Annotated in this window: 56 protein-coding genes, 3 tRNA genes and 1 pseudogene (1 of these 60 cut by a window edge); 27 read left to right on the top strand and 33 right to left on the bottom strand. The window is 69.5% G+C overall.

What is annotated here, in order from left to right:
• Window positions 1-448 precede the first annotated feature (448 nt).
• The 9 genes and pseudogenes from ASG52_RS18215 to ASG52_RS28445 all read right to left on the bottom strand — a co-directional run.
• Entirely contained in the window at window positions 449-724 is a 276-nt protein-coding gene (locus ASG52_RS18215; protein ID WP_082552630.1) for a helix-turn-helix domain-containing protein, read from the bottom strand.
• A gap of 942 nt (window positions 725-1,666) precedes the next feature.
• Window positions 1,667-2,422 carry a hypothetical protein gene (locus ASG52_RS18210; RefSeq protein WP_056246378.1) on the bottom strand — a complete coding sequence of 252 codons (756 nt, stop codon included), beginning with the start codon at window positions 2,420-2,422 and terminating at the stop codon, window positions 1,667-1,669.
• A gap of 11 nt (window positions 2,423-2,433) precedes the next feature.
• Window positions 2,434-2,910 carry a terminase large subunit domain-containing protein gene (locus tag ASG52_RS18205; RefSeq protein WP_056246375.1) on the bottom strand — a complete coding sequence of 159 codons (477 nt, stop codon included), beginning with the start codon at window positions 2,908-2,910 and terminating at the stop codon, window positions 2,434-2,436.
• A gap of 21 nt (window positions 2,911-2,931) precedes the next feature.
• A complete protein-coding gene (locus tag ASG52_RS27955; RefSeq protein ID WP_056246372.1) occupies window positions 2,932-4,638 on the bottom strand; it encodes a hypothetical protein in 1,707 nt (568 codons plus the stop codon).
• A gap of 101 nt (window positions 4,639-4,739) precedes the next feature.
• On the bottom strand, window positions 4,740-5,129 hold the full coding sequence (locus ASG52_RS18195) for a hypothetical protein (RefSeq protein WP_056246369.1): 390 nt from the start codon (window positions 5,127-5,129) through the stop codon (window positions 4,740-4,742).
• A 181-nt stretch (window positions 5,130-5,310) separates the two neighbouring features.
• Window positions 5,311-5,508, bottom strand: a complete 198-nt coding sequence (locus ASG52_RS18190) for a hypothetical protein (RefSeq protein WP_056246365.1) — start codon at window positions 5,506-5,508, stop codon at window positions 5,311-5,313.
• 65 nt (window positions 5,509-5,573) lie between these two features.
• Window positions 5,574-5,795 carry a hypothetical protein gene (locus tag ASG52_RS18185; protein WP_056246608.1) on the bottom strand — a complete coding sequence of 74 codons (222 nt, stop codon included), beginning with the start codon at window positions 5,793-5,795 and terminating at the stop codon, window positions 5,574-5,576.
• A 143-nt stretch (window positions 5,796-5,938) separates the two neighbouring features.
• Entirely contained in the window at window positions 5,939-6,337 is a 399-nt protein-coding gene (gene cyoD, locus ASG52_RS18180; RefSeq protein ID WP_286159096.1) for a cytochrome o ubiquinol oxidase subunit IV, read from the bottom strand.
• Window positions 6,334-6,567: pseudogene (locus ASG52_RS28445) on the bottom strand (cytochrome c oxidase subunit 3); the annotation flags it as partial. The pseudogene ASG52_RS28445 and the gene cyoD, both read right to left, overlap by 4 nt.
• A 99-nt stretch (window positions 6,568-6,666) precedes the next feature.
• Between ASG52_RS28445 and ASG52_RS27700 the strand changes: the two are divergent.
• From ASG52_RS27700 to selB, 7 genes are all read left to right on the top strand, one after another.
• Window positions 6,667-6,846 carry a lysophospholipid acyltransferase family protein gene (locus tag ASG52_RS27700; protein WP_162250010.1) on the top strand — a complete coding sequence of 60 codons (180 nt, stop codon included), beginning with the start codon at window positions 6,667-6,669 and terminating at the stop codon, window positions 6,844-6,846.
• Window positions 6,847-6,885: 39 nt separating this feature from the next.
• Entirely contained in the window at window positions 6,886-7,224 is a 339-nt protein-coding gene (locus ASG52_RS18170) for a hypothetical protein (protein WP_056246363.1), read from the top strand.
• A 123-nt stretch (window positions 7,225-7,347) separates the two neighbouring features.
• Entirely contained in the window at window positions 7,348-10,434 is a 3,087-nt protein-coding gene (gene fdnG / locus ASG52_RS18160) for a formate dehydrogenase-N subunit alpha (protein WP_082552629.1), read from the top strand.
• A gap of 14 nt (window positions 10,435-10,448) precedes the next feature.
• Entirely contained in the window at window positions 10,449-11,384 is a 936-nt protein-coding gene (gene fdxH, locus ASG52_RS18155) for a formate dehydrogenase subunit beta (RefSeq protein WP_056246356.1), read from the top strand.
• Between the two features lie 68 nt (window positions 11,385-11,452).
• The gene (locus tag ASG52_RS18150) at window positions 11,453-12,178 is read left to right on the top strand and encodes a formate dehydrogenase subunit gamma (RefSeq protein WP_082552628.1); all 726 of its coding nucleotides are present in this window, start codon (window positions 11,453-11,455) and stop codon (window positions 12,176-12,178) included.
• A gap of 15 nt (window positions 12,179-12,193) precedes the next feature.
• Window positions 12,194-13,162 (top strand): formate dehydrogenase accessory protein FdhE, encoded by a 969-nt coding sequence (fdhE, locus tag ASG52_RS18145; RefSeq protein ID WP_056246353.1) that lies wholly within the window; start codon window positions 12,194-12,196, stop codon window positions 13,160-13,162.
• A gap of 7 nt (window positions 13,163-13,169) precedes the next feature.
• Window positions 13,170-15,077, top strand: coding sequence for a selenocysteine-specific translation elongation factor (gene selB / locus ASG52_RS18140; protein WP_056246350.1), 1,908 nt, complete (start codon window positions 13,170-13,172; stop codon window positions 15,075-15,077).
• Between the two features lie 23 nt (window positions 15,078-15,100).
• Here selB and ASG52_RS18135 read toward each other — a convergent pair whose 3' ends face one another.
• The 3 genes from ASG52_RS18135 to selD form a co-directional block, all read right to left on the bottom strand.
• Window positions 15,101-15,430 (bottom strand): hypothetical protein, encoded by a 330-nt coding sequence (locus ASG52_RS18135; RefSeq protein WP_056246348.1) that lies wholly within the window; start codon window positions 15,428-15,430, stop codon window positions 15,101-15,103.
• A 72-nt stretch (window positions 15,431-15,502) separates the two neighbouring features.
• A complete protein-coding gene (locus tag ASG52_RS18130) occupies window positions 15,503-15,715 on the bottom strand; it encodes a TOBE domain-containing protein (RefSeq protein ID WP_056246344.1) in 213 nt (70 codons plus the stop codon).
• Between the two features lie 27 nt (window positions 15,716-15,742).
• Complete coding sequence (selD, locus tag ASG52_RS18125; protein ID WP_056246342.1) at window positions 15,743-16,789, bottom strand: selenide, water dikinase SelD; 1,047 nt, start codon at window positions 16,787-16,789, stop codon at window positions 15,743-15,745.
• 170 nt (window positions 16,790-16,959) lie between these two features.
• Between selD and ASG52_RS18120 the strand changes: the two genes are divergently transcribed.
• The 9 genes from ASG52_RS18120 (at window position 16,960) to ASG52_RS18080 (ending at window position 27,834) form a co-directional block, all read left to right on the top strand.
• Entirely contained in the window at window positions 16,960-17,841 is an 882-nt protein-coding gene (locus ASG52_RS18120) for a putative selenate ABC transporter substrate-binding protein (RefSeq protein WP_056246340.1), read from the top strand.
• 7 nt (window positions 17,842-17,848) lie between these two features.
• A complete protein-coding gene (locus ASG52_RS18115; protein ID WP_056246338.1) occupies window positions 17,849-18,517 on the top strand; it encodes an ATP-binding cassette domain-containing protein in 669 nt (222 codons plus the stop codon).
• Complete coding sequence (locus tag ASG52_RS18110) at window positions 18,514-20,052, top strand: PhnE/PtxC family ABC transporter permease (RefSeq protein WP_286159095.1); 1,539 nt, start codon at window positions 18,514-18,516, stop codon at window positions 20,050-20,052. Before ASG52_RS18115 ends, ASG52_RS18110 begins: the two co-directional genes overlap by 4 nt.
• An 8-nt stretch (window positions 20,053-20,060) precedes the next feature.
• Window positions 20,061-21,470, top strand: coding sequence for an L-seryl-tRNA(Sec) selenium transferase (selA, locus tag ASG52_RS18105; protein WP_286159094.1), 1,410 nt, complete (start codon window positions 20,061-20,063; stop codon window positions 21,468-21,470).
• 59 nt (window positions 21,471-21,529) lie between these two features.
• A tRNA-Sec gene (locus ASG52_RS18100) sits at window positions 21,530-21,622 on the top strand.
• 706 nt (window positions 21,623-22,328) lie between these two features.
• A complete protein-coding gene (locus tag ASG52_RS18095; protein ID WP_056246332.1) occupies window positions 22,329-23,156 on the top strand; it encodes a hypothetical protein in 828 nt (275 codons plus the stop codon).
• A 172-nt stretch (window positions 23,157-23,328) separates the two neighbouring features.
• Window positions 23,329-24,642, top strand: a complete 1,314-nt coding sequence (locus ASG52_RS18090; RefSeq protein WP_056246329.1) for a replication-associated recombination protein A — start codon at window positions 23,329-23,331, stop codon at window positions 24,640-24,642.
• 146 nt (window positions 24,643-24,788) lie between these two features.
• On the top strand, window positions 24,789-26,420 hold the full coding sequence (locus ASG52_RS18085) for an ABC1 kinase family protein (protein ID WP_056246326.1): 1,632 nt from the start codon (window positions 24,789-24,791) through the stop codon (window positions 26,418-26,420).
• A gap of 286 nt (window positions 26,421-26,706) precedes the next feature.
• The gene (locus ASG52_RS18080) at window positions 26,707-27,834 is read left to right on the top strand and encodes a sensor histidine kinase (RefSeq protein WP_056246322.1); all 1,128 of its coding nucleotides are present in this window, start codon (window positions 26,707-26,709) and stop codon (window positions 27,832-27,834) included.
• A 39-nt stretch (window positions 27,835-27,873) separates the two neighbouring features.
• Here ASG52_RS18080 and ASG52_RS18075 read toward each other — a convergent pair whose 3' ends face one another.
• Window positions 27,874-28,053: a hypothetical protein gene (locus tag ASG52_RS18075; RefSeq protein WP_056246319.1), complete on the bottom strand. Its 180-nt coding sequence runs from the start codon at window positions 28,051-28,053 to the stop codon at window positions 27,874-27,876.
• A 361-nt stretch (window positions 28,054-28,414) separates the two neighbouring features.
• Between ASG52_RS18075 and ASG52_RS18070 the strand changes: the two genes are divergently transcribed.
• Complete coding sequence (locus ASG52_RS18070; RefSeq protein WP_056246317.1) at window positions 28,415-29,911, top strand: carboxypeptidase M32; 1,497 nt, start codon at window positions 28,415-28,417, stop codon at window positions 29,909-29,911.
• 61 nt (window positions 29,912-29,972) lie between these two features.
• Here ASG52_RS18070 and ASG52_RS18065 read toward each other — a convergent pair whose 3' ends face one another.
• The gene (locus ASG52_RS18065) at window positions 29,973-32,054 is read right to left on the bottom strand and encodes an ethylmalonyl-CoA mutase (protein ID WP_056246314.1); all 2,082 of its coding nucleotides are present in this window, start codon (window positions 32,052-32,054) and stop codon (window positions 29,973-29,975) included.
• A 198-nt stretch (window positions 32,055-32,252) separates the two neighbouring features.
• The gene (locus tag ASG52_RS18060) at window positions 32,253-32,657 is read right to left on the bottom strand and encodes a hypothetical protein (protein ID WP_056246311.1); all 405 of its coding nucleotides are present in this window, start codon (window positions 32,655-32,657) and stop codon (window positions 32,253-32,255) included.
• 454 nt (window positions 32,658-33,111) lie between these two features.
• Here ASG52_RS18060 and ccrA point away from each other — a divergent pair, with 454 nt between their 5' ends.
• From ccrA to ASG52_RS18045, 3 genes are all read left to right on the top strand, one after another.
• Entirely contained in the window at window positions 33,112-34,410 is a 1,299-nt protein-coding gene (gene ccrA, locus ASG52_RS18055; protein WP_056246309.1) for a crotonyl-CoA carboxylase/reductase, read from the top strand.
• Between the two features lie 99 nt (window positions 34,411-34,509).
• A complete protein-coding gene (locus tag ASG52_RS18050; protein WP_056246306.1) occupies window positions 34,510-34,716 on the top strand; it encodes a hypothetical protein in 207 nt (68 codons plus the stop codon).
• Window positions 34,717-35,099: 383 nt separating this feature from the next.
• Window positions 35,100-35,336 (top strand): alkylphosphonate utilization protein, encoded by a 237-nt coding sequence (locus tag ASG52_RS18045; protein WP_502691087.1) that lies wholly within the window; start codon window positions 35,100-35,102, stop codon window positions 35,334-35,336.
• Between the two features lie 12 nt (window positions 35,337-35,348).
• On the opposite strand, the gene ASG52_RS27950 is transcribed toward ASG52_RS18045, so the two are convergent.
• Window positions 35,349-35,525, bottom strand: coding sequence for a hypothetical protein (locus ASG52_RS27950; RefSeq protein ID WP_200945632.1), 177 nt, complete (start codon window positions 35,523-35,525; stop codon window positions 35,349-35,351).
• A gap of 180 nt (window positions 35,526-35,705) precedes the next feature.
• On the opposite strand from ASG52_RS27950, the gene leuD reads away from it, so the two are divergent.
• The gene (leuD, locus tag ASG52_RS18040; RefSeq protein ID WP_056246300.1) at window positions 35,706-36,308 is read left to right on the top strand and encodes a 3-isopropylmalate dehydratase small subunit; all 603 of its coding nucleotides are present in this window, start codon (window positions 35,706-35,708) and stop codon (window positions 36,306-36,308) included.
• A gap of 212 nt (window positions 36,309-36,520) precedes the next feature.
• Here leuD and ASG52_RS18035 read toward each other — a convergent pair whose 3' ends face one another.
• The 9 genes from ASG52_RS18035 to ASG52_RS17995 all read right to left on the bottom strand — a co-directional run bounded on the left by ASG52_RS18035 (window position 36,521) and on the right by ASG52_RS17995 (window position 40,504).
• Window positions 36,521-36,832 (bottom strand): hypothetical protein, encoded by a 312-nt coding sequence (locus tag ASG52_RS18035; protein WP_056246297.1) that lies wholly within the window; start codon window positions 36,830-36,832, stop codon window positions 36,521-36,523.
• Between the two features lie 87 nt (window positions 36,833-36,919).
• The gene (locus ASG52_RS18030) at window positions 36,920-37,393 is read right to left on the bottom strand and encodes a VOC family protein (protein ID WP_056246292.1); all 474 of its coding nucleotides are present in this window, start codon (window positions 37,391-37,393) and stop codon (window positions 36,920-36,922) included.
• 68 nt (window positions 37,394-37,461) lie between these two features.
• On the bottom strand, window positions 37,462-37,761 hold the full coding sequence (locus ASG52_RS18025) for a hypothetical protein (RefSeq protein ID WP_056246289.1): 300 nt from the start codon (window positions 37,759-37,761) through the stop codon (window positions 37,462-37,464).
• A 69-nt stretch (window positions 37,762-37,830) separates the two neighbouring features.
• Window positions 37,831-38,157, bottom strand: a complete 327-nt coding sequence (locus tag ASG52_RS18020) for a RebB family R body protein (RefSeq protein WP_056246286.1) — start codon at window positions 38,155-38,157, stop codon at window positions 37,831-37,833.
• A gap of 142 nt (window positions 38,158-38,299) precedes the next feature.
• Window positions 38,300-38,782: a hypothetical protein gene (locus ASG52_RS18015; RefSeq protein WP_056246283.1), complete on the bottom strand. Its 483-nt coding sequence runs from the start codon at window positions 38,780-38,782 to the stop codon at window positions 38,300-38,302.
• 208 nt (window positions 38,783-38,990) lie between these two features.
• Window positions 38,991-39,065: transfer RNA gene (locus tag ASG52_RS18010), tRNA-Gly, on the bottom strand.
• 59 nt (window positions 39,066-39,124) lie between these two features.
• A tRNA-Gly gene (locus ASG52_RS18005) sits at window positions 39,125-39,199 on the bottom strand.
• A gap of 107 nt (window positions 39,200-39,306) precedes the next feature.
• On the bottom strand, window positions 39,307-39,780 hold the full coding sequence (locus ASG52_RS18000) for an NUDIX domain-containing protein (RefSeq protein WP_056246279.1): 474 nt from the start codon (window positions 39,778-39,780) through the stop codon (window positions 39,307-39,309).
• 28 nt (window positions 39,781-39,808) lie between these two features.
• Window positions 39,809-40,504 (bottom strand): fumarylacetoacetate hydrolase family protein, encoded by a 696-nt coding sequence (locus tag ASG52_RS17995; RefSeq protein ID WP_056246276.1) that lies wholly within the window; start codon window positions 40,502-40,504, stop codon window positions 39,809-39,811.
• A gap of 173 nt (window positions 40,505-40,677) precedes the next feature.
• Here ASG52_RS17995 and ASG52_RS17990 point away from each other — a divergent pair, with 173 nt between their 5' ends.
• The 5 genes from ASG52_RS17990 (at window position 40,678) to ASG52_RS17970 (ending at window position 45,639) form a co-directional block, all read left to right on the top strand.
• On the top strand, window positions 40,678-42,126 hold the full coding sequence (locus tag ASG52_RS17990; RefSeq protein WP_056246273.1) for an FAD-binding oxidoreductase: 1,449 nt from the start codon (window positions 40,678-40,680) through the stop codon (window positions 42,124-42,126).
• A gap of 389 nt (window positions 42,127-42,515) precedes the next feature.
• Window positions 42,516-42,809, top strand: coding sequence for a DUF2218 domain-containing protein (locus ASG52_RS17985; RefSeq protein ID WP_056246593.1), 294 nt, complete (start codon window positions 42,516-42,518; stop codon window positions 42,807-42,809).
• A 54-nt stretch (window positions 42,810-42,863) separates the two neighbouring features.
• On the top strand, window positions 42,864-44,111 hold the full coding sequence (locus ASG52_RS17980; RefSeq protein WP_056246270.1) for an aminopeptidase: 1,248 nt from the start codon (window positions 42,864-42,866) through the stop codon (window positions 44,109-44,111).
• A 98-nt stretch (window positions 44,112-44,209) separates the two neighbouring features.
• Window positions 44,210-45,223, top strand: a complete 1,014-nt coding sequence (locus ASG52_RS17975; protein WP_162250012.1) for a CDP-glycerol glycerophosphotransferase family protein — start codon at window positions 44,210-44,212, stop codon at window positions 45,221-45,223.
• Window positions 45,220-45,639, top strand: coding sequence for an FAD synthase family protein (locus ASG52_RS17970; RefSeq protein ID WP_056246264.1), 420 nt, complete (start codon window positions 45,220-45,222; stop codon window positions 45,637-45,639). Before ASG52_RS17975 ends, ASG52_RS17970 begins: the two co-directional genes overlap by 4 nt.
• A 4-nt stretch (window positions 45,640-45,643) precedes the next feature.
• Here ASG52_RS17970 and ASG52_RS17965 read toward each other — a convergent pair whose 3' ends face one another.
• The 4 genes from ASG52_RS17965 to ASG52_RS17950 all read right to left on the bottom strand — a co-directional run bounded on the left by ASG52_RS17965 (window position 45,644) and on the right by ASG52_RS17950 (window position 49,848).
• A complete protein-coding gene (locus tag ASG52_RS17965) occupies window positions 45,644-46,375 on the bottom strand; it encodes a DUF1223 domain-containing protein (RefSeq protein WP_056246260.1) in 732 nt (243 codons plus the stop codon).
• The gene (locus ASG52_RS17960; protein WP_056246257.1) at window positions 46,375-47,403 is read right to left on the bottom strand and encodes a lipid A biosynthesis lauroyl acyltransferase; all 1,029 of its coding nucleotides are present in this window, start codon (window positions 47,401-47,403) and stop codon (window positions 46,375-46,377) included. The genes ASG52_RS17965 and ASG52_RS17960 overlap by 1 nt, the downstream gene beginning before the upstream one ends.
• Window positions 47,404-47,759: 356 nt before the next feature.
• Window positions 47,760-48,488, bottom strand: a complete 729-nt coding sequence (phbB, locus tag ASG52_RS17955) for an acetoacetyl-CoA reductase (protein WP_056246255.1) — start codon at window positions 48,486-48,488, stop codon at window positions 47,760-47,762.
• A gap of 175 nt (window positions 48,489-48,663) precedes the next feature.
• Window positions 48,664-49,848, bottom strand: coding sequence for an acetyl-CoA C-acetyltransferase (locus tag ASG52_RS17950; RefSeq protein ID WP_056246252.1), 1,185 nt, complete (start codon window positions 49,846-49,848; stop codon window positions 48,664-48,666).
• Between the two features lie 326 nt (window positions 49,849-50,174).
• Here ASG52_RS17950 and phaR point away from each other — a divergent pair, with 326 nt between their 5' ends.
• Entirely contained in the window at window positions 50,175-50,771 is a 597-nt protein-coding gene (gene phaR, locus ASG52_RS17945) for a polyhydroxyalkanoate synthesis repressor PhaR (protein ID WP_056246243.1), read from the top strand.
• Window positions 50,772-51,030: 259 nt separating this feature from the next.
• Here phaR and ASG52_RS17940 read toward each other — a convergent pair whose 3' ends face one another.
• From ASG52_RS17940 to ssuD, 4 genes are all read right to left on the bottom strand, one after another.
• Window positions 51,031-52,407 carry an FAD/NAD(P)-binding protein gene (locus tag ASG52_RS17940; protein WP_056246240.1) on the bottom strand — a complete coding sequence of 459 codons (1,377 nt, stop codon included), beginning with the start codon at window positions 52,405-52,407 and terminating at the stop codon, window positions 51,031-51,033.
• Window positions 52,408-52,442: 35 nt separating this feature from the next.
• Entirely contained in the window at window positions 52,443-53,390 is a 948-nt protein-coding gene (locus ASG52_RS17935) for an aliphatic sulfonate ABC transporter substrate-binding protein (RefSeq protein ID WP_056246235.1), read from the bottom strand.
• A gap of 196 nt (window positions 53,391-53,586) precedes the next feature.
• Window positions 53,587-54,573: a sulfonate ABC transporter substrate-binding protein gene (locus tag ASG52_RS17930; RefSeq protein WP_056246233.1), complete on the bottom strand. Its 987-nt coding sequence runs from the start codon at window positions 54,571-54,573 to the stop codon at window positions 53,587-53,589.
• An 11-nt stretch (window positions 54,574-54,584) separates the two neighbouring features.
• Window positions 54,585-55,692, bottom strand: partial view of an FMNH2-dependent alkanesulfonate monooxygenase gene (gene ssuD, locus ASG52_RS17925; protein ID WP_056246230.1) — the 3' portion only. It continues 80 nt past the right edge of the window; the window shows 1,108 of its 1,188 coding nt (coding positions 81-1,188); its start codon lies off the right edge, out of view — the gene reads right to left on this strand; its stop codon occupies window positions 54,585-54,587.

Below are 55,692 nucleotides of genomic sequence, written 5' to 3'. Positions count from 1 at the left end.
ATTGGCAAGTTTCACAATGTTGAGGGAAAAAGGCTACAAGTAAATTCGTCAGCTCAACGCTATCAAAGAGAGATAGCGTATCTCGTTAGTATACTATAGGGTTGCTCTTATCGCTTCGCAGCCTTCTGAACGTTCTTGGTTCGAAGCTCCTGCGTCATGGCCGCAAACTGCTTCGCGGCGCCCCTTCTCGACCCATCTCGGGCGCAGAGTCGATATCCATGGGCTTGGTTGGGTGGCAATCCTTAAGCTTCCCCTCTGTCGCGAGCGGCCTTGAAGGCGGTGCCTGAAGGTCGTGGTCCGCTTGCTCGCGGGCAACGAGGGCGAAGCGGCTGCCGTGATGCCGGCGACGCCCGAGGGGTAGGCGGACGCGGCCGCGTCGGCGATCCTGCGGACGTAGAGGGTCGTCAAGGCGGCGGCTGGGCCCGCATCGGCCTGAAGCCGGTGGAGGTCACGCCTTCCTCAGCAGCCCCGCGAGCGCCTCGACGCGCTGGCGCACCGGGCCGGTGAGCAGATCGAGGTTGCCGGTCTCGGCCGCGCGGTTCAGGGACAGGGTATCGCACGCGAGGATGACCGCGGGCGGTATCTCCACCGGCCGGGCATCCTCATGCCGCTGGCCGCGCTCGTAGAGCTGGATGGTGGCTCGGGAGAGGCCGAGGGCGGCGGCGGCCTCCGCTTGGCTGTAGCCGAGCGCGAGGCGCCAGGCCTTGAAGTCGTCGGGGGGCATGATACCTTCCAGGCCGCCGAGGGGGGGAGGGGCTGGGCTCAGTGGGAACCGGAACTTTCGTCCCGGTCCCCTTAGTCGCTACTTGAAGATCAGGACGAGGCGCCAACCAAACATCCTGATTTCAATTCGGACTTCGCTGAGCTTCAGTTCCCTCACCCCCTTTCGGTCGTCAGGCGGTGTTGCCTGACACCCTCTTTATGCCAGAAGCCTACTGAGTAGTCAAGTAAAAGGCTGACTCAGTAGGCTTTTTTCGTCCGGGGGGGGCTGGCCAGGGCGCGGCCACCGCCGCCCTGCTCGTCGCCGTGCCGATCTCGGCGCGTGGCGCGTCCGAGCGATCGATGTGCGGCGGCCTCGCCCCGATGATCGGCAGGCTGGCGGACGGGCCGGCCGGGACGGAACAGGTCACCCGCGGCGGCGGCTTCGAGACGATCTGCGCGGCAGCGACGGGGCCTTGAAGACGGCTGCGGCGCGAGCCCGGTCGCCGCCCGGACGCGTCAGGCCATCCGGGCGGCGTTCCGCAGGCGCCCTTCCGCGACGTCCGCGAAAACGGTTCTTGGGTCGCGCCGACCCGGTTCTCGGGCCTCGCGCGCGGTGCGCGCCGTTGTGGCCGGGGCGCGCCTTCGACCAGAGGCGCGGCTCGGACCGGCTCGGGGTGATTCGGTTCGCCGATCCTGTCCGGCCCCATCTTCACGATGGCCGGCGCGATGCCGGCCCCGGTGATCTCCACGGCGTCCATTTCTTGCCGCCGATGGGCGGTCCGGCCGCGCCCATGCCCCCGATCGGCCCACCGTAGCGGCGCCGTTCTCCGCGCACGCCCATCCGAGCGCTTCGGGCGTCATCGGCACCCGAAAGCCGTGCCGCATCGATCCGCGCTTGAGCCGCGGTGCAGCCTGTCGCGGCGGAACCGCCGGACATGGCGCGTGATCCTCTCGCGGGGGGCGGCTACCGGGCGGCCCGGATGAAGCTGCCGGGGGGCAGGAGGGCGGGATCGACGCGCGGGCCGGGGCCGGGGCCGTGAGCCGGCTTGGTCGCCCATTCGCCGTGGATGTTGCGGGCGACGCGCGAGCGGGGCGCCACGAGGCCGATTGCGCGGTTCGCGGTGATGGTGAGTTGCCGCAGCACGAGCTGCAACCGCTCCTTCTCGGCGACTTGGGGCGCATAGAGCGTCGTGGCGATCTTGGTGCGCACCTCGCCGGCCTCGCTCTCGCTCAGGCCCGCGAGATAGGCCGCGTCGCCGGACACCGCGCCGGCCATGCCGGGCCGGGTGAGGTTGGCGGCGATGAACCGCATCCGCTCGCCCGGCGACATGCCGCGCAACGCCGAGCGGATCTCGCTGGCGAGCGCGATCTCGGCCGCGCTCGCGGGCACCTTGGCGTGCGCGGCCATCTGGCGGTCGAGCGCCTCCAGTTCGTGGTTGATGCGCTCGCGGGCCGTGTTCAGCGGCGCCGCCTCATCGATGCGCCGAATGGCGCTCAGGCCGACCTCGGACAGTTGCCGGGTGCGCCCGTACTCGGCGAGGTCGCGGTTGACCTCGACGGCGCCGAGCTTGACGTCGCTGTCGCGCAGGACGTCGCGGATCGCGGCCACCGCGCGGTGTGCGTGGCGGTAGGGCTGCGGGCAGTTCGGGTCGTCCATCTGCGGCCACGTGGTGGACTCGCCGCCCACGTAGCCGATCTGCTGCTCATCGAATTTCGCCACCGTGGCTCTCCTCAGTATAGGCCGACCGTGCGCCCGGTGCGGATGGTCGGCCGTTCGTAGGTGCAGGCGTAGCGGCAGGCGTCGGCGCCGTGATCGGGACCGCGGCTGTCCACGTCGTCGGGCTTGCGCGGGTCGCGGGCGAGCGAAGGCACCGTCTCCCACCAGTAGGCGCAGGCCCGCGACACATAGAGGCCGGGTTTGTCGGGCTGCCCGGCCTGGAGGAGGAGGAGGAGCAGCCGCATCCGCTCCCAATCCGGCGCCCGCAAGCCCTTCGCGGCCTTCGTGAAGGTGACGCCGTGCGCGCGGAACTCGCCGGCGATGGCTCCGTCCTCGCGACCGTCCCGGTTGAAGATCGCGTCGTCGGCCACGCCCTCTGCCCTGATCTGCCAGCCGGCGGCGAACTCGCGGATGCGCTCGGCCAGGACCGGCACCGTGTAGCCCATGCCGCGCTCGACGCTGCCCGACTCGTTCGTGGCGAGCTCGTCCAAGAGCAGGATGGAGCCGCACGGTTAGAACCGCCCGTCCGGGCCGCGCCCGCCTGGCGAGCGGGCCACCATGTAGGTCACGGACGGGGCCGACACGCCGTAATCGTGCGCCAGGAACGGCGCGTCCCAGCCGGCCGGCAGCCGGCCCGGCGCCCACGGCTCGATCATCACGCGGGCCACGTCGAGCACCGTCGAGAAGTAGGCACCGCGGGCGATGGGCCAGTCGCCGTGCTTCCACGCCTTGCCGAGTTCGGGGTCCGTCGCCGTCGCGGCGTCGAGCTGCCGCGCGTAGGCGCCCTGATCGAGGTTGGGGTTGTCGCCGAAGGTGGAGGGGCAGTTGACGAAGGTCCGAACCGGCTCCTCGGTCAGGTAGGGCGTCCAGGGCGCGGCGCGGAAGACGTGGCGCTTGCACAGCCATGCATGGCCCGGGCCGCCGGGGTTGGCCGCCATGACGAAGCGCGGCACGATCGGCAGCGGGGCGCGCAGGCAGGATCGGAGCAGGTCCAGCATCGCCGGGTCGGAATATTGCCCGGCCTCGTCCACCGAGATGAAGGTGAAGCTCTTGCCCTGGTACTTCGCGAAGTCCTGCGCCGTCTCGTACTGGTCGAGCTGCAGCGTCGCGCCGCCGGGGAAGCGGCACAGATGGGTCGAGGCGTTGTAGGTCGCGGCCGCACCGTAGGCCAACCGGACAGGTCGAGCACGATGAAGGTCTTGTAGGTGCCCCACTGCCCCGAGAGCAGCCCCTTGCCCACCTCGCCGATGGGTGTTGTTCACGAGCCAAGCCCGATCGGCCGTCGGGTCGGCGTCGCGGTGCCAGTGCAGCGGGATCTCGCGGTCGGTCGCGCCCGCCCCGCGCTCGTCCCGCCCCCCGTGCCGCCCCTCGCGCCGACGTCCGCCATCCGCCCCGGCGCCGGGCGAGCGCGGGGGCTCGGCCTTGTCGTAGCAGCGCTCGATCTCGCCGCGCAGGCGCCCGGCATACTTGTCGGCCACGCCGCGCGGATGTGCGCCGAGCAGCGCCTCGATGCGCGCGACCGTCCAGCCCAGATCCTTGAGCCAGCACACCGCGTGGTGGAACGCGGCGCTCCGGTCGCCCCCCGCGGCCGGGCCGAGCCGCACCAGCTCGTCGAGGGCGCGCGGCAGAGCCTCCCCGCTGCCGGAGCCCTCGGCGAACCCGCGGCCGGAACCGCCGAATCCGGCATCGCCTACGGAACCCGCCCCATGGCCATCCGCCGCCCACTTGGCCTCCCGCTCCGCCTGCTTGGCCGCCCGCGTCGCCGCGTCGAGCCACGCGACTGTCTCGTCGATGAGCGGGTCGAGGTCGGCGAGTTCGGCCGGCGGATCGTCCAGGCTCTCGCCCGTCACCACGATGTAGCGGCTGGCCGAACGGTAGGTCTCGATCCGGCCGGGCTGCGCGTCCGGCACCGCCTGGTTCCGATGGACGTAGGCGCCGGCGGCCCGGCCGATGATGCGCACGCCCGTGCCGCTCACCGTCACCTCAGCGTAGGAGCTGGCCCGCTCGATCAGCCGCAACGCCCAATCGGCGATCTCGAGAGTCTCCCGATCACGGCAATCGTCGATGTCGAAGGCCGCGAACGCGCTGCCGTGGAGGGCGAAGCCGATCCCGTTCGCGCGTCCCGCCGCGACGGCGCGCGCCGCCGTCGCATAATCGGCCCAGGTCGTCGGGTCTACGACCGATGCATGCCTCCCAGGCCGCGCGGCCTGATAGGGCACCTTCGTCGGATTGCCCTTGCTGTTCAGTTCCTAGCGCCACACGAGCCAACGGCGTTCGGCGGCCAGCGGGGCAAGGACCGGCGGCAGTGCACAATCGGCGATCACAGCCCCTCCTCCCGCGCCCTCGCCTCGAATCGCTGCTCGATCGTGTGGGCGAGCGTGCCGGGTGCCGCGGCCTGCTCGTAGATGGCGCGGCAGACATCCTCGGGGGCGTCGGTGTCCGACCCCTCCAGCACCTGGATCGCGGCGCGCAGGCGAAAGCCGGGACGCACCTGCTTCACGATGGTGCCCCAGCGGAAGCCCGGCGCGAGCGCGGGGGCGGGGCCGCCGACCGAAAGCAGCTCCACCTCCGGCCGGGAGGCCAGCGGGAGGCGGTAGTTGCGTGCGGGGAATCGCTTGAAGAACCGCGCGTCCGCCTCGACGGTCGGTTCGTTGCGGCCCAGGAGGGCGCGGGCGCGGCGGCGATCCGCGCGCGTCGTCTTGGCGTTCATGAGCGATCTCGCAGTGCGGGCACGGGTACGCGGCGGCGGGCGGCGGAAGCCGCGCCGAGGACAGAGGCAGGCATGTCGGCGATCCTCGAAGGAGGGCGCGCCCCGGGCTTCGCGCGGAAGGCCGGCCGGCTCGCGCCGGCCCGGGGCGGTCCCGCGGTGCCCCATGGGCCGCGGAACGGTGTCAGCGGACGAGGAAGGCGCCCGCGTAGGTCGCCAGGACGCGCCGCATCAGGGGCGGCGGCAGGCCGAGCACGGCGGCACTCGCTGCGGCGGCCATGTCAGGGTCGGCCTCGGCGGCGCGCAGGGCGGCTTTCGCCTCGCGCCCATGCGGGCCGGCGACCGTGTGGACGATCTCCAGAAGGGCGCGCAGCCGGGCCATGCGCTCGTCGGGATTGAGGCCGTCCGCCCACGGGCCCCATCGAGCGCCTGCAGGCAGGGACACGTTCAGACCGGCGGGCGGTTGCGCGCGGCAGCTTCGCGCGCGGCGAAGTGCTGGGCCAAGGTGGACTTGCGGGCGCAGACCGTCCGGCCCTGCTTGAAGGTGGGCAGATCGCAGGCATCCTTGAGGTGCCAGCCCTGGCGCTCCGTGATCCCGAGATGCCGGGCGATGGCGGCCATCCCGACTAGGAGGTCGCCGTCGGCCAAAGGTTCAGGCTGCTCTGACATCAGCGCCTCCATGCGCAATCCATGCGAAAGCCATGCGCAACCGAGCGGACGGGAGCCCATGGGAAAGCGTGTAATTTCAGGGGTTTAGGCGTTATGGTATGCGGATAAGGAAAAGCCCCCGGATGGAGGATAAGTTGTTGTAATTAAATGATAAATTCCTTGGGGGCCTGCGCCATGTTGTGGTTCATGTCGTTCATGATCCAGACCGAGCCGCCGTTCAGCAGCACCACGAACAGCACGTCGAAGGCCAGCGCCATGACGTTGTTGGTGTTGTCCGGCCCCGTGGTGATGTGGAGGAAGAACACCAGATGCGCGCCCATCTGGGCGATGGCGAAGACGATCGCCGCGACGGAGATCGCGGGTGCCCAGATGACGTTCATCCGCACCACCGCGAACGAGCCGGCGGTGAGCAGCACGGCGAGCCCGAGGCCGATCAGGGAGCCCCGGATGCCCTTGGCGATGTCCTCCTCGGGGCAGTCCTCGCCCGGCGCGACGTCGGCCCGATGCCGCTTGGAGAGTTCGACGGGTCGGTCGATTCTCAAGCGTTCATTCCGAGCAGGTAGACGGCGCTGAATACCCCGACCCAGACGATGTCGAGGGCGTGCCGGAACAGGGTGAAGCAGGCGGTGCAGCGCAGGATGTCGTCGTGAAAGCTCTCGGTCCGCACCTGCGCCATCATGATGAGCAGCCACAGCAGGCCGATGCCGACATGCAGGCCGTGGCAGCCGACGGGGGTGAAGAACGAGGACAGGAAGGCGCTGCGCGATGCTCCAGCGCTCTCCTTGCCGCGCGGATCGAGACCTGAGCCTCGGCGTAGCGCCGGGCGCGCTCGGCCCCCGCCTCGCGGGCGACGGCCTCGACTTCGCGAACAGTGGGCTGGGAGACCTACGACCTCGCCGCCAGCCGCTCCCTCGACGCGCCGGTGCTCGATCACCTGATCGCCACCATCCGCGAGCGCGCCGGGCGCAGCGGGTTACCGCGCCGCGCGGGGCTGAGGCAGATCGTCCGCCCGCTCCGGCAGCGACATGCCGGAACCGCCCCCCGCACCTGACGTTACCCGGCCATCCCCTCCCGGAGCCGGACGAAACCGATGCCCCCGCTTTCCCGCCCCGCCGCGGCTTTCGCCGCCCTCGTCCTCGTCAGTGCGCCGAGCCTCGCGCTGGCCCAACCCGGCGAGATCAAGGGCCAGGACGTGATGGGCGACAAGAGCCGCAGTGCCAACGACGGCTGGAGCCAGGCGCCAGTGCCGCGTGAGCAGTCCGCGGCCAAGGATGCGCCCGATCCCGGCGGCAGTTCGACGGAAATGAACCGCAACCGGAATGTACCCGATGCTGGATCGAGCGGCGGCAACGGCACCGACCCGCAGCAACCCCTGGAGCACCGCACGCCGGGCCCCTCGGGCCGGAACCCCGCCAGCCCCTCAAAATAAAATAGGCCGCGCACAATCCTCTGCGGCAAAAAATGCCGATGCGTCGGTTCGTAGAGGCACTTGCCTCCGGAGCAGCTTCCTGCGAGCATCTTTTATCAAGAATAGCTCTAACGAGGGTCGGCGATGAACGTGCAGGTATCGCGGCGCGGATTGCTGAAAGGCATCGGCGTCGGCTTGGCGGGGGGCACGCTCGGCGCCCTCGGGTTCGGGGACCTGCAGCCGGCCGCAGCGGCCGCGGTGCGTCCCTTCAAGCTCGCGCAGATGCGCGAGACCCGGAACACCTGCCCCTATTGCTCGGTGTCCTGCGGCGTCATCCTCTACAGCCTCGGCGACCGCTCGAAGAACGCGAAGTCCGCGGTCATGCATGTCGAGGGCGATCCGGACCATCCGGTGAACCGCGGCACGCTCTGCCCGAAGGGCTCCTCGCTGCTGGACTTCGTCCGCTCCGAGACCCGCACCAAGTACCCGATGTACCGTGCGCCCGGCACCGCGGAGTTCAAGCGCGTCTCCTGGGACTTCGCGCTGGACCGAATCACGAAGCTCCTCAAGGAAGACCGCGACAAGAACTTCGTCGCCAAGAACGGCGACCTGACGGTCAACCGCTGGACCACCACCGGCTTCCTCGGCGCCTCGGCCACCACCAACGAGACGGCGTGGCTGACCTACAAGACGGTCCGAAGCATGGGGGCCCTGGTCTTCGATAATCAGGCCAGGGTTTGACACGGCCCATCGGTCGCCAGTTTGGCGCCCTCCTTCGGCCGCGGTGCGATGACCAACCTCTGGATGGACATCAAGCACGCGGACCTCATCACCGTGATGGGCGGCAATGCCGCCGAGGCTCACCCCTGCGGCTTCAAGTGGGTGGTCGAGGCCAAGGCGCATAACAACGCCCGGCTCATCGTCATCGACCCACGCTTCACCCGCACGGCCTCCGTCGCGGACCTCTACTGCCCGATCCGGCAGGGGACCGACATCGCGTTCCTGTCCGGCGTCGCCAAGTACCTGATCGACAACGACAAGCTCCAGCACCGCTACCTCTCGGCCTACACCAACGCCAGCTTTTTGGTGAAGGAGGGCTACGACTTCAGCGAGGGCCTGTTCTCAGGGTATTCTGAGGACAAGCGTGACTACGACAAGTCGACCTGGGACTACGAGATCGGGCCCGACGGCTACGCCGTCGTCGATGAGACGATGCAGCACCCGCGCTCGGTGATGCAAATGCTCAAGAAGCATCTCGCGGTCTACACGCCGGAGATGGTCGAGCGCGTCTGCGGTTCGCCCAAGGAGACCTTCCTCAAGGTCTGCCAGATGATCGCGGAGACCTCATCGCCTGAGAAGACGATGACCTCGCTCTACGCGCTCGGCTGGACGCAGCATTCCAAGGGCTCGCAGAACATCCGCTCGATGTGCATCGTGCAGACGCTGCTCGGCAACATCGGCATGCTCGGCGGCGGCATGAACGCGCTGCGTGGCCACTCCAACATCCAGGGGCTGACCGATATCGGGCTGATGAGCAACCTCATCCCCGGCTATCTCAACATCCCCATCGAGAAGGAGCCGGATTACGCGAGCTATATCGCCAAGCGGCAGTTCAAACCCTTACGCCCCGGCCAGATGAGCTACTGGCAGAACTACAATAAGTTCTTCGTCTCGTTCCAGAAGTCGATGTGGGGCGACCACGCCACCAAGGAGAACGACTGGGCCTACGACTACCTGCCCAAGCTCGACGTGCCGACCTACGACGTCGTGCGCGGCTTCGAGTTGGCGAAGCAGGGCAAGATGACCGGCTACGTCATCCAGGGCTTCAACCCGCTGCTGTCGTTCCCCAACCGGGGCAAAATGACGGAAGCGTTCTCCAAGATGAAGTTCGTCGTGGTCATGGACCCGCTCCAGACCGAGACGGCCCGCTTCTGGGAGAACCACGGCGAGTACAACGATGTCGACCCGTCAAAAATTCAGACGGAAGTCTTTGAGCTGCCGACGACCCTGTTCGCCGAGGAAGAGGGTTCGCTCTCGAACTCGTCGCGCTGGCTGCAATGGCACTGGCAGGCGCAGGAGCCGCCGGGCGAATGCCGCTCGGACATCGAGATCATGGCGGAGATCCATCTCCGCATGAAGGCGATGTACGAGCGGGAGGGCGGTGCGTTCCCCGACCCGATCGTCAACCTCAAATGGGACTACGCCATCGAGGAATCGCCGACCGCGATCGAGTTGGCGCGCGAGCTGAACGGCTACACGCTGGCCCCGATCCAAGATGCCACGGGCAACACGATCCCCGCCGGCAAGCAGGTCGACGGGTTCGCGCAGCTCAAGGATGACGGCTCGACCGCGTGCGGCTGCTGGATCTATTCCGGCTGCTACACCGAGAAGGGCAACATCATGGCCCGCCGGGACAACACCGATCCCGGCAACCGCGGCATCGCGCCGAACTGGGCCTTCGCGTGGCCGGCCAACCGCCGCGTGCTCTACAACCGCGCCTCGTGCGACCCCGAAGGCAAGCCCTGGTCGGAGAAGAAGAAGCTCATCGAGTGGAACGGCAAGCAGTGGGTCGGCTTCGACGTGCCGGACTACGGCGCCACCGTTTCGCCCGACAAGGGCATGGGTCCGTTCATCCTGAACCAAGAGGGCGTCGCCCGGCTCTGGACCCGCGGGCTCATGCGCGACGGGCCGTTCCCGACGCACTACGAGCCGTTCGAGTCGCCGGTTGCCAACGTGGTCTTCCCGAAGATCAAGGGCGCACCCGCCGCCCGCATCTTCAAGGGGGATCTGGCCGACCTCGGCACCTCGGAGGAGTTCCCCTACGCGGCGACGAGCTACCGGCTCACCGAGCACTTCCACGGCTGGACCAAGCACTCGAAGATCAACGCGATCCTCCAGCCGGAGGCCTTCGTCGAGATCGGCGAGGTACTCGCGAAGGAGAAGGGGATCGCCAAGGGCGACTGGGTGCGCGTCTGGTCGAAGCGCGGCTCGGTCAAGGCCAAGGCGGTCGTCACCAAGCGGATCAAGCCGCTGATCTGCGACGGCAAGCCGGTCCACGTCGTCGGGATGCCTCAGCATTGGGGCTTCATCGGCGAGACCAAGAAAGGATGGCACCCGAACTCGCTCACCCCCGTGGTCGGCGACTGCAATACGGAGACGCCGGAGTTCAAGGCGTGGCTCGTCAACATCGAGCGCACGACGCCGCCGGCCGACCGTGAACGGACCGCGTAGGGGGAGCAGCGACCATGGCCGATTACAGCTCCCTCGACATCCGCCAGCGCTCCGCCTCGACCGAGACGGCGCCGGCGATCCGGCACCACGAAGAGGTCGCCAAGCTCATCGACGTCTCCAAGTGCATCGGCTGCAAGGCCTGCCAGGCGGCGTGCGAGGAGTGGAACGACCTGCGCGACGATGTCGGCGTCAATGTCGGTGTCTACGACAACCCCCACGACCTCACGGCGAAGTCGTGGACGCTGATGCGGTTCACCGAGTACGAGAACCCCGAGACCAACAATCTCGAATGGCTGATCCGCAAGGACGGCTGCATGCACTGTTCCGAGCCGGGTTGCCTCAAGGCCTGCCCGTCGCCGGGCGCGATCGTGCAGTATTCCAACGGCATCGTCGACTTCGTCGAGGATCACTGCATCGGCTGCGGCTACTGCGTGAAGGGCTGCCCGTTCAACATCCCGCGCATCTCGAAGGCCGACAACAAGGCCTACAAGTGCACCCTCTGCTCCGACCGCGTCGCGGTCGGTCAGGCGCCGGCCTGCGCCAAAGCCTGCCCGACCGGCGCGATCATGTTCGGCACCAAGGATGCGATGATCGAGCAGGCGCATGACCGGGTCGAGGACTTGAAGTCCCGCGGCTTCGATCACGCTGGCCTGTACGATCCCAAGGGGGTCGGCGGCACGCACGTGATGTACGTGCTGCACCACAACGACAAGCCGCATCTCTACAACGGCCTACCGGACGACCCGAAGATCTCGCCGCTCGTCGCCTTCTGGAAGGGCGGGGCCAAGATGTTCGGTCTCGCCACCATGGGCTTCGCGGCGGTCGCGGGCTTCTTCCACTACGTCACCGCCGGCCCGAACGAGGTGGTGCCGGAGGAGGAGGAGGAGGCCATCGACCTGAAGGAAGGCCGCGAGCATCGGGGATCGGGCGACGACCGCCCCTCCGCGTGAACGAGCCGGGACGCGCTCAGTAACTTGGAGCGCGTCCCAAATCCGAGGCGTCAGTCGAAGATGGCCCCATGACCATCCATCAGGATATTCGCGACGGCGAGTCCCGTCCGCTTCGGGAAGTGAAGCCCGAACCGCAGAAGGTGCTGTACGTCCCGCGCTACACCGGGCTGCAGCGCGTGAACCACTGGATCACCGCGATCCTGTTCACGCTGCTGACGCTGTCGGGGTTGGCGATGTTCACGCCCTACCTGTTCTCGCTCACCGGCCTGTTCGGCGGCGGACAGGCGACGCGGGCGATCCATCCGTGGTTCGGCGTGGCTCTGATGGTGAGCTTCGCGCTGCTGTTCGTGCGCTTCTGGCGCCTGAACCTGCCCAACCGCGACGATGTCGAGTGGTCGAAGCGCATCGGCGACGTGGTCACCAACCGCGAGGACCGGCTTCCCGAACTCGGCAAGTACAATGCCGGGCAGAAGGGCGTGTTCTGGGGCCAGACCGCGCTGATCTCGATCATGTTCGTCACCGGGCTGGTGATCTGGGACCAGTACTTCTACCCGCTCACCACCATCGAGACGAAGCGCTGGGCCGTGCTCGCTCACTCGCTCGCCGCCGTGATCGCCATCGCGATCATCGTCGTGCACATCTATGCCGGCATCTGGGTGCGCGGCACCGGCCGGGCGATGGTACGCGGCACGGTCACCGGCGGCTGGGCCTATCGCCATCACCGCAAGTGGTTCCGCCAGATCGTCGGCGAGCGCCCGGTCAAGACCGGCTCGGTCGACAAGCGCGGACACTGATCGGAGCATCATTCTTTGGCTCGTTTCTTCAAGCGTACGCCCGCGCCCTCCGGTGCGGGCGAATCTGCGTCCGAGGCCCAGCCGCGCGACATCCAGCCCGATCCCGACCGGATCGGCATTTCCGGCTCGGTCCCGTTCGTGCGCCTGCCCGATCCGTCGCGCCTGTTCGCCGACCGGGCGAAGCGGTTCGCGGCGCTGGCGCCCGAGCATCCGCTCGGCGCCTATCTCGATTTCCTGGCCCGCCTCGCGCAGGCGCAGGCCAAGGTGCAGGCCGAGCATCCGTTCACGCCGGCCCTGCCCGAGGATGGGGCGCTGCGTCTGGAGCACGGCATGCCGGCTTTGCCCCGCAACGTCGTGACCGACGACCCGTCCTGCCTCGCTTGTATCGACGCAGTGCTCGCAGTGGTCGATCTCGATGGCGCCCCGGCGGCGACACTGGCCGCCCTCGATGCGCTTCGCGCCATGACTTCGGAAGAGCGCCTCGATCTGGCCGGCCAGATCTTCGAGGGCGCGATTCCCGTCGAGCGGATGGCGGAGTGCGTGTTCGTCGCCGCCGGCCTTCAGGTCTATCTCGCGGCGTGCGCCGCCGTCCTCGACGCCAAGGCACTGAAGCCCGTCGCCGACGGTGTCTGCCCGTGCTGCGGCGGGGCGCCGACCGCGAGCCTGATCGTGAACTGGACGCCCGCCGACAAGGCCCGCTACCTGTCCTGCTCGCAATGCGCGACGCTGTGGAACCACGTCCGCATCCGCTGCACCGCCTGCGGTTCCGGCGAGGGCGTCAGCTATTACGGCCTCGACGAGGTGTCGAAGGACGTTCAGGTCGAGACCTGCACGGCCTGCCACAGCTACCTCAAGCACCTGCACCAGCATCGGGACGCGGCCCTCGACCCGATCGCCGACGACGTCGCCTCCTACGGCCTCGACCTGAAGATCGCGGAAGAAGGGTTTCGCAAGGCCGGGCTGAACCTGCTCTTCGTGGGCTGACGCGCGCGTGCCGTCCGAACCGAAGGCCGCGCGGTCCCTCCTCGTCGGCGTGATCGGCCATGTCGATCACGGCAAGACCGCGCTCGTTCGGGCGCTGACCGGCACCGACACCGACCGGCTGAAGGAGGAGAAGGCCCGCGGCGTCTCGATCGTGCCGGGCTTCGCCCTGCTGCGCCCAGTCGGCGGCGGCGAGATCGACCTGATCGACCTGCCCGGCCACGAGCGTTTCGTGCGCGCCATGGTGTCGGGCGCGACCGGCATGCGCGCGGTGCTGCTCGCCGTCGATGTCCGCGAGGGCATCAAGCCGCAGACGGTGGAGCATCTGGAGATCGCCCGACTGATCGGCGTGCGCCGCGGCGTCGTCGCACTGACGAAGTGCGACCTCGCCGGGCCGGACGCCATCGCCGCCCGCTCGGCGGAGCTGCGGGCGGTGGTGGCGCGGGCCGGGCTCACCGAAGTCGCCGTGGTGCCGACCTCGGTGGTGGCCGGCGCCGGTCTCGCCGAACTGTCCGAGGCACTCGCCCGACTCCTGCGCGCCGCGCCCGGCGCGAACGACGACGGCTTCCCCTATCTGCCGATCGACCGCGTCTTCGCGCGGCCGGGCTTCGGCACGGTCGTCACCGGGACGCTGCGGCGGGGCCGCCTCGCCGTCGGCGACCGGGTCGCGGTGATGCCGGGGGGCGCCATCGCCACGGTACGTGGCCTGCAGATCCACGGCCGCCCGGTCCAGGCCTCCGAACTCGGCCGCCGCACGGCAGTGGCGCTACGCGGCGTCGAACTCGCCGACCTGCACCGGGGGCAGGCGCTCGCCGCCCCGGACATGCTGGAAGCCTCGCGCTGGATCGACGTGAGCCTGTCCACGGTCGCGGGCGCCGCGCCGCTACCGAGCGGCACCACCGCCCGCCTGCTCTACGGCACGACCGAGGTCGGCGTGCGCCTGCGCCTGCTCGACCGCGATGTCTTGGAGCCCGGCGAGACCGCCCCGGCTCAGCTTCAGGCCGAAACCGACCTCGTCGTGCCGGCGCGCGAGCCGTTCATCCTGCGCAGCGACACGCCGCCCGCCACCCTCGGCGGCGGGCGCGTGCTCGATCCGCTCTCGCGCCGTCGCCGCCGCAACGACGCAAAGGTGCTCACCGAACTCGCGACCCTAACCGAGGGCAAGCCGAAGGATATCCTGACCGCACGCCTCGCCCGTGAGGGCGCCGCGGGAGTGCGGCTCACCGATCTCGCCCGGCTCGTCGGCATCGCTCCGGATCGGGTCCGGCGTGGGCTCACCGAGATCGGCGCCCGCGAGATCGGCGAGCGCTTCCTCGGCGGCCCGGCCTTCGCCGGTCTGCGCACAGCCCTGCTCGACGCCCTCGCGCGCCATCACCGCGACCACCCGATCGAGCACGGGCTGCCCCTCGATCGGCTCGCACGGGCGGCGAAGGCGGACGAGGCGGTCACCGCCGCAGCGCTGCGCGACCTCATCGCCACCCGCGACGCGGCGCAGACCGGCCCGCTGTTTCGCCGCGCCGATTTCGACCCGACCCGCAACGAGACCGAGCACGTGCGCGCGCTGGAGGCCGTGTTCCGAAAAGGCGGCCTCACCCCGCCCGACGAGATCGAGGCGGTGGGCCGCGACATCCGCCGCCAAGCCGCGCTCAAATACCTGCTCGCCTCCGGCACGCTGGTCCGCGCTCTCGATCGGGTCCAGAAGCGCACGATCCTGTTTCACCGCGATGCCATCGAGACGGGCAAGGCGCAGCTCGCCCAGACCTTTGCCGGTCAGCCCACCGGCTTCCTGGCGAAGGAGGCCGGGGCGGCGCTCGGTATCTCGCGCAAGTTCTCGATCCCGCTGTTGGAGCACCTCGACACGGTGCGGTTCACCCGGCGCAACGGCGACCGGCGGGTGTTTTTGAGGGATGGCAGCTGATTTTCCTTGCCTGAGGACCGCGGTCACTCTGTTGAAGAGGTTAAGCCATTTCCGTCCAGTTCGGCCATATAGGCCTGGATCGCGCGGGCTGTCCTCTCGGCTCGGGCTTCTTGATCTTTGCTGTATGTAGGGCCGAGGTTCCCGCGCTCCGTCACCAAGAGGTAGTCGATCACGTCCTGAAGCGATGCGCCCCGACGAAGATCGCCGGCTACCTTCAGAAGGTAGCCGTCATATTCATCGGCGAAGGGTTGGTGATCCCACACTTCGCCGTCTGCGAGGAGGCGGATCGGATCCCATTCCTTCCAGCCGATGTCCCGCAAGACAGACAGCTTGATTGGCGGCTTGGGGCTCACCGGGTCGCTCCCTCAGGCGTCAGCGTTCCATCCGAGCCCGCTCCTCACCGAAGTCAAGCGGATCGGAGGCCCCTACGGCTTCACCAGCAGCACGTTCACCGCCTTGGCGATCACGCTGACCCGGTCGCCCTCCTTGAGGCCGAGTTCGTCGAGGGAGTCGGCGGTCATCACCGAGGTGACGCGGTACTCGGTGCCGACGATCTGCGCCTCGACCTGGGCCATTACCGAACCGCGCTTGATCGCCACCACCTCGGCCGGGATGTCGTTGCGGGCACCGTGCTTCATCAGGGTCGTCTCCTCACTGAGAAAAAATCAGATCACGCGGGCCGCGGCCGGGCCGGGCTCGACGTGGCCGACGATGGCGGCTTGGGCGAAGCCGGCGGCCTGGATGGTGGAGAGGATCGCCGCGGCGCGCTCCGGCGCACAGGACACGAGCAGGCCGCCCGAGGTCTGCGGGTCGGTCAGCAGGTGGCGGCGCCATTCCGAAAAATCGGCCGGCAGGGTGACGGACTCGCCGTAGGCTGCCCAGTTGCGGCGTGAGGCGCCGGTCACGAAGCCGGCTCGCGCCAGAGCCTCGGCGTGGGGCAGCAGCGGCGCGGCCTCCGCCTCGATCACCACGGTCACGCCCGCGCCGCGGGCGAGTTCGAGCCCGTGGCCGAGCAGGCCGAAGCCGGTCACGTCGGTCAGCGCATGCACGTCCGAGTCGTGGGCGAGGTCGGCGCCGATGCGGTTCAGCCGCGTCGTCGTGGCGATGAATTCCGCGTAGCCGCCATCCGGCAGCGCCTCGCGCCGGATCGCCGCGGAATAGACGCCGACGCCGAGCGGCTTCGTCAGGATCAGCGCATCGCCGGCCCGCGCGTCGGCGTTGCGGCGCACCTCGTCGCGGCGGCAGGTGCCGATGACGGCGAGCCCGTAGATCGGCTCCGGCGTGTCGATGGAATGCCCGCCCGCGACCGGGATGCCGGCCTCGGCGCACAGGCTCGCGCCGCCTTTGAGGATCGCCGCCACCGTCTCGGGAGAAATTTTGCCCACCGGCATGCCGAGGATGGCGAGCGCCATGATGGGCTTGCCGCCCATGGCGTAGATGTCGGAGATCGCGTTGGTCGCGGCGATGCGCCCGAAATCGTGCGGGTCGTCCACCATCGGTGTGAAGAAGTCGGTCGTGGCGATCACGCAGGTGCCGTCGTCGAGCGCCCAGACGGCGGCGTCGTCCGAGGTCTCGTTGCCGACGAGCAGGCGCTCGAACGGGCCGGCCATCGGCTGGTCGGCGAGCAGGCCCCGCAGCACGCCCGGATCGAGCTTGCAGCCGCAGCCGCCGCCATGCGCCAGCGTGCTCAGGCGTATCGGTGCCGCATCCATCCGTTCGCCTCCGCCGCGCGGTTCACGTCCCGCTTGCGGCGTTTTAGGAGGCTCACGTCCGTTGTGAAGGGCATCATCGGCACTTGATGCCGGATCGGCGCTCGGTCAGAGTCGCGGCCCGTGACTGGGCGGCGTCCCGCCCTGGGGTCGCATCCTCTCGGAGTCTCCGAATGCTCGCGCGGCGCGCCGCCCTCTCGCTCCTTGCCGCCCTTCCGTGGAGCCTGGGCCCCGCCAGAGCCGAGGGCGCGACCAAGCCGCCGCTGGTCTTCACCGGCATCCCGGATCAGGACGAGAGCCGCCTCGTCGAGCGCTTCGGCAAGGTCGCGACGTATCTGGAGGCCAAGCTCGGCGTGCCGGTGCGCTACATCCCGGTGAAGAACTACCCGGCGGCGGTCACGGCCTTCACCAACGGGCAGGTGCAACTCGCGTGGTTCGGCGGCTTCACCGGCGTTCAGGCCCGCAAGGCGGTGCCCGGCGCCCGGGCCATCGCGCAGGGCGCGGAGGACGCCGCGTTCAAGACCTACCTCATCGCCAACGCCCGCACCGGCCTCGGCTCCTCGAAGGAGTTTCCGAAGGAGGCAGCGGGCAAGACCTTCACCTTCGGGGCGCGCGCCTCGACTTCTGGCCGGCTGATGCCCGAGCACTTCATCCGGCAGGCCTTTCCCGGCAAGGCGCCGGAGCAGGTGTTCTCCCGCGTCGGCTTCTCGGGCGACCATTCGCGCACGATCCAGCTCGTGCAGTCCGGCGCCTTCGAGGTCGGGGCGGTCGATTACACGGTCTGGGACCTCGACTCCAAGGCCGGCAAGGTCGAGCCTTCCGCCGTCAAGGTGATCTGGGAGAGCCCGCCCTATCCGGACTATCAGTGGACGGTGCGCGGCGAAGTCGAGGCGACCTACGGCGCCGGCTTCACCGAGCGCCTGCGGCAGGCGCTGACCGGCATCGACGACCCGGCGATCCTGGAGCCGTTCGGGCGCACGCGCTTCATCCCCGTGGATGACGCCGCCTACGCGCCGCTCGTCGAAGTCGGCCGCTCGACCGGCCTGCTCGACTGAGTTTTTCGTGCCCCATCCCCCGATCGTGCTAGCGAACGCCTCGGCCTCGTATCGCGGCCGCACCGTGTTCTCGGGGATCGACCTGACGATCCGAGCCGGTGAGCGGGTGGCCCTGCTCGGCCGCTCCGGGGCCGGCAAGTCGACGCTGATCGGGCTGATCCACGGGCAAGCGGCGCGCGACATCGCCCTGGTGCCGCAGGCCGCCGCGCTCGTGCGGACGCTGTCGGTGTTCCACAACGTCTATATGGGCCGGCTCGACCGGCGCTCGACGCTCCACAACCTGCGCACCCTCGTCCGGCCAGCCAAAGCCGATGTCGAGGCCGTGCGCGGCGTGCTCGCCCGCGTCGATCTCGGCGAGGCCCTTTGGGCGCGGGCCGGAGAATTGTCCGGCGGGCAGCAGCAGCGGGTCTCGGTGGCGCGTGCGCTCTACGACGGGCGGCCGATCCTGCTTGCCGACGAGCCGGTCTCCGCCCTCGACCGGCGCCAGGGCGCCGCGATCCTCGAACGGCTCACCGAGCACCACGCGACCGTGATCGTCGCGCTGCACGACGTGCCGCTGGCGCTCGCGCAGACGAACCGCATCGTCGTGCTCGATGCCGGCGGGATCGTTCTCGATGCGCCCGCCCGCGATCTCGACGCGGGGACGCTCGCGCGGTTCTACGAGGCCGCGGCGTGAGCACGGTTCTGGCGCACAAGCCCCTCGGCTATCGCGCGGCGAGCGCCGGCTTTGCCCTCGCCGCGTTCGCGGCGTTGGCGCTCGCCGACCTCCACGTGGCGAGCCTCGATCCGTGGGCCGATCTGCGCCGACTCCTCGCCGGGCTGATGCGGCCGGATTTCGCGTCCGTCCTGCCGCTCAGCATCGCCTACACAATCGCCTTCGCCGTGCTCGGCGTCGGCCTCGGGGCCGGAGCGGGCTTTCTGCTCGCCATCCCCTTCGCCCGCTCCCGCGCGGTGCGCCTCTTCTGCGCGTCCTTGCGGGCGGTGCACGAGCTGTTCTGGGCGCTCCTGCTGATGCAGATTTTCGGGCTCTCGGCGACGACCGGGCTGCTCGCCATCGCGCTGCCCTATGCCGGCATCTGCGCCAAGGTGTTTTCGGAGATCATCGAGGAGGCCGATCTCGCGGCTCTCCGCGTCCTGCCGCCGGGCACCGGCGCGGTCTCGGCCTTCCTCTATGCCCGCCTGCCGGATGTCGCGGCGAATTTGCGCCACTACACCCTCTACCGCTTCGAATGCGGCCTGCGCTCGACCCTGGTGCTCGGCTTCATCGGCCTGCCGACCATGGGCTTCCATCTCGAATCCGCCTTCCGCCAAGGCCGCTACGGCGAGGCCGCGGCGCTGCTTGCCGTGTTCTATGGCCTGATCGGCACGCGCCGGCTCTGGGTGCGGCCCGCGACCCTGCCGTTCCTGGCGGTCGCAAGCCTCCTCGTCCTGCCGGCCACGGTCGGCACGACCGACATCGGCGCCGGGCTCGCCCGCTTCCTCACCCATTCGATCGTCCCCGCGCCGTTGCGCGAGGGCGCGCTCGCCGATCCGGCGACCTGGACCGGCCTGTGGGCGTGGTTCGCCCCGATCCTGACCGGCCAGATCGTTCCGGGTGCGCTCCAAACGCTCGTGCTGGCGCAGATCGCGCTGGTGGTCACCGCTCTCGGCGCGCTGGTGCTGTTCCCGCTCACCGCCCGGCGCTTCACCGGGCCTTTGGGGCGCCCGCTCGGGCGCATTCTCCTCGTCGTCGTGCGCTCGACGCCGGAATACATGCTCGCCTACCTGCTGCTGCAACTCCTCGGGCCCTCGATGTTGCCCACGATCCTGGCGCTGGCGATCCACAATGCCGGCATCGTCGGTTACCTGATGGGCCGCCACGCCGACGGCCTCGCCTACCGCCTCGACGCGCCCAAGGGTCTCAACCTTTACGCCTACGAGACCCTGCCGCGGCTCTACGGGCAGTTCCTGGCCTATCTGCTCTATCGCTGGGAGCTGATCCTGCGCGAGGGCGCGATCCTGGGGCTACTCGGCGTCGCCACGCTCGGCTTCTACGTCGATGCGGCGATCAGCGAGCTGCGCATCGACGTGGCGGTGGTGCTCATCGCCGCGACCGTGATCCTGACGCTCGCCGTCGAGGCGCTGTCGCGTCGGCTGCGGGCAAGGCTCCGCATCGCCACGCTGCCGACCCGGCTGTCGCGCCCGCTCACCGACGCGGGCGAGCCCGCATGAAGAATCCCATGAGCCAGACCGCCCCCGCCGCGCGCCCGCCCTCGGTCGATCGCCTGCTGGCGCACGAATCCGCCCTCGCCCTGGCCGGGACCTACGGCCGCTCCGCCGTCACCGATGCGATTCGCGCGGTGCTGGCCGCGATCCGCGCCGGGGACGCGACCCTAGCAGGCCCGGACGCGTTGCTGGCCCGCGTCGCGCATCGTCTCGAACGGGACAACCGGCCCTCGCTGCGCGCGGTCCTCAACCTCACCGGCACGGTGCTGCACACCAATCTCGGCCGCGCGCCGCTGCCGCCGGAGGCGGCCCAGGCCGTCGCCGCGGTGATGACGGGCGCCTCGAACCTCGAATTCGACCTCGCCCGCGGCGAGCGGGGCGAGCGCGACGACCATCTCGAGGCGCTGATCTGCCGGTTGACCGGCGCGGAGGCCGCCATCGTCGTCAACAACAACGCGGCGGCGGTGCTGCTGCTGCTGAACGCGCTCGCCATGCGGAAAGAAGTGATCGTCTCCCGCGGCGAGTTGGTGGAGATCGGCGGCTCGTTCCGCGTGCCCGACGTGATGGTCCGGGCCGGCTGTAGGCTACGCGAAGTCGGCACCACCAACCGCACGCATCTGCGCGACTTCGAGGACGCCCTCGGCCCCCGCACCGGCCTCGTCATGAAGGTGCATGCCAGCAACTACGCGATCCAGGGCTTCACCGCCGAGGCCGGCGAGGCGAACCTGCACCGGCTCTGCACGGAGCACAGCGTGCCCTTCGCGGTCGATCTCGGCAGCGGTAACCTGATCGACTTTACCGACTACGGCCTGCCGGCCGAGCCCACCGTGCGCGCGGCACTCGCCAACGCCGACCTCGTCACTTTTTCCGGCGACAAGCTCCTCGGCGCCGTCCAGTGCGGCGTGGTCGCGGGCCGGCGCGACCTCATCGCCCGCGTGCGCAAAAGCCCGCTCAAGCGGGCGCTGCGGGTCGACAAGATGACCTACGCGGCGCTCGAAGCGGTGCTCCGCCTCTATCTCCATCCCGAGCGCCTGCACGAGCGCCTGCCGACCCTGCGGCTGCTGACCCGCAAGCGCGACGACATCGCCGCCCATGCCGAACGCCTGCTGCCTGCCGTGACGCAGCGGATCGGCGGGATCGCTCAGGTCACGGTCGAGCCCTGTACCAGCCAGATCGGCTCCGGCGCCCTGCCGGTCGAGACTTTGCCGAGCGCCTGCCTCGCCTTCCGGCCACCGGCTACGGTCGGGCGGCGCGGCGAGGGGGCATGGCTCAAGCGCCTCGCCGCCGCGTTCCGCGCCCTGCCGGTGCCGGTGATCGGTCGGATCACGGAGGGCGCGCTTCGCCTCGATCTGCGCACCTTGGAGGATGAAGCCGTCCTCCTGGCGACGCTCGATCGGTTCGACGAAGGGATCACCGCTTCGTGACCATCCCGGTGCGCGAGCGTCGCAGCGCATTTCCGATGGGACCATGCTACAGTGATCTCGGAGGCGAACGAGGCCTGGTGGCCTCCCTGGTCTTCAAAACCAGTGCTGCGCCAACAGCGTAGGGTGGGTTCGATTCCCATCCGCTTCCGCCACGACCTTTGCATCCTCGCTGCAGTATATTTTATAGTCATCACTTAGATTCATTAATGACAGTTTGACTACAGTATTGCTCTGGATGACGTCGGCGCGCAGTCTTCATCGCGAGCTCGTAAGTTCAGTGCGTTCGCAAAATTAACGTTCAGCATCCTCGCTCTGAACATCGGCTTTCCACCTCAAGCGGTCCCTCGGCAGCTTTGGCTGGATGAAGAGTAATCCGGTTGTACGCCTCTCCCGTCTGCGTCTGCCGCAGACCGGCCCAGGACCACCCACGACATCCCTTCCGCAACTGCTGACCGCTTGAGGCCACATTGTTTGGGATTGCCCCGTTTTCGGCTCACCCGCGGGGTCGACGACTGGGCGATCCGCAAACGGCACAGCCACGGCACGATCATCGTCGCTTTGCAGCGGCGCGGGCCCATCGATCGGCTGGCACCGTCGTAGACCGCAGACAGCGTCAACAACCGGCGGCTCTGGCCCATCCCGGCTCTCTCGGGCCAAGCGGCCGCAGATCATCGGCCCGGAAGTCCTCCCGCAGCGGCACGGCAGCTGACATGGCAAACCCTCCCGGTTCGTCTCATCGAATCAGATCCGCCACACCCGGGAAACCCCGTGAGTCACCCTCACCGCCGATCGGTATAAGGGGACCGTTTGTGCCGCCGGTCGTACCGATGCGGTTCGGCCGACGGTGGGGGGATTGGCGTGAAGCAGACCGGGATCTTTCTGACCCACGTGCGCTCCGCAAGAATAGACGCCCATTTTCAACGCTTGACGGATGAGACACGGTCCATCCTGCCGTGGACGATGGGCTTCAATCCCGGCCGCGGAGCGGATTTGGAGATCGGAGTTCCATACGAGCCGGCAGCGACGGCGATTCCACTCCGCTGGCAAGCCATGGTCGATAATGGCGGCGTTCGAGGCGGTCTCTTGGATGTCGCGATTTTTTCAAGTCTATTGGCCATCGAAGCCGATTACATCTGGGTCGTCGAGTACGATGTCGATTTTGCGGGAAACTGGTCGAACTTCTTCGCGCAGTTCGAGGACAACCCCGCGGATCTGTTGACGACCAGCGTCGTTTCTCAAGCCGATATGCCGGGATGGCATCATTGGCCGCGGCTGAAGCCGCCTGTCGCCCTGTCGGAAGAGCAACTGCACAGGGCCTTCCTGCCCATCATGCGCCTCTCGCGGAAGATGGTGGGCGCCTATGTCCGCGAGGTGAATGCCCGCGTCTGGGCCGGTCACTACGAAGCCATCGTGCCGACGGTCGCGCTTCTCCTCGGCTTACAGGTCGAGGATATCGGCGGAATAGGTCGCTTATGCCCGGAAGTGCGTCGCGGGAAAAACTATAGTAACAATATCGGCGGACCGAAGCTGAATAGCGGATCGTTTGTTTTTCGCCCGACCCGTCCGCGGTACTTTCACGAGAGCCCGCAGGATTTCGAGCGGCACGATTTGTTGTACCACCCCATCAAGGCCGACGTCGCGCCGTGGGAGATTGAGCGCCTCGACGGTGCGACGGGAGTTTCGTGAAAGACATCACGGTGGCGTCGCGTTGCTCCGCATGTCCTCCGATCGATGGCCCCCGCGAGGTGCCGGGCGGCGGTCGCCCGCTGGATGTTTGGAGCCGGACCATCGCTCGTGGTCCGCGCCGTTCGGCATCGAGCCCTTGCCGTGGGGCGGGCGGCGGTGTTGATGCGGGGCCATGTCCGATCTGTTCGTCTCCGCTGGTCTTCAGGCGGGTGCGCCGCGTCCGCTCGCCGACCGGCTGCGCCCGCGCCGTCTCGCCGAAGTCGTCGGCCAGGAGCACCTGACCGGGCCCGACGGCGCGCTGACGCGTTTGCTCGCGGGCAAGTCGCTCGGCTCGCTGGTGTTCTGGGGGCCGCCCGGCACCGGCAAGACCACCGTGGCGCGGCTGCTCGCCCATGAGACCGATCTCGATTTCGAGCAGATCTCGGCGATCTTCTCCGGCATCGCGGAACTGCGAAAGGTGTTCGAGGCAGCCCGGCGGCGGCGGGCGACGGGGCGGGGCACGCTGCTCTTCGTCGATGAGATTCACCGCTTCAACCGCGCCCAGCTCGACGCTTTCCTCCCCGTGATGGAGGACGGCACCGTCACGCTGGTCGGCGCCACCACCGAGAACCCGTCCTTCGAGCTGAACGCGGCGCTCCTCTCCCGCGCCCGCGTGCTGCTGTTCCGCGCCCTCGATCCGGCGGCGCTCGCCCGGCTCCTGGCACGGGCCGAGCAGATGGAGAACCGTCCTCTGCCCCTCGACGAGGAGGCCCGCGCCGCGCTGGTCCGCATGGCCGACGGCGACGGGCGCGCCGCGCTGACGCTCGCCGAGGAGGTCTGGCGCTCGGCCCGGCCCGGCGAGACGCTCGACGCCAAGACGCTCCAGACGCTGGTGCAGCGCCGGGCGCCGATCTACGACAAGGCGCAGGAGGGCCATTACAACCTCATCTCCGCCCTGCATAAGACCGTGCGCGGTTCCGACCCCGACGCCGCCCTCTACTATCTCTGCCGGATGCTGGATGCGGGCGAGGACCGCCTGTTCATCGCCCGCCGTCTCGTCCGGATGGCGGTGGAGGATATCGGGCTCGCCGACCCGCAGGCGCTGGTCGTGGCGAATGCCGCCAAGGACGCCTTCGACTTCCTCGGCTCGCCGGAAGGCGAGCTGGCGCTGGCGCAGGTGACGGTCTACCTCGCCTGCGCGCCCAAATCGAACGCGGTCTACAACGCCTACAAGGCCGCGACGCGGGTCGCCAAGGCCAACGGCTCGCTGCCGCCGCCGCGCACCATCCTCAACGCGCCGACCGGGCTGATGCGCAAGATCGGCTACGGCGAAGGCTACCGCTACGATCACGACGAGCCCGACGCCTTCTCGGGCCAGGATTACTGGCCCGAAGGCCTCGGGCGGCAGCATTTCTACGAGCCGACCGACCGCGGCATGGAGACCCGCTACGGCGAGCGCCTCGCATGGTGGGAGCGGCTGCGGCGGGAGCGGCGCGGCGAGGAATAGCGGCCGGCAAGCGAAGCCTCGTCCGCCCCATCCCAAAAAAGCCCCATGGGCATGGCCTGTGCGAGCGCTCCGGCGAGGGGCGCTCCGGCGGCCCGATGCCGAGTTTCCCTGGCGCGACACGCCGAGCGGCACGCTCAAGAGATCGAATGCTCAAGACCGCCTTCGTCGCCGCGCGCGATCGTCAGCGCCTGTCCGAGATCGCCTCGGTCCTGATCGGCTTCGGCCTGACCAAGGTCGTGGACCGGCTTGGCCTCCACAACATCCCGCTGATCCCGCGCCGGACGCCACGGGTCGACGTCACCCGCCTGTCGCAACCCGAGCGCCTGCGCCGCGCCATCGAGACGCTGGGGCCGACCTTCATCAAGTTCGGCCAGATCCTGGCGAGCCGGCCCGACCTGCTCTCGCCGGTCTGGACCGACGAACTGGAGAAGCTGCACAGCCAGGTGAAGCCGGTGCCGTGGGCCTCGATCGGGCCGCAATTGGAAGCCGATCTCGGCGCGCCGCCCGAGCAGGTCTTCGCCGAGTTCGACGTCGAGCCGATCGCGTCGGCCTCCATCGCCCAGGTGTATCGCGCCCGACTGCATTCGGGCGAGGAGGTCGTGGTCAAGGTGCTGCGGCCGGGACTGCGAAAAGTGATCGAAGCGGATCTGCGTCTGATGGCGCACGGCGCCCGCATCGTCGAGGCGGAGTGGCCCGAGATGGCCCGCTACCAGCCGCAAGAGCAGATGCGCCACCTCGCCAACGGCCTCAACGGCGAGCTCGACCTGCTCAACGAGGCCCGCAACTGCGAGATGATCGCCGAGATCTTTGCCGGCCGCGACGACATCGTCATCCCGAAGATCCACTGGGAATGGTGCTCCGAGCGGGTGCTGGTGCAGGAGTTCATCCACGGCGTCTCGCCCAACGACGCGACGGCGCTCAAGGCGCTCGGCGCCGACAAGAAGGCGCTGGCGCAGAAGGGCTGCGACGCCTTCCTGCGCATGGCCCTGATCGAGGGCGTGTTCCACGCTGACCCGCATCCCGGCAACCTCTTGGTGATGCCGAACGACCGCATCGGCTTCATCGATTTCGGCATCGTCGGGCGCCTGTCGCAGAAGCGGCGCCAGCAGCTCCTCGTCCTCATCGGCGCCATGCTCAAGCAGGACGTGGACGGCCTGATGGCGACGCTGCTCGACTGGACCGGCACCTCGAACCCGGACCTGACCAAGCTGGAGCAATCGGCCCAGAACTTCGTCCAGACCCATTCCTCGATTCCGCTCAATCTCGGGCTGGTGCTGACCGACTTCATGACCATGGCCCGCGAGAACGACCTCGCGATGCCGACCGATCTGGCGATCCTGTTCAAGGGCCTCGTCACCGCCGACGGGGTGATGCGCCAGCTCGATCCGAACTTCGACCTGTTCTCCGCCGCCGGCCCCACCGTGCGGGCCAGCATGCGCCAGCAGTTCAACCTCCGCGGCCTGCTGCGCAAGGCCGAGTCCCTCGGCACCGGCCTGTTCGGCGCGGCCTCCGAACTGCCGACCCTGATCCACCTGATGCTGGTGCGGCTCAAGCAGGGCCGCGTCACCGTCGAGATCGAGCTGAAAGGCATGGACAAGCTCGTGCGCGGCATCGAGCGCGGCGCCGCGCGGGTCGCCGTCGGCCTCGTGGTGGCGGCCTTCGCGACGCAGCTCGCGCCGCGCCTGATCGACCTCGGCACCCCGGTCTTCGTCATCATCGGCCTGACGGTGGCGATGCTCGGCGTCGGCTGGCTGCTGCTGCTCAGCCGCGACCGCTGAGGCGGAGCGGCGGCCGGACGCCGAGCCTCCGGTTCTTCTCAAGTTTTCGCGAATCGCGAAAACTTTATTCGATTTTGAAGTCGCCTTGTGAAGGCGGCCGAATCTGTTAGCGTGGAACTCGTAACGAGTCGCGGCCCGCATGGCGGCGCGGCGGGTTCAAGAAGCGGACTTATGTGAAGTCCGACACCCCGTTGAAGCCCCGGCATTAGACCACGAAGCCTCCGGCTCGCGTGCAGCGCCGACACGACCCGAGGCCGGATCGAGGCCGAGCGCCAGGGGGATTTTCATGCGAATCGGCCTGGACGGCGGCTTCGCGCCTGCCGACACCGAGCGCGTCCGTGGCGACGCGGTTTTTCAGCGAGTGAGCGAGGGCGCCTCGCGCGCCGGCGCCGTGCCGAATGCGCCCGAACCGCTCGCGGCCGGCGCCGGATGGCCCGGCTGCGTCCTCGCCGCCGTGCTCGTGCCCCCGCAGGGCTGCGACGCGCGTGTGGCCGACGAGGCTGTGCTTCTTCCTTTCGCCGCAAGCCTGGACGGCGTCGCGCTGCTCGATCCCGCCGGTCTCGTCCTCGCCGCCAACCCGCGCGCGGGCACGCTGCGCGGCGCCGCGTGGTCCGAGGGCTGGGATGGCCCGGAGGGCCGCGCGGCGGCCGAGGCCGCGCTGGCGCTCGCCCGCGGCGGCAGCCCGGCCCGCTTCCGCTCCGCCGCGGGCACGGTCTGGTGGGACGTGACGGTGACGCCGGTGGCGGGCGCGAGTCCGCGCCTCCTCGCGGTCGCCCGCGACGTCTCGGAGCAGCGCCAGGGCGAGGCGCGTCAGGCCGTGCTGCTGATGGAGATGGAGCACCGGCTCAAGAACACCCTCGCCATCGTCCAGGCCATCGCCACCCAGACCCTGCGCAACGCGCCCTCGCTCCCCGCGGCGGCGGAGGCGCTCGGGGCGCGGATGCTGGCGCTCGCCCAGGCGCACGACGTGCTGATGCAGGGGGCCTGGGCCAGCGCCTCGCTGCGCGGCCTCGTCGACGGCGCGGTGCGCCTGCACGGGGACGCGACGCCGGAGCGGTTCCACGTCACCGGCCCCGAGATCATGGTCGGCCCGCGGGCGGCGCTGACGCTCGCCCTGATGCTGCACGAACTCGGCACCAACGCCGCCAAGTACGGCGCCCTCTCGAACGAGGACGGACGGGTCGGGATCGGCTGGCGGATCGCGGGCGAGGCCGGGAACGAGTGGCTGTGGTTCCGCTGGGCCGAGCATGGCGGCCCTCCGGTGAGCCCGCCGACCCGCAGCGGCTTCGGCTCTCGCCTGATCGAGCGCAGCCTCGTCCACAGCTTCGGCGGCAGCGCCCGCCTGCGCTATCCGCGCGGCGGGGTCGTCATGGCCCTGGTGGCGCCGTTGGCCGCGGTCGCCGCCGAGGGTTGAGGTCCCGGGAGGCGGTCTCCCGGGATGCGGCGCGGTCGGTCACGCCCGGATTGCGGGCTTCGCCTTGAGGGCGGTGGCGAGCGCCTTGAGCTGCCGGTCGAGGTCGGCCAGCTCGTTCAGGGCGATGGTCTTGTGGCCCGCCTTGACCGCGCGCTCGATGTCGCTGACCTGCGAGGAGGCCATGCGCTTCAGTTCGGTCGCGAGTTGTTCCCTGGTCATCGGCGCTCCTTTCAACACCAAGGCTCGAGCATCGGCCCGAAAGGTGGACACCGGCTTTCGGAAAAAGCCGATGCGATACAAGAGCCGAGAGGATCGTGATCCTCTCGGGTGGCTCGTTCGCGGCACGGCCGCCGCACCGCGGCTGCCCTCGAGGGACGGCGACGGCGCAGGGGTCTTCCGCGAAAAGCCCTGAGGCCGGTGATAGGCGCTTAGCCTTAACCGGGGGTTTTTGCCGGACGCATTTGGTTCACCCTGGCGCGCCGCGCGGGCCGCGACGGCAGGACCGCCCTCGCCCGATTGCCTCCCGGCGCCCCTCGCCTCTAGACCGGCATCAGCGCACCAAAAAACATCCGGAAAGCCCATGCAGGCCTACACCACCCTCGCGGCGACCTTCGCCCGCCTCGGCGCCCTCGACGATGCCGGCGGCATCCTCGGCTGGGACACTCAGACCCAGATGCCCGACGGCGCCGCCGACACCCGCGGCGAACAGATGGCGACCCTCAAGGTGCTGTCGCACGAGATTCTGACCGATCCGCGCACGCTGGAGCGGCTCGATGAGGCCGAGGCCGATGCCGAAAGCCTCGGCGAATGGGAGCGGGCGAACCTGCGCGAGATGCGCCGAGCCTACGTCCACGCGGCGGCCGTGCCGGGCGACCTCGTCGCTGCGGCGTCCAAGGCCGCGACCCGCTGCGAGATGGTCTGGCGCGAGGCCCGCGCCGAATCCGACTTCGCCCGGCTGCGCCCGCACCTGACGGAGGTGCTGCGGCTCCAGCGCCGCGTCGGCGAGGCCAAGGGGGCGGTGCTCGGGCTCTCGCCCTACGACGCCCTGCTCGACGGCTACGATCCGGGCATGCGCCAGGCCCGCATCGATCCGCTGTTTTCGCAGTTGCGCGAAGTCCTGCCCGATCTCGTCGTGGAAGTCCGCGGGCGGCAGGCCGCCGAGGCCCCGCCCCTGACGCTGCCCGGCCCGTTCCCGGTCGCGACCCAGCGCGAGTTGGGTCTCAAGCTGATGAGGGCGGCGGGCTTCGATTTCTCCCGCGGGCGGCTCGATGTCAGCCTGCATCCGTTCTGCGGCGGCGCCACCGACGACGTGCGCATCACCACCCGCTACGACGAGGCCGCCGTCACCGGCGCCCTGATGGGCGTGCTGCACGAGACCGGCCACGCCCTCTACGAGCAGGGCCGCCCGGCCGCGTGGCGCCATCAGCCGGTGGGGCTCGCCCGCGGCATGAGCCTGCACGAGAGCCAGTCGCTGCTGGTCGAGATGCAGGCCTGCCGCGGCCTCGACTTCTGCGCGTTCCTCGCCCCGGCGCTGCGCGCGGCCTTCGGCGGCGCCGGCCCGGCCTGGACGGCGGAAAACCTGCACCGCCTCTACACCCGCGTCGAGCCCGGTTTCATCCGGGTCGATGCCGACGAGGTGACCTACCCGGCCCACGTCCTGCTGCGCTACCGCCTGGAGACTGCGATGATCGCGGGCGACCTCGCGGTGGCCGACCTTCCCGGCGCGTTCGATGCCGGGATGAAGGAGCTGCTCGGCCTCACCGTGCCGAGCGACCGCCTCGGCTGCCTTCAGGACATCCACTGGCCCGGCGGCAGCTTCGGCTACTTCCCGACCTACACGCTCGGTGCCCTCGCCGCCGCGCAACTCTTCGCGGCCGCCAACGGCGCGGTGCCGGAGATCCGCCCCGGCCTCGCCCGCGGCGATTTCTCGCCGCTGCTCGGCTGGCTGCGCGCCAATGTCCACGCCCGCGCGAGTCTCATGGAGACCGACGACCTGCTCGTCGCCGCCACCGGCCGGCCGCTCGGCACCGCCGACTTCCTGGCGCATCTGCGGGGGCGCTATCTCGGGCAGGCGTAACCCGGCTCGGGTCGAGAGCCCTCTCCCCGCGCGAGCGGGGAGAGGGATGAGGATCGGCCGCTCAGAACACCTGCGCGGCGTTCCCGTTGCCCTTCGGGGCGCCCGGCACGCCGGCCGCGGCGTCCGCCTTGTCGGCGGCGCGCTTGTCGAGGGCACGTCCCACCACCTTGGCGAGGCCGACCATGATCTTGTCGAGCTCGTAGTCCTTCGGCGTGTAGACCGCGGTGACGCCCATGTTCTTGAGCACCAGCTCGTCTTCCGCCGAGATGATGCCGCCGACGACGACCGGCACGTGGTCGAGTCCGGCTTCCCGCAGCTTCGCCTTCACCTCGCGCACCAGCGGCACGTGGGAGCCAGACAGCACCGACAGGCCGATGACGTGGGCGCCGCGCTCGACCGCCTTGGCGACGATCTCGGACGGGGTCTGGCGGATGCCGTCGTAGGTCACGTCGAAGCCCACGTCGCGGGCGCGCAGCGCGATCTGCTCGGCGCCGTTGGAATGGCCATCGAGGCCCGGCTTGCCGACCACGAGCTTCGGCGTCTCGCCGAGGCGCTCGCCGAGATCGGCGATGAGGAGTTTTGCTTCTTCCGCCGCGCCGGAAGACACCGTTTGAAGGGTGACGCCGGTGGGTGCGCGGTACTCGCCGAACACCTGGCGCAGGCGCCCGCCCCACTCGCCGGTCGTCACGCCGGCCTTCGCGGCGGCGATCGAGACCGGCATGATGTTGGCGCCCGAGCGCGCGGCCTCTTCGAGATCGTCCAGCGCCTTGCCCACCGCCTTATCGTCGCGCTTGGCGCGCCACTCGCGGATGCGGGCCTCGGCCTCCATCTCGACCGTCTCGGAGACGGTGAAGATCGCGCCTTCGCCGGCCGTCAGCGGCGAGGGCTCGCCGTTCTGCCACTTGTTGACGCCGACCACGATCTGCTCGCCGCGCTCGATCGCAGCGATGCGCTTGGCGTTCGATTCCACCAGCGCCCGCTTCAGCTCGCCCGCCTCAACCGCGGTGACGGCGCCGCCGAGTTCGGCGATGCGGGTCAACTCGGCGCGCGTCTGCTCCTTCAGTGCCTCGACGCGGGCCTCGATCACCTTCGAGCCGTCGAAGATGTCGTCATATTCGAGCAGGTCGGTCTCGAAGGCGAGGATCTGCTGCATCCGCATCGACCATTGCTGGTCCCACGGGCGGGGCAGGCCGAGCGCCTCGTTCCAGGCCGGGAGCTGCACCGCGCGGGCGCGGGCGCGCTTGGAGAGCGTCACCGCCAGCATCTCGATCAGGATGCGATGAACGTTGTTCTCAGGCTGCTGCTCGGTGAGCCCGAGCGAGTTCACCTGCACGCCGTAGCGAAAGATGCGCTTCTTGGCGTCGGTGATGCCGTAGCGCTCCTGGGCGATCTCGTCCCACAGCTCGGCGAACGCCCGCATCTTGCAGATCTCGGTGACGAACCGCATGCCGGCGTTCACGAAGAACGAGATGCGGCTGAACACGTTCGAGAAGTTGGCCTCGTCGAAATCGGGGTCGTCGCGCACGGTGTCGAGCACCGCGATGGCGATGGCGAGGGCGTAGGACAGCTCCTGCACCGGCGTCGCCCCCGCCTCCTGCAGATGGTAGGAGCAGACGTTCATCGGGTTCCACTTCGGCACTTCCTTGGTCGTGAACAGGATCACGTCCTTGGTCAGCCGCAGCGACGGCGCGGGCGGAAAAACGTAGGTCCCGCGCGAAAGATATTCCTTGATGATGTCGTTCTGGGTGGTGCCCTGGAGCGCCGCGAGCGGCGCGCCCTGCTCCTCGGCCACCGCGAGATAGAGCGACAGCAGCCACGGCGCCGTGGCGTTGATCGTCATCGACGTGTTCATCTGCGCCAGCGGGATCTGGTCGAACAGCGTGCGCATGTCGCCCAGATGCGCCACCGAGACGCCGACCTTGCCGACCTCGCCGCGGGCGAGTTCGTCGTCCGGGTCGTAGCCGGTCTGGGTCGGCAGGTCGAAGGCGACCGAGAGGCCGGTCTGCCCCTTGGCGAGGTTGCCGCGGTAGAGCTTGTTCGATTCCGCCGCGTTCGAGTGGCCGGCATAGGTCCGGATCAGCCAAGGCTTGTCGCGCTCGGGCTTGTCGCTCTTGGTCTCGACGACGCTCGCGGTGGCGCTCATCCGGCTCGACTCCCTCAACGTCATTCTGGCTCGCGCGCCGTGCGCGCAGTGTGAGCGGCACCGTAGCGAAGCTGCGGCGGCCCGTCATCCGGGAGAAAGGTCGAGAGCCGGCACCAAGCCTTGAGGAAAACTTGACGAGTCGGTGAAGCGGACTTTTCGGAGACGGCCCTCCCACCGGAGCGGGCGGGCCGTCCGGGATCAGCGGGCGCCGCCGCAGACGCGGATGCGGCCCGCGCCGCCGTTGCTCTGGTGGCTCTTGGCGTGGCCTATCGAGCCGGTCATGTCCTGGGTCGGGTTGCCGCCGGGACGCTTCACGACGATGTCGCAGCGCTGCCCGCCGCCCCAGCCGGGGAACGGCATCGTCGGCATGCCGCCGACCACCGGGGCGGTGACGATCCGGCCCGGCGCGGGCAGCGCGCCGACCCGATCGACATCGGGCGCGATGCTCGACCAATGCGAGGCGGGCTTGGATGTCTTGCTCTTCTTCACGACCGTCGGCGACGGGCGTCGATCCTGGCCGGCGGCCGGTCGCGCCTCGGCCGGCAGAGCCGTGCCGGCGACGAGGGCGAGGGAGAGCGAGGCGAGGGTGAGAGTGCGCGGCAAGGTTCTGCTCCGAAAAGTGTCAGATGCTGATTAAACGAACAGCACCGGCATCTTCATTGAGCGATTTTTCCGAAGATGTGCGTTAAGTCACGGAAGTAAGTCGCGATTTTAATCCGGACAAATCCAGATTTATTTTCGGGATTATTTCCGAAAACGCGGCCGCGAGGGGCGTTGCCGGGCGCGCGGCCGCCTCGCCCGGTGCGAGCCGGCGGCGAGGTTCGTTGGCCTCGATTCAGGCCCCGGCTGTCGCCGCGAGCGCCGATTCGGAGGCCTACAAAAGATTATTTTGCATTCACCGGGGTCGGCGTAGGCCGGTGCCTGTTTTTTGTGCGGAGGGAGGGAATCCTCGCCTTTTAGGCCACTTGGAAGGCCTGGAACATCATGCATATAGCTTCAGCCAAGTTCGCTGCGGCGCTTACGCCCGCGGACAAGCGACAGAATAGGGAGTGCCACGATGGCGGAGAGCGCAGCGCCGGCCTGGACCGGGCAGACGGCGGAAGCCAAGGACCTTTACGAACTCGGTGAGATCCCGCCGCTCGGCCATGTGCCGGCCAAGATGTACGCCTGGGCGATCCGCCGCGAGCGTCACGGGCCGCCGGAGCAGTCGCACCAGCTCGAAGTGCTGCCGGTGTGGGACATCGGCGACGACGAGGTGCTGGTCTACGTCATGGCCGCGGGCGTCAACTACAACGGCGTCTGGGCGGGCCTGGGCGAGCCGATCTCGCCGTTCGACGTGCACAAGGGCGAGTATCACATCGCCGGTTCCGACGCCTCGGGCATCGTCTGGAAGGTCGGCGCCAAGGTGAAGCGCTGGAAGGTCGGCGACGAGGTCATCGTCCACTGCAACCGCGACGACGGCGACGACGAGGAGTGCAACGGCGGCGACCCGATGTTCTCGCCCTCGCAGCGCATCTGGGGCTACGAGACGGGCGACGGCTCGTTCGCGCAGTTCTGTCGGGTGCAGTCGCGCCAGCTGATGAAGCGGCCCCAGCACCTCACCTGGGAAGAGGCGGCCTGCTACACGCTGACCCTCGCCACCGCCTACCGCATGCTGTTCGGCCACGCGCCGCACACGGTGCGTCCGGGCCAGAACGTGCTGGTGTGGGGTGCCTCGGGCGGCCTCGGTGTGTTCGCGGTGCAGCTCTGCGCGGCCAGCGGCGCCAACGCCATCGCGGTGATCTCGGACGACACGAAGCGCGACTACGTCATGTCGCTCGGCGCCAAGGGCGTCATCAACCGCAAGGACTTCGATTGCTGGGGCCAGCTCCCGAAGGTCAACTCGCCGGAATACAACACCTGGCTCAAGGAAGCCCGGAAGTTCGGCAAGGCGATCTGGGACATCACCGGCAAGGGCAACGACGTCGACATCGTGTTCGAGCATCCGGGCGAATCGACCTTCCCGGTCTCGACGCTGGTGGCCAAGCGCGGCGGCATGATCGTGTTCTGCGCCGGCACCACCGGCTTCAACATCACCTTCGACGCCCGTTACGTCTGGATGCGCCAGAAGCGCATCCAGGGCTCGCACTTCGCCCACCTCAAGCAGGCATCCGCCGCGAACCAGTTCGTGATCGACCGGCGCATCGATCCCTGCATGAGCGAGGTGCTGCCCTGGGACAAGATCCCGGCCGCCCACACCAAGATGTGGAAGAACCAGCACCCGCCGGGCAACATGGCGGTGCTCGTCAACTCCACGCGGGCCGGCCTGCGCACCGTCGAGGACGTGATCGAGGCCGGGCCGCTCAAGGCGATGTGAGGCGTGGCGGCGGGGCGTGACCGCTCCGCCGCGCCTGCGTTGTGACGATGAAGCCGCCGATCCTGCCGGGTCGGCGGCTTCATGCGTATGGGAGCTGACATGAAAACCGCGTCGCTGGCTTTCGGCCTGATCCTGGCCGTCGCCACCTTCGCGTGGTTCTTCACCCTCGTCCCGCTCGGCTGCGCGATGAACACGACCGGCTGTCAGGAGCGCTTTACCGTGTGGAGCGGCACCGGCCTGCTCCATTTCTGGCTGCCCTTCGGCGTCGCGCTCTCGGCCGTGCTCTATGGCGTCAACCGCCGCTAACGGACGGGCGCGGGCATCTTCACCACCTTGCCGTCGGGCAGGATGATGTCGCCGGGGCTCTGGCCGGCCTCGCAGGGGCCGAGATAGGTGGCGTCGATCGCCATCCGGCGCTGGCCAACAGCACAGCAGCAGTCTTTCCGTTATGCTGCGTAGGACGCGGTTTTGCGCGGCGGATATCGCCGAATAGCCTGAAGCGAATGGGTCGCTTCCCGATTCCCGGCGCGCTGCTTCAGGCGCGATACTGCCCTGCTTGCCCCCCTCTTGCCGGCGTGGGCCACGATGGCAGAACGGGGTCTTCCGCAGCCGAGGTCCGCTCCGTGTCCACCGACGACGATGCCTACGTGTACGACGAGGCGACCGGCGAATGGCGCCCGGCCGCGGAGATGGCGGCCGCGAGCGCGGCCCGAGCCGAAGTGCGCGACGCGTCCGGCAATCTCCTGGCCGACGGCGATGCCGTGGTCCTGATCAAGGACCTGAAGGTGAAGGGCGCGGGGCAGACCCTGAAGCAGGGCACGGTGATCCGCTCGGTCCGCCTCACGGACGATCCGGAGGAGATCGATTGCCGCCACGACAGCATCAAGGGCCTCGTCCTGCGCACCGAGTTCGTGCGCAAGCGCTGAATTCGACAGCCGTCAGCGCCGCTTCGGCTCGTCCTGGCGCAGGTGGCGCTCATAGCCGTCCTGCTTCGCCTCGCGCTCCTTGATGAGGTCGGCGTAGGCCTGCCGCATCTCGGGCGACACCGCCACGCTCTTGCCCTTGGAGGGCTTGCGCTTGGGCGCCTTCTTGAAGGTGTCGGGCGTCTCGGCCATGTCGCGCAGCTTCCCCCTCGCTGAACGGCGCGGATGAAGCGGGGCGCAAAGGCTGGAGCGTCGGACAGGCGCGACGCCTTCCGGCGCGGCGGCCGCGCTGCTAGAACGTGCCGGACATCGGAACGGGACCACCATAGCCCCTCCGCGCGACGGTATCGAGACGAGTGATCGGGACGAACGATGGAAAAGTTCACGACCCTTGAGGGCGTCGCCGCGCCCATGCGGATCATCAACGTCGACACCGACCGGATCATCCCGAAGCAGTATCTCAAGACGATCAAACGCACCGGCCTCGGCACGGGTCTGTTCTCGGAGATGCGCTACAACGACGACGGCTCCGAGAAACCCGATTTCGTCCTCAACCAGCCGGCCTATCGCAACGCCAAAATCTTGGTGGTGGGCGACAATTTCGGTTGCGGCTCGTCGCGCGAACACGCGCCCTGGGCGCTGGCCGATTTCGGCATCCGCTGCGTCATCTCGACGAGCTTCGCCGACATCTTCTTCAACAACTGCGCCAAGAACGGCATCCTGGCGATCATCGTCTCGCCCGAGGATCTCGAAAAGCTGTTCCTCGACGCCGAGCGCGGCGCCAACGCGACGCTGACGGTCGATCTGGCCGCCCAGACCATCAAGGGCCCGGACGGCGGCACGCTGCATTTCGACATCGACGACGGCCGCAAGCGCAACCTGCTCAACGGCCTCGACGAGATCGGCCTGACCCTGGAGCGCGCCCCGGCCATCGCGGATTTCGAGGCGAAGCTCGCCCAGCGGGAATGGGCCTGAGCGCCCTCCCCTGTCAGGAGGTCGAGGCCCGCAGGGTGACCTGATATCCCTCCGCCGTCATTCCGGGGCGCCGTAGGCGAACCCGGAATCCACCCGTGATGTGCGGCCACACGAAGTCGCGGCCAGTCGTGGATTGCACGCCTGCGGCGCGCCCCTTCGGGGCCGGGTTCCGCTTCGCGGCCCCGAAATGACGGTGGAGAACAAAAAACGGCTCAGTGCCGCTCGTTCGGCTTGCTGCGGAACGGGCGCAGCATCCAGGCCAGCCGCCCGATCTCGTCGTCGCGGCGGGCCTGCTTGGCGTCGGCCCGCTCCGTGTTGATCTCGTGCATGACTTGGCCCAGCAGCGGCGGCAGCGCCTGCCCGTAGGCATCGAGCAGCTCGGCCGCCTCGACGAGGGCGCGCAGTTGCAGGTCGGGGATCGGTCGGCGCTCGATCTGCGCGTCGAGCGCTTGGTCGGCCAGCAGGGTGGCGAGGCGCGAGACCTCCGACAGCCGCGCGGGCGAGGAATGGATGCCGCTGCTCATGGTTGACGTGTCCCTCCGGATACGAGCCCGCTGAGGCTATCCCGGTAAGGTGAGCCAATCGTTAGGGCGGGTGCTTTGAGACTGTCCTCATCCGGCAGCGGCGCGCTCCAGCGCGGCCACGTCGATCTTCACCATCTCCTGCATGGCGGTGAAGACGCGGGCCGCCACCCCTGGATCGGAGTCGGCGAGCAGGCGCGGCAGCATCTCCGGAAAGATCTGCCAGGGCACGCCCCAGCGGTCGCGCAGCCAGCCGCAGGCAATTGCGGAGCCACCCGCCGTCAGTGCCGCCCACAGGCGATCGATTTCGGCCTGATCGGCGCAAGCGACCGAGATCGAGGCGGCGGTGCCGTACTCGGCTTGGCTGCCGCCGTTGAGCGCCTGGAAGTTCTGGCCGCCCAACGTGAAGGCGATCATCAGCACGTCGCCGGTCTGCCCCGCCGGCCAGGGGCCCGGCGCGCGCTGGACGTGGTCGACGCGCGAGTCGGGGATGAGGGAGACGTAGCGGTCGACCGCGGCTTGCGCGTCCCGCTCGAACCAGAGGCAGGTGCTGACCTTCGGCATGACGTCCTCGCTGCTCGGCGCTCCCGTCGAGGATAGTCGGTTGGCGAGGATCGGACCAAGCCCGCCGTTCAGCGGGTCGATCGCGAGCGTCCGCCCGAGCCCAGAACGCTCTGGAGCACGCCGCGCGTCGAGGGGCTGAGGCCGCGGTCGCCGGGCAGGCGGCGCGGGTCGGCCCGGTCCAGCCGCTCGATCTCGACGGCGCAGCGGCGCACCGCGTCGCCGGCGCCGGCGCGCCGGGCCCGCGCCCCGTCGAGTTCGAACCGCAGGCAGACGGCGAGGTCGGTCTTGAGGTCGTCGAAGGCGGCGGCCCTGGCCTCCGGGGCCAGCGCGAGACAGATCAGGGCGAGCGCGGCGGCGCGGGCGGGCATGGAACGGCTCCGGTTGGGCGGTCGAAGCCGACAACGCGGCAACCGGCCGATCGTCGCGGCTCGCGCGGCTTATCCTTGCTTGAAGCCGTTGAGGACCGTGAGCAGCGAGGTGAGGTTGTCGCTGACGCCGCCCTGGGCGACCTTCTCGGTCGTTCCGGCCGCGGCGGTCGTATCCATCGAATAGATCTGCATCACGCCCTGGTTGGCCGCGGCCTGCGCCAGGGTGTTCTGCTGCTGCTGAGCGGCCACAGCGTTCTCGAACAGGATGCCGGTCGAATCCGCCATCGTTTGGTAGAGCGAACCAATCGCGATGGCCGGCGCTTCGCCGAGAACCTTCACGTTCGACTGCGTGACGGCATCGGTGATCTGAGAATTGACGGCGGTCGGGAAGGCAATGGTCGGTGCGCTCCGCTTCGGTGGTCGGCGCTGTCAGACTGCCACCACCGGTTTGCGGAACCTTGCCTGCGCGCCGCTCCTGTCGTCGGCAACGTCAACGGCCGGTGACCGGACTCGCTCGGATCGTGCCGTTCCGGCTCGACTACCGGCTCCACCGTCCGAGGCGCCGGGTCTTCCAGCGCTCGCCGCGGGGAAGCTCGGCGCCCGGCATCTCCTTGCGCTTGCGCGGCGCGGGGGCGGGTGCCGTGGCCTCGACGGGCGGCGGCGCTGCGACGACTACGGGCTCCGGTGCGATGATCGCCGCGCGGGCGACCGGCGGCGGGCTCATCGGGAGCGAGCTTACGGGGAGCGGGTGCTTGCGCGGCCGTCCGCGGGGGCGGCGCGGGACTACGTCCTCGGCAACCGGCGGCGGGGCGAGTTCGATCTCCGGCACTTCCGGCTCGATCAGGTTCGGCAGGACGCGGCGCTTCTCGGCGACCGGCTCGCGCGGGGCGGCGGCGGGCGAGAACAGGGTCTGCGGAACGGGCGCCGGGGCGGCGGCGACGCGGGTCGGGATGATCGTCGAGGCGCGGCGGCCCGTCGATTTGACTTCGACGGTAAAGGACCGCCGAGAAACATTGCGCATGTGGCAAGACTTCCAGGCCGGATCTGCCCGGCCGACACGATGATGATAGAGACGCGATCTTAACGAAACAGAACCGGACTTCGCTCGGTCGCGAATGGGCGACTCGCTGGATAGCCCGCGTCTCGACGGTCGTAGACTGCAAAGCAGCGTTCAGGCAAGGCGCAAACCGTGCGCACACCCGAAGCCGTGAAGATCATGTCGGAAAAACTGGAGCGGGCGAAGGGATTCGAACCCTCGACCCCAACCTTGGCAAGGTTGTGCTCTACCCCTGAGCTACACCCGCTCACTGTCACGAACCACGAGCCCTCGGGGCTGCCTCCGTGAAATACCGATGAGAGAAACTGGAGCGGGCGAAGGGATTCGAACCCTCGACCCCAACCTTGGCAAGGTTGTGCTCTACCCCTGAGCTACACCCGCTCGTGTCATCTCGTCCACCGCCGCCCGTGGGCTGCGCCGTCGGTGGGCGTTCTAAACACCATTCCGACCCACGGTGCAAGCGCGAACTTCGCTTTTCGTTGGCGGGCTCACCATGCCTCCGCCGGAGGCTTTCCATCGCGGATTTCGTCGAGCCGGGTGCGGGTCGCCCGCGTTGTGTCGGGTGGTAGCGCGTCGAGGGGGAAGAAGCCGCATTCGGCGATCTCGCGGTCGGGTCGCTTCGGCGCGGTGACCGCGAACACGGGGGCGACGTAGACCGCAATGTGGTCGCGCCGGGGCGCCCGCGCGTTCAGGAAGAAGCCGTGCAGCCGCAGCGGCGCGCCCGGATCGATCACGATCTCGGCCTCCTCGCGGAACTCCCGGCGCATCGCCTCGGGGGCGCTCTCGCCGGGATCGATCCCGCCGCCGGGCAGGTGCCAGCCGGCGACGTAGGTGTGGCGGATGAGGCAGACGCGGCCCTCCCCGTCGATCGCCACGCCCCGCACCCCCAGCGTCATGCCGCGGGTGATGAGGCCGGCGCGCATGACGAGGCCGTAGAGCCAGGGGCGGTCGAGACTGAACATGGTTGCGTCTCTACCCCTTGCGTCGCCTTCAGGCGACCGTCAGCGCAAGGCTGCCGACGCCCTCGATCCGCGCGGTCAGCGTCTGGCCGCGCGTCACCGGCCCGACGCCGGACGGCGTGCCGGTGAAGATCAAGTCGCCCGGATGCAGCTCGAAATAGGTGGAGAGCAGGGCTACCTGCTCGGGCACCGACCAGATCATCTCGGACAGGTCGCCGCGCTGGCGCTCGACCCCGTCGCATCGAAGCGTGATCGCCCCCGCCTTGGGGTGCCCGATGTCGCCCGCCGGGTAGAGCGGGCCGACCGGTGCCGAGAGATCGGCGGCCTTGCCCATCTCCCAGGGGCGCGACAGGCGCTTGGCCTCGTCCTGAAGGTCGCGCCGGGTCATGTCGAGGCCCACCGCGTAGCCGTAGACGTGGGTGCCCGCGGTCTCGACCGGGATGTCGCGGCCGCCGTGGGCCAGCGCCGCCACCAGCTCCACCTCGAAATGGTAGCTTTCCGTGCGCGGCGGATAGGGATGTTCCGCCGTGACGCCCTCGGGGACGACCTGAAGCGTGTCGGCGGGCTTGAGGAAGAAGAACGGCGGGTCGCGCTCGTCGGCGCCCATCTCGCGGGCATGCGCCCGGTAATTGCGCCCGACGCAGTAGACCCGGCGCACCGGAAACAGGTCGGCGCTGCCGTGGATCGGCAAAGCGGGGCGCGTCGGGTTCGGGATCACGGACAGCATGGCGTCGGGCGGCCTCGGGTCGTTGGTGTCGGGTGAGTGTAGCGCAGGTCGCGCGGCCTCGCGCCGCGGATCGATAACGGCGAAGGGCACCCCCGCGTGCCGCGGGTCCTTCGTGCAAAACCGGGCGGGGCGGCCTATCATCGCCGCCCGTTCCGGAGCCCTCTGCCCCACCGATGTCCGACACTTCCTCCGCGCGCCTGCTCGCCACCCTCACGGAGCGGCTCGGCGCGCGCCACGTGCGGACCGACGCCGAGGCGCTGGAACCGCATCTCGTCGAGTCGCGCGGGCTCTATCGCGGCCACGCGCTCGCCCTGGTCGAGCCGGGCAGCACCGAGGAGGTCGCGTTCACGGTGGCAGTCTGCGCGCAGGCGCGGGTGCCGGTGACCGCGCAGGGCGGCAATACCGGCCTCGTCGGCGGCGGCGTGCCGTTCGGCGGGATCGTGCTCTCCTTGAACCGCCTCGACCGCCTGCGCGCGGTCGATCCGCTGGGCGCCAGCATGACGGTCGAGGCCGGCATGGTGCTGGCCGACGTGCAGGCGGCGGCCGCCGACGCCGGCATGCTGTTTCCCCTGTCCTGGGCGGCGGAGGGCTCGGCCCGGATCGGCGGCGGCATCGCCACCAACGCCGGCGGGCTGGCAGTCCTGGCCTACGGCAACGCCCGCGACCTCGTACTCGGCCTCGAAGTGGTGCTGGCCGACGGCAAAGTCTGGAACGGGCTGAAGGCGCTTCGCAAGAACAACGCCGGCTACGACCTCAAGCACGCCTTCATCGGCTCGGAGGGCACCCTCGGCATCATCACCGCCGCGACCCTGAAGCTGTTTCCCCGCGTGCTGTCGCGCAGCGTCGGCTTCGTCGGGCTACCCTCGGCGCGCGCCGCGCTCGCCCTGTTCGAGCGGCTGCGGGCCGGGGCCGACCGTGGCTTGACCGCCTTCGAGTACATGCCCCGCTTCGGCCTGGAGATGGTCCTGCGTCACGGCATCGACGTGCGGGATCCTCTCGAAGGCCGGCACGCGGCCTACGCCCTGGTCGAGCTGTCCTCGCCGCGCCCCGGCGCCGACACCCGCGCCGAGCTGGAGGAACTCCTCGGGGAAGCGATGGAGGCCGGCCTCGTCGAGGACGCCACCATCGGCGGGAGTGCTGCCCAGGACGCCGCCCTCTGGCGCCTGCGCGAACTCCTGCCGGAGGTGCAGAAGGCCGAGGGCGGCTCGATCAAGCACGACGTGTCGCTGCCGCTGTCGCGCCTCGCCGACTTCCTCGAAGAGGCGGAGGCCGCCTGCGTGGCGGCGATGCCCGCGTTGCGCCCCTGCCCGTTCGGGCATTTCGGCGACGGCAACATTCACTTCAACCTCACCCAGCCCTCCGGCATGGACAAGGCGGCGTTCCTCTCTGAGTGGGCCCGCTTCAACGACATCGTCCACGGCATCGTCGAGCGGATGGACGGCTCGATCGCCGCCGAGCACGGCGTCGGCCTGATCAAGCGCGACGAACTCGCCCGCACCGCCGACCCCGTCGGCCTCGACCTGATGCGCCGCCTCAAGGCCGCCCTCGACCCGCACGACCTGCTCAACCCCGGCAAGGTCGTGGCGCTGTCCGACGACCCGCCCCCTGCGCTGCCCGTGTGAGGCGGAAGGCCGCGCTTTTGGAACGCTGCGCCCGCGCCTCTGCGTTTCTCTCGTAACGACTGCGTGACACCGCGCACGCTCCGCCCTGCGCCGGCCGCCTCGGTACTTCACCGGTCATTGTGCATCGCACAAGAAATCGGCATGATCCTCCCTCAATGCGTGGGGAATCAGCCTTGCGCGCAACCGGAAACGCGGCCCGGATGACGGAAGCGTTAACCATTGCGGCCCGACAATCGCCTGAAACGGCGAGGCTCGGCGGGATTTCCCGCCTCGGTTTCGTCGCATGGCACACCTACCTCATCCCCATGCTGCGCTGCGGCGCATCGGACAGCCCGGCGCCTCGCGCCAGCGATTCGGTAGACCTGAAAAAATTCCGAAAGGAGATCGACATGCCCACCTCCCAGGCCCGTGTCCCGACCGCGGAAGCGAGCCGCTACCTGCAGCAGCTCTGCCGGCACTGGAGCCACAAGTTCCCCGTGGAGACGAGCGAGGACCACGGCCGCGTGCCCTTCGGCGAAGATCGCATCTGCACCTTCGAGGCGAGCGCCGACGCCCTGCTGATGCGCGTCGCCACCCCCGACCCCGCTGCCCTGACGCGGTTGGAGAATGTGGTCTCCGACCATCTCCTGCGCTTTGCCTTCCGGGAGAATCTGGGCGAGATCACGTGGTCGCGCGCCGCCTGACACGGCTTGAGAGGGCCGGCGCGCATCGGGACGACCCGCAAGGAAGGCTCCACGATGACCGCCACCCCTCTCCCCGCCTTCCCTGAGCGCCTCGACAGGCTGGCCGAGGTCGCGGTTCGGGTCGGCCTCGGGCTGAAGCCCGGCCAGGAACTGGTGATGACGGCGCCCCTCGATGCGGTGCCGCTCGCCCGCGCCATCACCGAGCACGCCTACCGGGCCGGCGCCTCGCTGGTCACCACCTTCTACGCCGACGACGCCGCGACGCTCGCGCGCTTCGCCCACGCCTCCGACGAGGCGTTCGACCACGCCGCGGGCTGGCTCTATTCGGGCATGGCCGACGCCTACCGCAGCGGCGCCGCGCGGCTCGCCATCTCCGGCGACAACCCCTCGCTGCTCGCCGGCCAGGACCCCGCCAAGGTCGCCCGCGCCAACCGGGCGCGCTCCCGCGCCTACGTGCCGGCGCTGGAACTGATTGCGGGTTTCTCCACCAATTGGACCATCGTCTCGGCGGCGACCAAGCCCTGGGCCCGCACCGTCTTCCCCGACCTGCCCGAGGACGAGGCGCTGGCGCGTCTCTGGGACGCGGTGTTCGCCGCCTCGCGCATCGACGGGCCGGACCCGGTCTCGGCTTGGGAGTCGCACAACGCGGATCTCCGCGCCCGCACCGAGCGGCTCAATGCTTCGCGCTTCTCCGCGCTCCGCTTCACCGGCCCCGGCACCAACCTGACGGTGGGGCTCGCCGACGACCACGAATGGTGCGGCGGCGCGACGACCGCCAAGAACGGCATCGTCTGCAACGCCAACATCCCGACCGAGGAGGTCTTCACCACCCCGCACAAGGACCGGGTGGAGGGGATCGTCACCAGCACCAAGCCCCTGTCCTATCAGGGCACCCTGATCGACGGCATCCGCGTGCGCTTCGCGGAAGGGCGCATCGTCGAGGCCACCGCCCGCACCGGCGCCGACGTGCTCGCCAAGGTGCTGGAGACCGACGAGGGCGCCGCACGCCTCGGCGAGGTCGCCCTGGTGCCGGCGTCTTCCGCGATCTCTGCCTCGGGACTCTTGTTCTACAACACCCTCTACGACGAGAACGCCGCCAGCCACATCGCGCTGGGACAGGCCTATTCCAAATGCTTTCGCAACGGCGGCGAGGGCCTGAGCGAGGCCGAGCTGTCCGAGCGCGGCGCCAACCGCAGCCTGATCCACATCGACTGGATGATCGGTTCGGCCGACATCGACGTCGACGGCCTCACCTCCGACGGTGAAGCCGTGCCGGTGATGCGCAAGGGCGAGTGGGTCTGACGCGATCGCCCTTTCGCGCGGCGGTGCCTTTCGCGTAGGAACGGCCCCCTTCCCCGCAGCGCCGCGAGTTCATGACGTCCGACCGGTCCTTTGTTCTGGTGATCCATCAATACCGATGGCACGCCCCGATCCTCGACCCGCTCGCCGACCGCCTCGGTGCCGACAACGCGGTGGTCCGCCTCACCATGGCGGCGTTCGAGGCCGCCTGGGACGACGGCTCCTGGCAGAAAGAACGCGTCCCGGACCTCGTCGTCGTGGCCGATGCCGGCACCGCGGTGCATCTGCGCGCACGCCTCCCCGACGCCCTGATCCTGCATGTCGGCCACGGCCTCATCAGCAAGAACGTGCCGGGCCAGACCTACGGCGCGGCCGATTACGTCTGCGTCGCCAGCGAGGCGGCGGCCGCGCGCCTCACCGCGCGGGGCCACGTGCCGCGCCGCGGCTTCCTCCCGACCGGGCTGATCCAGGCCGATCCGCTGTTTGCCGGCGCGTCCGGTCGCGACGGCGTCCGGGTTCCGGGCTGCACGGCCAGCCTCGTCTACGCGCCGACCTGGAACCCCTCGCTCTCCTCCGCGCCGATGCTCGGCGACGCGCTTGTGCCGCTGATGCGCGGCACTGAGGACGAGGTCGGCATCGTCATCAAGCCCCATCCCCACATCGCGGTGGCGGCGCCCGAGTGGATCGACACGTGGCGCGACTGCGCCAGGGACCATCCCAACGTGATCGTGCATCCGCCCGAGGCCGACCTGATCCCGGCCCTGCTCGGGGCCGACCTGCTGGTCTCCGACGCTTCCTCGGCGATCTTCCACTTTCTCGCCCTCAACCGCCCGATCGTGCTGATCGACAATCCCGAGCGGTTCGCGACGCCCGATTGCTACGACCCCGACGGCATCGAGTGGCGCTGGCGCGACATCGGGACCCAAGTCGAGTTCGCCGGCGAACTGGCGACCGCGGTCCTGACGGCGCTCGCCGACCCGGAGCGCGACGAGCCGGCGCGGCTGGAGCGGCGCGCCGACCTGTTCGGCGAGCGCGCCGACGGCCATGCCCTCGACCGGGTGGGGGCTGCCGCCGAGCGGATCTTGCGCGAGACGCGCCAGGGGAACGGACGATGACGACTTCGGTCTACGCCAAGGTCGTGGTCGACATCTTTCATCCCGGCCATGTCCGTTTCTTCGCCGCCGCACGGGCCTTGGGCGATCGGCTCACGGTCTGCGTCGTGCCCGATGCCAGGGTGGCGGCCTACAAGGGGCGCCCGCCGCTGCTGACCCTGGAGGAGCGCGCCGAGATGGTCGCGGCCTGCCGCCATGTCGATGCGGTGGTGATCGACGGCCCCAAGGTGATCGACCGTGCCTTCCTGGCGCGGTTCGGCCACGACCTCTACGCCTATGGCGGGGCGGATGCCGCCGAACTCGCGGTGAAGCGCGCCGATTGCGCCGACCTGCCCGAGACGATGCGGGCCGAGATTCCCTACACGCCGGGCATCTCCTCGACGCTGCTGCGCCGCCGGCTCGCCGAGCAGACGGGGTGAAGCCTTACAAGCCCGGCCCCTTGGCCGCCCCGAGAATCCGCCCGGGCCGGTTCGTTCCGGTAGCCTGCAGCAGCACGGCGTAGCCGTCGGCGCCGTTGATCAGGGCCGCGGCGCGGGACAGCTCGAACCGGGCCGCGGCGCCGGTCCAGGTGCCGACCCAGTGGAAGCCGCGCACGACGTTGGCATAGACGGCGACGCGGCCCTCGTTGGCGCCGCGGCCGATCACCACCGGGCGGCTGCGGGCGACCGGCACCAGCCAGATCTCCGCCGGGCGCGCGGCGGCGTCGGCCTCGATGTCGATGACGATGCGCTCGTTGCGCTCGCACACCTTCACCTGCACCGGCAGCGGCCCGGATTCGGCGACGAGGCGGGAGAGCCGGCCCCGGTCGGAGCCGGGGATCAGCTCGCGGCCGCTCACCACCGCCTGCGGCGTGGCGAGTTGATGATAGCGGTTCTGGACCGCGTAGGCGCGCTGGCGCTCGTCGAAGGCGTGTTCGGCCAGCGTGTCCTTCCAGCCGAGATAGTCCCAGTAGGTCACCGGCACGGTGAGCGCGAGCAGGCCCGGCTCGCGGCTGAACTCGCCGGCCAAGCGGTCGGCGGTGAGGCAGGCGGAGCAGCCCTGGCTCGTGAACATCTCGACCACCGCCCGCACCGGCGGCGCGGGCTCGGGGTGGGCGAGCGCAGAACGGACGGGGAGCGCGAGCAGCGTCAGCAGGACTGCCCGCGCGCGCCGCATCAGCGGCTCCGCGCGCCGTCGAGGGCGGGCTCGGTGGCGTTGGCCGCCGGGCTCGGAGCCGCGACGGGGTTCGGTGCCACTGTAACTGTCGTGGCCCCTTTCGGCAGCATCGACGGACGCCAGCGGCGGTGCATCCACAGCCACTGGCCTGGGTTCTCGCGCACCCATCCTTCGATCACCGCGGTCATCGCCTGCATCGCGCCCTGCACGTCGATCAGCCCGTCCGGGCCGCGGGGCAGGTCGAGGGCCGGGGTCAGTTCGAGCAGGAAGCGCCCGCCGGGCTTGCGCACCACCCGCGCGCCGTGGACCGGGCAATCGTGATGGCGGGCGAGCTTGCCGAGCAGCGGGTTGACCAGCGCCGGCCGGTCGAAGAAGCGCACCACCACGCCGCGGGTGAAGTGCTGGTCGATGAGCTGGCCGAGATGCCCGCCCCGCTCCACTGCGCCCTGCATGGCGAAGACCGCACCGGGGCCGGAGGCGGCCAAGCCGCCCATGGTCTTGCGGCGCACCTCCTGCACCAGTTGCGCGGCGGCCGGGTTGTTCGGCGGGCGAAACACCGCCGTCGTCTCCAGCCCGAATTTTTCCGCGCAGATCGCCGGCAACTCCCAGTTGGCGAGATGCGCGGAGAAGATGAGCCCCGGCTTGCCGTCGTCGCGAATCGCCTCGAAATGCTCGGCCCCGCGCACCTCCATGCGCTGGCTCGCCGGGTCGGCGGGATTGTGGTCGAAGATCGTGTCGAGATGGGCGTATTCGGCACCGGTGCGGCCGAGATTGTCCCAGGCCTCCCCGGCGATCGCCTGCAGTTGCGCCTCGTCTCTGTCCGGATAGGCGGCGCGAAGATTGTCCATCGCGGTTCGGTGCGAGGGCAGGCGCGGCCCGAGGGTGCGGGCGAGCCGGCCGCCGAGGTCGCTCGCTCGGTCGGTGCCCAGCGCGCGGGCGAACCAGAACAGGATGCGGATCAGCGGAACGGTCGCGAAGCCCGCCAGGCGCGGCAGGTTGCGCCGGAGGATCAGCGCGAGACGCAGCACGGGCGGGTCATCGAGGCGAGAGCATGGTCGAGCGGATACCAGCGGTTATGGTTCAGCGGTACCAGTAGCACGCGCGCCGCACGAGCGAATGCGACATTTTCCATATCGTATCCAGAGAGTTTGCCGGGTCGGGGCCGTCCGGATTTCCGAATCCTCCCGGCCGATCAGGTGACTAGAATGCGCGAGAGCCGCCGGCCCGTCTCCGGGCCGGCGGCTCTCGCTCGCGGGATCGTGTCTTCATCACGTCGTACGGAGAAGGCCCGTTGGTCCGGTTCCGTACGCCCGGCGGGTGCCTGCCGCCCCGCCGTCGCGGGGGCCATCGGCGATGAAGCATCGCCGATGGAGAAGTCGGTCGATCAGACGAAGTGCTGACCGCCGTTGATGGTGATGGTCGAGCCGTTGACGAAGCCGGCCTCGTCCGCCGCCAGGTACTCGACCGCGTGGGCGATCTCGTCGGCCTCGCCGAGGCGGCCCGTGGGGATCGTCGCAATGATCTTGTTGCGGATGTCCTCCGGCACGGCCATCACCATCTCGGTGGCGATGTAGCCCGGCGCGATCACGTTCACGGTGATGCCCTTGGAGGCGCTCTCCTGCGCCAGCGCCTTGGCGAAGCCGATCACGCCGGCCTTTGCGGCGGAGTAGTTGGTCTGGCCGGCCTGACCCTTCTGGCCGTTGATCGACGAGATTATGATGACGCGACCGAAGCCGCGCGAGCGCATGCCCTCGATCAGCGGACGGGTGCAGGTGAACATCGAGTCGAGGTTGGTCTTGATGACCGCCTGCCACTTCTCGAAGGTCATCTTGTGGAAGGCGCCGTCGCGGGTGATGCCGGCGTTGTTGACGAGGATGTCGATCGGGCCGACCTCGGCCTCGATCGCCTTGATGCCGGCCTCGCAGCTCGCCAGATCGCCGACGTCGAACTTGAACACCGGGATGCCGGTCTCGGCCTTGAAGGCGTTGGCGGCCTCGTCGTTGCCGCCGTAATTGGCGGCGACCTTGTAGCCCTTTTCCTTCAGGCGCTTGGAGATGGCGGCGCCGATGCCGCGCGTTCCGCCCGTGACGAGGGCGACGCGTTCCTGAGCCATGGTTTCCTCCGTGTGTTGGGCCGTGTTCTGATCGAAGTTTTGATCTGACCGTGGCGGTGCTTCTAACCCGGCCCTACCGGGAGCGGCACGCCATTTAAATTTCCGCTGCGGTCAAAGCGGATTTGCGCAAATTTTCTTTGGCGTGGGAGGGCTGTGAAGCCCTCCCGGAGCCGATTCAGACGCGCTCGACGCACATGGCGACGCCCATGCCGCCGCCGATGCAGAGGGTGGCGAGACCCTTCTTGCCGTCGCGGCGCTTCAGCTCGTGCAGCAGGGTGATGAGGACGCGGGCGCCCGAGGCACCGATCGGGTGGCCGATGGCGATGGCGCCGCCGTTGACGTTCACCTTCTCGTCGTCCCAGCCCATGTCCTTGTTGACCGCGAGCGCCTGAGCCGCGAAGGCCTCGTTGGCCTCGATCAGGTCGAGGTCGGACGGCTTCCAGCCGGCCTTCTCGAGAGCCTTGCGCGAGGCCGGGATCGGGCCGGTGCCCATCACCTTCGGATCGACGCCCGCGGTCGCCCACGAGACGATCCGGGCGAGCGGCTTGATCCCGCGCTTCTCGGCCTCGGAGGCCGACATCAGCACGAGCGCCGCGGCACCGTCGTTGAGGCCCGAGGCGTTGGCGGCGGTGACCGTGCCGTCCTTGGCGAAGGCGGGCTTGAGCTTGGCCATCGCCTCGACGGTGGCGCCGTCGCGGATGTACTCGTCGGTGTCGACGATGGTGTCGCCCTTGCGGCCCTTCACCGTGACCGGGACGATCTCCTCCTTGAAGCGGCCTTCCTTGCGGGCGGCCTCGGCCTTGTTCTGCGAGCGGACCGCGAACTGATCCTGCTGCTCGCGGGTGAGCTGGAAGGCCTGGGCCACATTCTCGGCGGTCTGGCCCATGTGGTAGCCGTTGAAGGCGTCCCACAGGCCGTCCTTGATCATGGTGTCGACGAGCTTGAGGTCGCCCATCTTCTGGCCGCCGCGCAGGTACTGCGCGTGGGGGGAGAGCGACATCGATTCCTGGCCGCCCGCGACGATGACGGTGGCGTCGCCGTTGGCGATCTGCTGCATGCCGACCGCGACGGTGCGTAGGCCTGAGCCGCACACTTGGTTGAGGCCCCAGGCGGTCGCCTTCTCGGGGATGCCCGCTGCGATGGCGGCCTGACGGGCCGGGTTCTGGCCGGCGGCGGCAGTGAGCACCTGGCCGAAGATCACCTCGTCCACGTCGTCGGGCGAGACGCCGGCGCGCTCCAGGGCGGCCTTGATCGCCACCGCGCCGAGTTCGTGGGCCGGCACGCTGCCGAAGGCGCCCGCGAACGAACCGACCGGCGTGCGCGCCGCCCCGACAATGACGATCTCTTCGCTGGCTGCCATCGTGCGTTCTCCTCGTTCCGGCGGCGCGATCATGAGGACGGGAAGCGTCCGGCGCGCGGCCTGCCGTGTCACCGGATGAAGAGCGCGAGACCCCCGAAGTCAAGCCGGCGCGCGGACAACCCTGGCTGATCGTCGCGCAGAAGTGGGTGGAGCGTGGCCGGAAACTGCGGGACAAGAGATAAATTGCTGTTTTCGCCGCCCGGCGAGTGCCTTAAGGTCGGTATCGGACGAACCAAAAGCCTGCCCGCGCGCGGGCGGCCGACAATCTCGAAGCGGAGCGGTGAGCTTTGCGCGGACTCATGAGCGAAGCGGGAGGCGTCTCAGCGATGGCCGAGAGCGGCAGGGCGCACCAGACCGTCATCAAGAAATACGCCAACCGGCGGCTCTACCACACCGGCACCTCGACCTACGTCACCCTCGAAGATCTCGCCACGATGGTGCAGAACGGCGAGGACTTCCTCGTCTACGACGCGCGCTCGGGCGACGACATCACCCGCTCGGTGCTGACGCAGATCATCTTCGAGCAGGAGAACAAGGCCGGCGACGACAACCTGTTGCCGGTGGCGTTCCTGCGCCAGCTGATTCGCTTCTACGGCGACAGCATGCGGACCATGGTGCCGAGCTTCCTCGAATTCTCCATGGCGAACTTCGCCAAGGATCAGGACGGCCTGCGCGAGAAGCTGGCCCAGAGCTTCGGCCCCTCCGCCTTCCAGCAGGCGGTGCAGGAGCAGGTGCGGGCCAACATGACCTTCTTCGGCGACGCCATGAAGATGTTCACCGGCGGCTTCGGCCCCCCCGCTCCGCCGGCCCCGACCCCGCCGGCTTCGCCCCCCGCGCCGGTGTCGAGCGGCGGCGATCTCGACGAGTTGAAGAAGCAGATGGCCGAGATGCAGGCGCGGTTGGATTCGCTGGCGCGGAAGTAATTTCTCGGACTCACACTCGGCCCCCGCGCATCCCCTCTCCCCGCCGTGCGGGGAGAGGGTCGCGACGACCTCGTCGTCGGCGCGACAAGGCCGCAGCCGAGGCGTGCGGGGGCGATTCCGAATGAGCCTCTTCCGTCGAGTCCCCCTCACCTTCGCCTGACGGCTCGCTTCATGCCCCGGCAAGGGGGCATGAAGCCCTCTCCCCGCGTGCGGGGCGAGGGGATGCGGCTTCGCCCGAACGTCCGATCGGAAACGGTTTTTACGCCGCCACCGCCCGCTCCAGATCCGTCGCGATCACGCTGGCCAGCTCCGCCGCCTCGTTGCGGATGTCGGGCACCGCCGTGCATTCCCACAGCACCCCGCGCAGGAGCGGGCCGAGGAGCCAGAGCGGGCGGCCGGGCTGCGTGCCGCGCGCCCGGTAGTCGGGGCCGGCGTCGAGGCCGAGGCCGAAGGGTTCGGGGCGCACGAGGCCGCGCTCCATCAGGCGGCGCAGCAGCGGGTCGCGGCTCTGGGTCAGATGGCCGAAGCCGGTGGCGTCGATCATCGCCTGCACGCCGAGACGCTCGGGCGAAGCGGCCCCGCGCAGGCGCAGGGTCACCACGGCCTGCGCCGACTCGTCCGCCACGTCGAGCAGGCGCCCGGCCCGCACCGTCAGGGCGCCGCGGGCGATCTCGTCGCGGATCGTCTCGGCCGCGGGCGGGGCGGTGCGGTGGCGATGCACGTCCCAGAACGGGCGCAGATGGCGCAGGAAGCGGCGGCGCTCCGGCGGCGGCAGGCTGCGCCAGATCGTATCGGTGAGCGGGCGCAGGGCGTCGATGACTCCGTGCCACCCGATTTCATGGGCGTTTGCCCGCGCCACCTCCGCCCGGATGCGGGCGAGGAGCCGCGGCAGCGAGGCGAACTCGGCCGAGGTGAGGTTCGGTGTCGGCCAGAGGGCGGCCGGGGCATGGGCGTTCGGCAGCAGGCCGCGCCGGGAGAGCGCCAGGATCGCGCCCTCGAAACCGTGGGCGCGCAGGCTCGCCACCGCGTCGAGCATGGTGAGCCCGGTGCCGAGGATCAGCACGGGGGCGTGCGGATGCAGGCGGCCGAAATGCTCGGCGTCCCACGGATCGAGGCTGTGGCGGCTGCGGGCGGGCGCGGCCGCGAGGTTGCCCATGGCGAGCACGGCGCCTGCCACCGCATGGCTCTGGCCGCCCTCGGTGTGGAGACGGAAGTTTTGGCCGCGCGGTTCGAGATCGGTCACGGCGTCGGGCAGGAGCCGCAGGCGGCCCGCTTCCCGGCCAGTGACGGTTTGGGCCAGCAGTTCGGTGAGGTAGCGCCCGTAGAGGCCGCGCGCCGCGAAGGTACCGGCCGATGTCGCGCGGATGCTCTCGGCCTCCTCCTGCCCGAGACGGCCGAGCCAGTCCTCGAAATGCCCCGGCCGGTCCGGGAAGGCGCTCATGTTCGAGGTGCGCAGATTGAGCAGATGCGCCGGGTTGCCGGTGCCGTAGGCGAGCCCCCGCCCGAAGCTGCCGGCGCGCTCGCACAGCAGCACCGGCCGCTCCGGTGGCAGGACGGAGAGCAGTTGCAGCGCGGCCATCGTGCCGCTGAACCCGGCGCCGATCACGGCGACGGGCGGCAGGCTTGCCCGGGTCATGTCCAAAGAATCCTTCCGCGATTCTCTTTTTCCGTTCAGCGGGTCGGCGGGGCCCAGACCGGGAGCGCCGCGGCATCGACGGCCCGCGGCAGCAGCCCCTCGGCCCGGAAGGCGTCGGCGATGGTCTGCTGCTCGGACAGCCCGTCGCGGGTCACCGGCTCGACGCGGTAGGTGCGGCGCGCGTTGGCCTTGAGGACCACCGGCGCGTCGATCTTCCACAGGGCGGCGAGCCGCTCGGCGGCGGCCTCCGGGTTGGCCTTCACCCAGGCGCCGGTCTCCTTGAGCTTGCCGAACAGCAGGGCCAGCACGTCGGCGCGTTTCGCGGCGTAGTCGTCGGAGGCGAGATAGTAGCGCTTGTAGTCCGACAGGCCGGTGCCGTCCTTCAGGACGCGGGCGCCGGCCTGGACCTCGGCCGCCGACAGGAACGGATCCCAGGCCACCCAGGCCTCGACGCTGCCGCCGGCGAGCGCGCTGCGCCCGTCGGCGGGCGTCAGGTAGGCCGGAACGATGCTCTTGAACGGCAGCCCCTCGGCCTTGAGCGCGGCGAGCAGTAGGTAATGGCTGCCCGCGCCCTTGGTGACCGCGACCTTGCGGCCCTTGAGGTCCGCCACCGATTTCAGCGGGGAATCGCCCGGCACCAGGATCGCCTGCGCGGTCGGCGAGGCGGCTTCCTGCGCGAAGTAGGTGATCCTGGCGTTCGCCCCCTGCGCGAAGACCGGCACGGTGTCGGCGACATCGGCCGACACGTCGATGCGCCCGACGTTCAGCGCCTCCATGATCGGCAGACCGCTGGTGAATTCGTGCCAGGAGACCTCGACGTTGAGGGGCTTGAGTGCGGTTTCCAGGGCGCGGTCCTCGCGCAGCAGCGCGATCAGGGTGGAGGAGCGCTGGTAGCCGATGCGCAGGGTGGACGGGTCTTGCGCCGCAACTGGCGCGAGGCCGGCGGTGAGGAGCGCGAGGGCGGCGAGGAGGGAGCGGATCACGGAGGGCTACCGGTCAGGGTGACGCGAGGGTCGGGTTTTTGGCTCGTCCCACCCAATCCCCTCATCCTGAGGTGCTGCGCAGCAGCCTCGAAGGAGGGCTCCAGGGATCGCGCGGCGGGCTGGAGCCCTCCTTCGAGGCCTCCGCTCCGCTTCGGCACCTCAGGATGAGGGGGTTGGGTGGGATGAAGGAGAAGCGTTAGCTTCCCGGCTTGCGCACGGCGCCGGCGATGTCGATCGCCTTCGGGACCAGGCCGAGCCCGTGGAAGGTGTCGGCGATGCGCTGCTGCTCGGTGGTCACCGCGGCGTCGAGGGGGCGGATGCCATAGGTCTGGCGCTTGAGCGCGGCGGCGAGAATCGGCGCCGGGATGCCGACCGACGGCGACAGTTCCTTCGCCGCCGCGTCGGTGTTGTCCTTGGCCCAGGCATCGACCTCGGCCACCGCCGCCACGACCGCGTCGAGCTCCGCGCCGTTCCTGGCGGAAAACTCGCGCGACGACAGGTAGAACTGGTGGTTCGGCACGAGGCCGGTGCCGTCGGCGAGCACGCGGGCGTTGCCGCCGGCCTCGGCGGCGGCGAAGAACGGGTCCCAGATCACCCAGGCTTCGACCGCGCCGCGCTCGAACGCGGCTCGGCCGTCGGCAGGCGCGAGGTAGACCGGGGTGATGTCGGCGAGCGAGAGCCCGGCGGATTCGAGCGCCCGCACCAGCAGGTAATGAACGTTCGAGCCCTTGTTGAGCGCGACCTTCTTCCCCCGCAGGTCGGCGACCGACTGGATCGGGCTCGCCTTGGGCACGAGGATTGCCTCGCCCTTGGGCGCGGCCGGCTCGTGCGCCACGTAGGTGAGCGCATCGGAGGCCGCCTGGGCGAAGATCGGCGGGGTCTCGCCCGCCGAGCCGAAATCGATCGCGCCCGCGTTGAGCGCTTCCAGAAGCGGCGGGCCGGAGGGGAACTCCGACCACTGCACCCGGTAGCCGAGCGCCTTGAGCTTCGGCTCGAGGTTGCCGCGGCCCTTCAGCAGCACCAGCGTGCCGTATTTCTGGTAGCCGATCCGCACCACGCGCTCGTCCGCGTGGGCGGCGAGCGTCAGGCTCGCGAAGATCAGGGCGGCGAGCGCGAGCCAGAGGCGCGGCAGGAGGGTCGGCGCCAAGGGGGCTCGGGAGAGCGCGCGGGAGCGGGCGGGCATGTCGCGCCTCCTCAATGCGCGCCGACGCGGCGGGTCGGGACGATGTCGTTGGCGATGACCTCGCCGAACGGGCCGTTGTTGCGAGCCGTGCTCGGCGCCCGGCCGGTGGTGGCGCGCAAGGGGAGCTTGGGGAAGACCAGCTCGGCGAAGCGGTAGGCTTCTTCCAGGTGCGGGTAGCCCGAGAGGATGAAGCGGTCGATGCCGAGATCGATGTATTCCTTCATCCGGTCGGCCACCTGATCGGCCGAGCCGACGAGCGCCGTGCCCGCGCCGCCGCGCACGAGGCCGACGCCGGCCCAGAGGTTGGGCGAGACCACGAGCTTGTTCCGGTCGCCGCCGTGCAGCGCCATCATCCGCTTCTGGCCTTCCGAATCCTGCCGCTTCAGGGTGGCCTGCGCCTGGGCGATGGTGGTGTCGTCGAGCCGCGAGATCAGCTTTTCGGCCTCGGCCCACGCCTCGGACTCGGTCTCGCGCACGATGACGTGCAGGCGGATGCCGTAGGAGAATTTCTTGCCCTTCTTCTCGGCGGCCTCGCGGGCGCGGGCCAGCTTCTCGGCGACGCCGGCCGGGGGCTCGCCCCAGGTGAGGTAGACCTCGCAATGCTCGGCCGCGACCTCGATGCCGGCGGGCGAGGAGCCGCCGAAATAGAGCGGCGGATAGGGCGCCTGGACGGGCCGGAAGATCACCCGGCCGCCCTCGGTGCGCAGATGCTTGCCCTCGAAGTTCACCGTCTCGCCGGCCATCAGCCCGCGCCAGATGTGCAGGAACTCGTCGGTCACCTCGTAGCGCGCGTCGTGGTCGAGGAAGACGCCGTCGCCCTTCAACTCGACCGGATCGCCGCCAGTGACGACGTTGATGAGGAGACGTCCGTCCGAGATCCGGTCGAGCGTCGCGGCCATGCGGGCGGCCATGGACGGCTCCTGCAGGCCCGGCCGCACGGCGACGAGGAAGCGCAGGCGCTGGGTCAGGGGTGCGAGCGCCGAGGCGACCACCCAGGAATCCTCGCAGGATCGCCCGGTCGGCAGCAGCACGCCGAAATAGCCGAGTTCGTCCGCGGCCTGCGCGATCTGGCGGAGGTAGGGCAGCGACACGTCGCGGGCGCCCTCGGAGGCGCCGAGA

It is taken from the genome of Methylobacterium sp. Leaf456, from assembly GCF_001425465.1.
GTDB lineage: Bacteria > Pseudomonadota > Alphaproteobacteria > Rhizobiales > Beijerinckiaceae > Methylobacterium.
Note: the sequence above shows the minus strand (reverse complement) of the source record. Positions and strands in the feature narration are given on the sequence as shown.

Bases quoted from the DNA above. Each gene is read 5' to 3' on its own strand.
- ASG52_RS18215 (WP_082552630.1), bottom strand. From the start codon at position 724: ATGCCCCCCGACGACTTCAAGGCCTGGCGCCTCGCGCTCGGCTACAGC.
- ASG52_RS18195 (WP_056246369.1), bottom strand. From the start codon at position 5,129: ATGAACGCCAAGACGACGCGCGCGGATCGCCGCCGCGCCCGCGCCCTC.
- ASG52_RS18190 (WP_056246365.1), bottom strand. From the start codon at position 5,508: ATGGCCCGGCTGCGCGCCCTTCTGGAGATCGTCCACACGGTCGCCGGC.
- ASG52_RS18185 (WP_056246608.1), bottom strand. From the start codon at position 5,795: ATGTCAGAGCAGCCTGAACCTTTGGCCGACGGCGACCTCCTAGTCGGG.
- ASG52_RS18170 (WP_056246363.1), top strand. From the start codon at position 6,886: ATGCCCCCGCTTTCCCGCCCCGCCGCGGCTTTCGCCGCCCTCGTCCTC.
- fdxH (WP_056246356.1), top strand. From the start codon at position 10,449: ATGGCCGATTACAGCTCCCTCGACATCCGCCAGCGCTCCGCCTCGACC.
- ASG52_RS18150 (WP_082552628.1), top strand. From the start codon at position 11,453: ATGACCATCCATCAGGATATTCGCGACGGCGAGTCCCGTCCGCTTCGG.
- ASG52_RS18130 (WP_056246344.1), bottom strand. From the start codon at position 15,715: ATGAAGCACGGTGCCCGCAACGACATCCCGGCCGAGGTGGTGGCGATC.
- selD (WP_056246342.1), bottom strand. From the start codon at position 16,789: ATGGATGCGGCACCGATACGCCTGAGCACGCTGGCGCATGGCGGCGGC.
- ASG52_RS18120 (WP_056246340.1), top strand. From the start codon at position 16,960: ATGCTCGCGCGGCGCGCCGCCCTCTCGCTCCTTGCCGCCCTTCCGTGG.
- selA (WP_286159094.1), top strand. From the start codon at position 20,061: ATGAGCCAGACCGCCCCCGCCGCGCGCCCGCCCTCGGTCGATCGCCTG.
- ASG52_RS18090 (WP_056246329.1), top strand. From the start codon at position 23,329: ATGTCCGATCTGTTCGTCTCCGCTGGTCTTCAGGCGGGTGCGCCGCGT.
- ASG52_RS18085 (WP_056246326.1), top strand. From the start codon at position 24,789: ATGCTCAAGACCGCCTTCGTCGCCGCGCGCGATCGTCAGCGCCTGTCC.
- ASG52_RS18080 (WP_056246322.1), top strand. From the start codon at position 26,707: ATGCGAATCGGCCTGGACGGCGGCTTCGCGCCTGCCGACACCGAGCGC.
- ASG52_RS18075 (WP_056246319.1), bottom strand. From the start codon at position 28,053: ATGACCAGGGAACAACTCGCGACCGAACTGAAGCGCATGGCCTCCTCG.
- ASG52_RS18070 (WP_056246317.1), top strand. From the start codon at position 28,415: ATGCAGGCCTACACCACCCTCGCGGCGACCTTCGCCCGCCTCGGCGCC.
- ASG52_RS18065 (WP_056246314.1), bottom strand. From the start codon at position 32,054: ATGAGCGCCACCGCGAGCGTCGTCGAGACCAAGAGCGACAAGCCCGAG.
- ccrA (WP_056246309.1), top strand. From the start codon at position 33,112: ATGGCGGAGAGCGCAGCGCCGGCCTGGACCGGGCAGACGGCGGAAGCC.
- ASG52_RS18050 (WP_056246306.1), top strand. From the start codon at position 34,510: ATGAAAACCGCGTCGCTGGCTTTCGGCCTGATCCTGGCCGTCGCCACC.
- ASG52_RS18045 (WP_502691087.1), top strand. From the start codon at position 35,100: ATGGCGGCCGCGAGCGCGGCCCGAGCCGAAGTGCGCGACGCGTCCGGC.
- ASG52_RS27950 (WP_200945632.1), bottom strand. From the start codon at position 35,525: ATGGCCGAGACGCCCGACACCTTCAAGAAGGCGCCCAAGCGCAAGCCC.
- leuD (WP_056246300.1), top strand. From the start codon at position 35,706: ATGGAAAAGTTCACGACCCTTGAGGGCGTCGCCGCGCCCATGCGGATC.
- ASG52_RS18035 (WP_056246297.1), bottom strand. From the start codon at position 36,832: ATGAGCAGCGGCATCCATTCCTCGCCCGCGCGGCTGTCGGAGGTCTCG.
- ASG52_RS18030 (WP_056246292.1), bottom strand. From the start codon at position 37,393: ATGCCGAAGGTCAGCACCTGCCTCTGGTTCGAGCGGGACGCGCAAGCC.
- ASG52_RS18025 (WP_056246289.1), bottom strand. From the start codon at position 37,761: ATGCCCGCCCGCGCCGCCGCGCTCGCCCTGATCTGTCTCGCGCTGGCC.
- ASG52_RS18015 (WP_056246283.1), bottom strand. From the start codon at position 38,782: ATGCGCAATGTTTCTCGGCGGTCCTTTACCGTCGAAGTCAAATCGACG.
- ASG52_RS18000 (WP_056246279.1), bottom strand. From the start codon at position 39,780: ATGTTCAGTCTCGACCGCCCCTGGCTCTACGGCCTCGTCATGCGCGCC.
- ASG52_RS17995 (WP_056246276.1), bottom strand. From the start codon at position 40,504: ATGCTGTCCGTGATCCCGAACCCGACGCGCCCCGCTTTGCCGATCCAC.
- ASG52_RS17990 (WP_056246273.1), top strand. From the start codon at position 40,678: ATGTCCGACACTTCCTCCGCGCGCCTGCTCGCCACCCTCACGGAGCGG.
- ASG52_RS17985 (WP_056246593.1), top strand. From the start codon at position 42,516: ATGCCCACCTCCCAGGCCCGTGTCCCGACCGCGGAAGCGAGCCGCTAC.
- ASG52_RS17980 (WP_056246270.1), top strand. From the start codon at position 42,864: ATGACCGCCACCCCTCTCCCCGCCTTCCCTGAGCGCCTCGACAGGCTG.
- ASG52_RS17970 (WP_056246264.1), top strand. From the start codon at position 45,220: ATGACGACTTCGGTCTACGCCAAGGTCGTGGTCGACATCTTTCATCCC.
- ASG52_RS17965 (WP_056246260.1), bottom strand. From the start codon at position 46,375: ATGCGGCGCGCGCGGGCAGTCCTGCTGACGCTGCTCGCGCTCCCCGTC.
- phbB (WP_056246255.1), bottom strand. From the start codon at position 48,488: ATGGCTCAGGAACGCGTCGCCCTCGTCACGGGCGGAACGCGCGGCATC.
- ASG52_RS17950 (WP_056246252.1), bottom strand. From the start codon at position 49,848: ATGGCAGCCAGCGAAGAGATCGTCATTGTCGGGGCGGCGCGCACGCCG.
- phaR (WP_056246243.1), top strand. From the start codon at position 50,175: ATGGCCGAGAGCGGCAGGGCGCACCAGACCGTCATCAAGAAATACGCC.
- ASG52_RS17940 (WP_056246240.1), bottom strand. From the start codon at position 52,407: ATGACCCGGGCAAGCCTGCCGCCCGTCGCCGTGATCGGCGCCGGGTTC.
- ASG52_RS17930 (WP_056246233.1), bottom strand. From the start codon at position 54,573: ATGCCCGCCCGCTCCCGCGCGCTCTCCCGAGCCCCCTTGGCGCCGACC.